The organism is Nocardiopsis sp. NRRL B-16309, assembly GCF_001279585.1.
In the GTDB taxonomy this organism is placed as follows: Bacteria; Actinomycetota; Actinomycetes; order Streptosporangiales; family Streptosporangiaceae; genus Nocardiopsis.
On sequence record NZ_LGEC01000063.1, the window covers coordinates 1 to 57,671 of the forward strand.

A 57,671-nucleotide genomic window follows, 5' to 3' on the forward strand; every position below is an offset into this window, starting at 1 on the left:
TCCAGGGGTCGGGTGGCCATACCCCAGGAGCCATGAGCGGCATTTTCTCGTCAGCCTCGCCCAGACCCCCTGGACCACCCCTCCATTCTCAAGGTTTCCTCGTGCCCGAGGGTGTTATCCCATCGGATCAAAGGTCCCCTGGATGGAATGGATCATACGGCTGATCCACTGATGCAGACGCCCTGTGGTAGCGAGAAGTTCTTGGTCTCGTACAACCGGCCGAGCTCGTACAGCGCGCTGAAGACGCCGTACTATGTCTCTGCTGCGCCCTCGCTGTCATCGAACTCTTGGCGGTAGGCCAGATTGGGGCTCCAGCTGTCCTGGGAGCTGTAGGTTTGCGGCCCGTTCTCAGTGATTGGTGCGGGGCCGATTCTCTGCGTGGCGATGGGTCCTTTGGGGCGAGGTGTACTAGGTACGGGAGAGCATCAGGGCGGCTGAGCGCTAGAGAGCGGGTCAATAACGGTCGCTGGCTTGGGGAGGAAGTCAGATGGTTCACGCCGCCGTGGTGTTCGTTGGGGGTGCGACGTTCGGGGGGAGGCTGCCTTGCAGGCGGCGAGTGAGTTCGGCGCCCACGTGTGTGGTGAGCAGCCCAGTGTGTTCTATCCCCAAGCGGTTGGCCACATCTCCTGCGTGCAGCCGGATGGTGGCCTCGATGAGAATGGCGTAGGTGTGGGTGGCCGTGCGGGTTTTCCACCAGCTGATTGCGCCGAGCACAACGGTGATGAGCGCGCTGGGCCACCACCACACGGCCAAGGGGAGGTACAGCACCGCCCAGGCGGCCAGGCCAATGGTGCGGGTCAGGTCCAGGCGGGCCGCGCTGACCTGGGTAGTCACCTCGGCGGGCAGGATCAACCACAGGTACGGCCATACCACCGCCACGTCGAGGTCATGGTCGCGCTGCAAACGCAGGGTGATGGCGTTGAGCCGGTCCCCGCACCAGGTCGGCCTCGCTGGCGCTTCTGGGGAGATGCGCGCCATCTGGTCATAGGCTCCCCGGTAGGAGACCAAAGCACTACCCCGCTGCCCATCGTGGAAATGAGCGGCCTCGTCCAATGTGCGGCGCCGGGCGGCCCAGTGCTCGTGGCGGGCGGCGACCCACCGCTCTATCAGGCGGGGCAGTGGGGGTGGCCACCCCTGCCAGTCGGAGGCGAGCCAGAGGCGTTCGATGAGCCCGCCCAAGGCTTGGGCGAGCAGCCCCACCGCGGCGCTGCCGACCACGATGGCGGCGAAGACAGCCACCTGGCCGCCGAGGGTGTCCACGCGCGGATCGGCAGCGTGGGCGGTGATGGTGTCGGCAAGGAAGACCGGGTCCAGGGCATGGGCGTGACCCAGGGTGCGCGCACTGGCCGCCACGGCCAGGTAGAAGGCTCCGGGCAGGGCCAGCAGACTCACCCACTGCTCGGTGAGCTTGCTCCCCAGCGCCGCCAATAGCCCGCCCATCGGCTAAGCCAGAGATGTGCGGCGCAGTGGGTCACCGCTGACATGGCAGGCGGGAACCTCGCTGGCGGGGTTGGGTCGCCAGGACCTCGCACACAACCTGGTCGGGCACCTGTAGTCGGCCTCGCCGGGGCGGGCGCTATCGATCCCGGCCAGGTGCAGGCCGCGGGCGCCGGTGCTCGTGGTCACCACCCCCCCGGGTGTAGGAGTTCGGGCCCTTCTTCTCGGCGTAGGCATACACCCCGTGTGCGTCGCCAAGAGTCTGAAGCACCGCGTCTAGGGTGTGCAGCGCCGTGGACACGTCTGTGCCGACATGAGCGGCTTGCAGAACTTCCTCCACCAGCGACGCTCCTTGTGGATCGTGTCCGAGCGTGGCGCGGATCTGGTCGGTGTGGGCACAGATGATGGCCAGCATCACCGTCACATAGTCCCGTTGCCTCTCTGGCGCTTCGCCCATACCGTTCTCGTCCGTTTCTGCGTCGATTGGCACACCCAAGCCGGCCCGGACCGGTTCGGCGAGCGGAACGGACCGAGCCTATCGGAGCGAATCCCCCATACGCCGGGGTTTGGTGGAGCTAGCATCCCAGGACGGATCGGCAATCCAGGCAGGGGAGAACGAGTGCGCGAACAGCGACTGGCCGCGATGCGGGCACGGCTTCGACGGGTCGAGGACACCGGTGACTTCTCTATGGTGCTGGAACCGCAAGCGCTTAGCCAGGCCCGGGACTTGACCGAGCTCCTACAAGAGGACCCAGAGGATCTTGAAGTCCGCCACGTCCTGGGCTGGTGCCAGTGGTACGGGTACCTTGCCCTGCCCAAGGCGGCTGGCCAGGTCGCTGCCCAAACTGCGGCAGAGACCCTCCTGCCCTGCTTCCTAGCTGACTTCACACCCGTCCCCGGGCCGCTACTACAGACACTCGCTGAGGCCGCACACCACCTGGCCCGGCAGGCGCAGGGCTCCTCCGACCCATCGATGCTCACCATCGGGGTACAGGCGTGGCAGCGCCTCACCAACGCCACTCCCGATGACCACCCCGATCGGGCCGGGATGCTGAACAACCTGGGTCTCGCGTTGCTTGCCCGGTTCGAGTGCACGGGTGGGTTGGGGGATTTGGACGAGGCGGTTGCGGTTGGGGAGCAGGCGGTGCGGGTCATTCCTGATGGCCACCCCCACCGGGCCGTGACGCTGACCAACCTGGGTCTCGCGTTGCAGGCTCGATTTGAGAACACGGGTGCGTTGGAGGATCTGGATAGGTTGATCACGGTTGCACGGAGCAGGGCGCGGGCCACTCCTGATGGCCATCCCGACCGGATCCGGGTGCTCGACAACCTCGCCACTGTGCTGCATTCCCGGTTCGAGCGCACGGGTGCGTTGGGGGACCTGGACGAGGCGGTCCAGGCATTGCGGAACGCGGTACGGGCGGTTCCCGATGGCCACCCCAATCAGGCCGCGTTGCTGTCGAACCTCGGCAGTGCGTTGCATTCCCGGTTCGAGCGCACGGGTGCGTTGGGGGACCTGGACGAGGCGGTCCAGACATCGCGGAACGCGGTACAGGCGGTTCCCGATGGCCACCCCGACCGGGCCCGGGTGCTCAACAACCTCGGCAATGTGTTGGGGGGCCGGTTTGAGCGAATGGATGTACTAGGCGATTTGGAGGAGGCGATCGGCGCTTTGCGGGACGCGACGCGGGCCACCCCTGATGGCCATCCCGACCGGATCCGGGTGCTCAACAACCTCGCCACTGTGCTGCATTCCCGGTTCGAGCGCACGGGTGTGTTGGGGGATTCGGAGGAGGCGATCGGTACTTTGCGGGACGCGGTGCGGGTCACCCCCGATGGCCACCCTATGCGGGCCGCATTGCTGTCGAACCTCGGCGGTGCGTTACAGGTCCGGTTCGAGCGCACGGGTGTGTTGGGGGATTCGGAGGAGGCGATCACCGCTTTACGGGACGCGGTGCGCGCTACTCCCGATGGCTATCCCGGCCAGGCCGACATGCTAAGGAGTCTTGGGCGCGCGTTGCAGGTCCGGTTTGGGCGTATGGGTGTGTTGGTGGATTTGGAGGAGGCGATCGGCGCTTTGCGGGACGCGGCGCGGGCTACTCCGGATGGCCACCCTGGGTGGGCCGCGATGCTGAACAACCTCGGTCTCGCGTTGCATTCCCGGTTTGAGCGCACGGGTGTGTTGGTGGATTTGGAGGAGGCGATCGGCGCTTTGCGGGACGCGGCGCTAGCCGCTCCCGATGGCCACCCAGATCAGGCAGGTTACCTCTCCAATGTCGGCGCTGCATTGCGGGCCCGGTTTGAGCGCACGGGTGCATTGAGGGATCTGACTGAGGCGGTTGTGGTTGGGGAGCAGGCGGTGCGGGCCGCTCCTGACGATCACCCTGAACGAGTCGGGATGTTGAGCAATCTCAGCTTCGCGTTGCAGACCCGGTCTGAGCGAATGGGCGCGTTGGAGGACCTGGACAGGGCAGTTACGGTTGGGGAGCAGGCGGTGCAGGCCGTTCCCGATGACCACCCCGACCGGGCCGGGGTGCTGAGCAATCTCGGATTCGCGTTGCGGACCCGGTTTAAGCGAACAGGTTCGCAGCAGGATCGGGACGAGGCGGCGGCAGCCTACACCGACGCCTGGCAGGTGGTGTCGGCGCCTCCCTCCATGCGGATTCGAGCCGCGCGATCGGCAGCGCACCTGATGGCCTCCTCCGATCCGGCGGTGGCGGCCACGCGGCTGCGGGAGGCGGTGGAGCTGTTGCCCCAGGTGGCCCCGCACCAATTGGGCCGTGGCGACCAGCAGCATGCGCTGGGCGGTTTCGCCGGGCTGGCCGGGCAGGCCGCCGCGCTGGCTCTGGTTGATCCCCGAGCGAGTAGGCGCGAGCGCGCAGAGCAGGCCCTGGGAGTCCTGGAGGCCGGGCGAGGCGTTCTGCTCAGCCAGGCCCTGGAAGCCCGCAGCGACCTGAGCGAGCTCTACGAGCAGCATCCCCGATTGGCGGCCCGGTTCGTCGAGTTGCGCGATCGCCTCGACCAGCCCGGACACGAGGACACCGGACTGCGGCTGTCCACGCCAGGTATCACCGAGTCCGATGCGCCCATCGGGTCGAATCAGGTTGTTGACGGCGCGCCGATCGGCGCCCCAACGGAGCGGGCGGTTGATCGGCACCGCCTGGCCAGGGAGTTCATCGAAACCATAGAGTGCATTCGCTCCATGGAAGGGTTCGCTTCCTTTGGGGCGGTACCCCCGGCTCAGGAGCTGTCAGCCCAGGCTCACCAGGGGCCTGTGGTGGTGTTCACTACCGGCCCCGAGCGATGTGACGCGCTACTGGTTACCACCGCCGGAATCAGCCACCTGGAACTGCCCGGTCTGACACGGCACACCGTGGTGGAGAGGGTCAACTCCTTCCACCGAGCCCGCTCCACCGCCCTGCAGGCAGATAACCGCTCCGAACGGATGGCCGCGGAGCAGACACTGGTAGACACTTTGGGGTGGTTGTGGGATGCGGCTACCGGCCCGGTGCTGCAGGCGTTGGGTTACCGCGGCGAACCTGCGGAAGGCAGTGCCTGGCCGCGGGTATGGTGGGTGCCCGGCGGGCTGCTGGGCCTGCTGCCACTGCACGCCGCCGGGTACCACAGTGACTCGGCCGCTGCGGGACGGCGCACGGTGATGGACCGGGTGGTCTCCTCCTACACGCCAACGGTGCGGGCGCTGCGCTATGCCCGCCACCGCACCGCCGGTTCCTCGACCGTGACGGAGCCGATCGATCGAGCGCTGGTCGTGGCAATGCCCACCACTCCGGACTTGCCCGGCCACGCTGCGCTCCCGCATGTTGCGGATGAGGCTGCCGCAGCGAGCGGTCACCTGCCCGGCGCAACCGTGCTGCGCGCCCCCGACCCCGATGCGGCAGGCGGTGATCGGTCAGTGGTGCCGACCAAGGCCAGCGTGCTGCAGCGCCTTCCCGAATGCGCGATCGCGCACTTCGCCTGCCACGGGGTCAGCGACCCGGCCGATCCCTCGCAGAGCCGACTGCTGCTGTGTGATCACACCCGGGATCCGTTGACAGTGGCCAGCCTGGGCCCGGTCCGCCTTGACGAGGCAAGGCTGGCCTACCTCTCGGCTTGCAAGACCGCGGCCATCGAGGCCGACGATCTTCTTGATGAGGCGATCCATGTGGTCTCGGCCTTCCAACTGGCGGGATTCCCGCACGTGGTGGGCACCCTATGGGAAATCAACGATCGGATCGCGGTCACGGTCGCCGATGCCTTCTATACCCATCTACGCGGCCCCAACGGTGAGCTGGAGCCCGACCGGGCCCCCTACGCGTTGCATGCCGCCATCCGGGCCGTACGGGATGGGGTGGATCTCCCCGAAGGATACGACCGGATCAAGGTGCCATCGCTTTGGGCGTCCTATCTGCACACCGGCGCCTGACTCGCGATGGTGTCCCTTCGAAGGGTTGGGGGTCGCTGCCGTGCCGGGGCATGTGGGCGGCTGACACGCCCGGTTGGCCCTCTCTGAGGTAGGACTGCGGGTGTTGGGGGCGTACGCGGCGGTACAGGGCCGTGTTCGCGACTTGATCGGGCATTGGTGGGGCGCCCCTGGGCGGGGCATCATGGTCACGCACAGGCAAAATGCTCCGCGAGGTGGCTCTCCACCTGTACTGGACCTTGCACTGGGGAGCACACATGGAGCATTTCAGGCCCGGATCCGGGCCTCGCGCCTCGTCTGTTCGACTCGCGCACCCCGTCTGACCTGGGGTTTTGTGGCGCACCCGGCAGGATTCGAACCTGCGACCGTCGGATTAGAAGTCCGGTGACTTCGTGCCTCTACGTGCCACGGGGTGCCGTTTCGTCCCTACCCATCCGATCACCACTGTCGTTTCGTGTCAAGGGATGCCGTCCGGTGCCGTGCCAGTACGGAACTGCGGAGCATAAACGGAGCACACACCGGCCCCTGGCGGCGTCCGATGGCACCTCGCGAGGTCCTCGCGAGAACGCCGGCCCACCTCGCGCTTCGGGCGAGGCCACCTTGGAGACGGTTACCCTCACTAACCAGCCCAGGGCCGCAAAGAGGTCGATCCCCGAGGTACGGATCTCTGCGGACTTCATCTATCTGTTTGAGGTCAAGACGCCCGCGGCACGGTCGATGCGCAGCAGTTTCGTGGTCACCTGGCGAACCTGGGAGGAGGGCCGGGCCGGTACCTGTTCGTGCTCACCCCCGACGCCGTTCGGCCCGCTGCTGTGGATGTTGTGCAGGACAGGCGTGTGGTGTGGTTCAGCTTCGCCGCCCTGGACGACGCCATCACAGCCGTGGTGGATGACGCCTTCCTGGCGCCCTTCGAATGCGACCGTTTCCTGCTGTGCGAGCTGCAGGCGCTGTTCGACAATGACGGCCTGGTCACCTCGAATGAGGTGGTGGCTGTCGTGGCCGGCCCCGCCCACGCCGAGCACCAGGACACCTCCGCCAACATCTGTCAGCCTGGCCGGGCCTTCCGAAAAGGGCTGACCCACATGGGCTTCCACGCCCAGCAGGCCAGCCGCCCCGTATCGAGGCTTGTAAGAACCGGGTGCCGTTCATCTACGCAAGGCCAAGCGGCGTCGGGCCAACGGTGGAACGGACGCTCATCAGTGCCCAGATGTCCGCATTCACGAAGCACTGGGCATACCAGATCCGCCGTACTCGCCCGTAACTCGCGGGGGCGCACCTAGTCTCCCTTCACCGCCCACGAGAACGGAGACGTACATGCGCCGTCAGGTCTTCACCATGGCCGCAGCTGCGGCACTGGTCGCCTTGGTCGGCTGCGGCGGCGAGACCGCCCCCGAGGAGCCCTCACTGACAGATGAGGAGATCGGATCTCCCACTGACGCCGCCACGGAGGTGCCCGCTGAGCCGCTGCCCTGGGGTGAGGCGGCCACAGTCCTCGGCGACAACGGCACTGAGGTCGAGCTCGTCCCAGTGGCTATCCGCTACTACGACGGTGAGGGTCTAACTGAGGAGGACATGGCGCCTTCCGGCGTGTACGTCATCGTCCAGTTCGACGCTACCGCGCTGACTTCCTCCGAAAGTCTGAGCTGGGTCGACGGCACCGGGTTCACATGGCGAGCCGATGGCCAGCAGCTCGGTCGCAGCGACAGCGGCGATCCGCCGTGGACTGGCCACGAGCAGGGCTTCTACGGTGAGCCGTTCCTACCTGATGAGGGTGCCCGCTCTGGCCTGGTGTACTTCGATATCCCCGAGCAGGGGGCCGGAAACCTGTCCTACGTGGACGATATGGCGGGCACTGTGATCCGCTGGGAGGTGCCAGGCGAGTCAGAGGGTGATGAAGGGCCGCTGTGGGATGACGTCGATGCGGCGATTGCAGAATGGAGCTAGGTGCTGTTGTGTTTACTGGACAAGCCTAGTACGAAAACGGACGACTGGATATGAGATGACCTGGAGGGAGTACGTGTGTACGGCAGGGCCGAGGGTGAATGGGAAGAGCTGATCGAGGAGACCGTGACGTTCCTCGAAGAGCAGTCACGTTTGGAGCGTCTTACGAGTTACACGGAACTGAATTCCGTCCTGGTGCGGCGGACAGGACAGCGTGCCTTCGACTTCTCAAGCGACGCAGACAGGGCGGCAATGGGGCATCTACTCGGGGCCGCAGTGGAGCGAACCCGCTCAGAGGTGCAAGCCATGATATCTGCGATTGTCGTATACCTGAATGCGAACGACGCCGGAACGGGCTTCTACAAATTAGCATCGGAACTTGGAGAACTGTCTCCAAATCCTTCCAGTGCCCAAAAGGAAGCCTTCTGGGCCGGTCAAGTCAAGAAGGTACACAGCTACTACGCCTCCCACTGAATGGAAGGCTGCCGCTCGGCATGGATGTCTTGCAGCGCGCGGAAGATCCGAAGGCTCATGCGATCGCTATGCGGTAAAACCGGGTGCTCTCTCGCCGTGATCGGCGAACGTGCTCCCATAGCGGGGGATCTTGTCGTGATGCTCCTGCCCGCGAACACCTGAGCAGCTCAGTGCTGATCAGCCCCATGCGGGTGATGGCACGGCCAGAGGAGTCCTGTCCCAGCTCGTCCTACCCTGCTCCCACCAGGAGGGCGGCTCTGCTGAGTCGCGGCCGTGCAGGGCCGTGAACTGGAGTTTTGTGGCGTACCCGACAGGATTCGAACAGTAAGAATAGAACAGGATAAAATGATGACGAAAAATTCTAACCCATCAGCATCGGGCAGTCCCGAGGAGATCGATCGATCCTGGTTGGCAGGAATCATCAACGCTGTCAAGGACACTGATGTTGTGTTGATGTCAAGCCGATTCGAATCAATTGCAAAGGAAACTGAATCCGCAGATCCGAAGCGTGCGATCCTAGAAGTTTTAGCGATGGTAACCTCCCCCATGCTCGTGCCGGAAAACTGGGTTGAGCCATACGAGCCAGCAATCCAGTTCGGTGGCAGTCGCACACCGATTCCAACAGATCTGACACCCGATCAGATTGCACTTCTGGCACGCTTGGCACCTCTAATAGAACACACTGGATTGCGTGCTCGGGTGGCCGATATCGCCTGGACTTACGGTGATCGAGGGAACCATGATCTTCTGGCAACAGCTATCGATTCCTACCAACAGAGTCCGCTTGAACATCCTTCTTGGTTTCATGGCGGCCGGGACTCATGGCGGCGTGCTTTCGAATTGGCATTGCGGCGCGGTAAGGGAGAGCAGGAGCGAGTCGAGGAGATGAGGCAGGCAGTCAGATCCAAGGTCCTGTCCTGCGAGATTGAGGACTCCTTCCTGCCTGTTCAGCTTTCTGAACTGCTATTCCAATGCGCTAAGGTCCCCCCGGAGGAAGCCCGACCTATAGCCGATCACTGTTTGCACTTGGCGATCGAAGCTGCCGACGAAAAGAAGTACAGGCTAGCTCGATCTTTGAATCGCCAAGCGGCGTCCTGGTTTGGTCGTGCTTCTGAGCAGGAGGCTGCTAATAATTGCATCGCGCGAGTGGCCGACGCCTATGTTGCGGAGGCGGATCAGCGGCAGTCCGGAGATTTGTCGAGCGCTATGGCTGCTGGCCACTTTCTTGAAAAGGCAGTGGCAGTGCTGAGTTCTCTTCCGCGAAAATTCAGAAGAGATGCTGGCTTGGAGGGGCGCCTGTCTGATCTTCGAATCCGATTGTCGGATACTCGATTGGATACTCTCGAGGAAATGGTTCTGATTGAGAGTGAGGGTATAGATCTTTCTGAGTATATGCAGAGGGCGCGTTCTGCTGTAGCTGGAAGGGGTCGTCTCGAGGCGTTGGAACGGCTGGGTGGTATTCACCCTCTGACTAACGCTGGACAGGCTATCTCAAATGCTGTGAGTCTCTCTTCTGAGAGTATTGTTGACCAGATCGCTCGTCGCTCCACCTACGCGCGTGATGGTCGGAAGGTTGCCACTAGCTCGCATTCGGGAAGTGAAGGGCGTCAAGAATCTATCGATGTTGAATCTGTTATTCAAGGTGCTGCTGAATCGGATGTCTGGTCCCATGTCGTGCGAGATTTCGGAGGTCGCGTCGAGGTTGTCGGCAAGGCGATGATTTTGCCTGCGCAGGAAGTCATCCTTCTTGAGCATCGCTTTGATCAGTCATTTCTATTCGATATCTGTCGAGAGTCGCCATTTGTGCCTGAGGGGCAGGCGGGATTGTGGGCACGAGGTCTTTTGCATGGACTTGGAGGTGACTACGCTTCAGCGTCTTTCATGCTCGTCCCGCAGCTTGAGCAGCTAGTGCGCTTGGTTCTGAAGTCACGTGGTGTCTATACATTGCTTGTCGACAAATCTGGAGTGGAAACAGAAAAGGGCCTATCAGCTCTCCTGGAGATGCCGGAAGCCATGGAGGCCTTGGGAGCGGGTCTGGTTCTGGAACTTCGAGCATTGCTGTGCGATCAGCAAGGCGCCAACTTGCGAAACAACTTGGCCCACGGAATCGCCACGGATGGAGAGGCTTGGAGCTTTAGTGCCGTCTATGCGTGGTGGCTTTGCCTCCGGATCGTAATTGGTCCAGTTTATCGCATGCGCAAAGCTGAATCCGATTCCGCAAGCGCGGGTGAGAAGGAACGGGAAAAATAGCTGAACTGCATTGAGTTTCTTTGAGACTACTTCCTGTTGACTGACGGGATCGCCTCCCGTCACCCTCGGACAGGGGGCATCGCCTCTATCCCGTTCTGGAGCGGACACTGGTTTGTGGGGGTGTTCGTTGTGTCTGGATCGGGTTCGGTGTACAAGCGGTGCGGGTGCCCTGGTGTGAGGGGTGTGAAGGCTCGGGAGGGTCGGTGCCCTGGGCTGGTGAGCCGAGGACATGGAGTTGGTACTTCTCGCTGGAGCTGGATCATGTCCCGGGAGGCGGCCCGTGAGGGTCTGCGCCGGGTGCGGGAGTCGAGGGCGGCGAAGTCGATCCGGCGGTGCTGACGGTGCCTAACGGCTGGATAGATCCGCGCCAGAAACTGGCTACCTCAAAGCGAAGCGGTTGCAGCGTGCGTGCCTCAGCAGAGGTCGAACTGAGACTGGCGAGCCTCGGCGTGGCCGATCACGACCTGCCGCACTTCCAGCTCTAGGCTGCAGGGAGCGCTGCAGCAGCGGCGGCGACCTTGGCTGCAACGCTATCCAACGACGAATCCTTCGTGCTCAGCCCAGCGTGCGAGGCCAGCATCGGGCTGACGTTGTTCAGGTCGTCGAAGCCCACTTCGTGCAAGACGGGTATGACGCGGCGTGTCGAGAGCAACACGGAAAGCTCCTTCTCGGCCACACCCTCGGACTCAATACTCCTGAGCAACGCAGGTGTGACCAGCACGATCCCGACGCGGGAGTTTCGTAGCCCCTTGTCGATCTCGCGGATCATGAGCGAACCAAGTGGGAGGTCCTCTTCGCTGAACCACACCGAAGCGCGGTTCGTCTTCAGGTGGCCGTACAACTCCTTCGCACTGCCTTCGCGGTCGTCCCAAGCGTGGCACAGAAAGAGGTCGCGGCGTTCCGGGTGCGTCTGCGCCTGCTCGCTCGCCTTCCTGGTGAAGGGTTCGACAGTGAGCCATTCGGTCGGACTATACGACACCGACCGGCCGGTCCTAGTCTGACGCGAACCTCCGCCGCTGCCTCCGGACGAGCTGCTGTACCCCGATCCGCCACTGCCGCCATACGACGCCCCACTGCCATAGGAGTACGACGATCGGTAGCCTCCCCTACCTCCACACGCGGGGCAGTTCTCCGCTCCACTCGCGGTTCGGTGGCCTTGGTACGGTGCTGTGCATTGCGCCATACGATGATCTTACTACTCCAGCTGTAGATCCGGTTTGCCCTGGTAAATGGTTATCTGATGGAGTCGGCTAGGCGGCATCCCGCTGATCCGGTCGTTCCCCGGGCACAGCAACGGCCACAAGCGTAGCGGCCCGGCGCTGGCCACGCCTGCTCAACGAGCTCATCAATACCGCCGTCGGCCCATACCTGCCCCGACCCGAGACCCGGACGACCGCCCGCGACCTGATCCGAGCCCTGCTTGTCTCATACCGGAGCTTTTGGAGGCTGTGCGGTGTGCCGGGATTGCCTCCCGGAACTCGGTCTGTGACTCGAGGCCCGGCGGTATGGGTCCTGTAAGTGCACACTGGAGTCATGACTTCACACATCCCCGATTCTGAGGACAACGGTCGAGGCCCTGCTTTGCACAACGCGATTGGGGATGTAGACCGAGGCACTGCTGTTCAGGCCCACACTATCGAGAACTTGAACATCGCCTCCTCTGGAGCGGACGCTCCTGAACGTGAAGTGTTGTGGGCGTCGGTGCGGGTGGGCGATGCTGATCCGCGTACCTTGGGGGTACATCCCGCCCGCGAGAACCGTAACGGATCCACGCTGCCGCCGTATGTGGAACGTGACATCGATGCCGAACTCCATCGACTGCTTACTGAGGCCGAGCTAGAGGGCGGAGCGGTATTGGTGGAAGGCGACTCAACGGCAGGTAAGACCCGAGCCGCCTTGCACGCCCTCCAGAAGGCTCTGCCCAACCGGTTCTTGTTCACGCCCGCTCCAGGTCAAGACCTGCGTTCCCTGAGCGATCACTTGGCCGCTCTACCCGAGGAGAGCAGGGAAGTGGTGTGGTTGGATGATCTGAACCGCTACCTGAGCTTGGGCGAGTACGGCCTGACCGAAACCACCTTGCAGTCCCTGTGCCACCAAGGCGCGGTCGTGATGGCCACTCTGCGCTCGGAATACGCTGACACCTACCACATGTCCGTCCTCGAAAACGCGTGGGGCCGAAGGAACGCACGGCGGCATGAAATGCATGGTGAGCGTGACGCTTTTGTTTCCTTGCTACGTCGATTCAAGCTGGTGGAGTTGGAACGCGTTTGGTCTCCTGAGGAGGTCGACCGAGCTTCTCAGTTGGACGACGATCTCCTGGCGGAGGCGGTAGCCCACCACGGAGCCCACGGTATTGCTGAATACATGGCTGCTGGCCCTGAACTGCTGCGCATTTGGAGACGAGCCAGACGTTCCACTGCTCGGGGCGGATATCCGCGTGGGTATGCGGTCGTGTCTGCGGCGGTGGATCTAGCCCGCACAGGCCTTCTGCTCGCACCCAAGCGAGATCTATTGGAGCGGGCTCATGTCCATTATACATTTGGGATCGCTCCGTTGCGTCCAGAGTCTTTCGCTCAAGCGCTGGAGTGGGCGGAACACCCCAGTTTGGGTGCCAGCGGCCTCCTTGTCCCAGCCGATGAAGAGCGCGGTTGTTGGCGGGCCTTCGATTACCTTGTTGAGGCCACTACTAACCTGGTACCAACTCCAGTCTGGGAACTGGCTTTGGAACATGCCAGTGATGAGGACGAATGCCTGGCAATCTCCACCAACGCTGCCCGTGCGGGTTTGCATAAGGTTGCCATTGCGGCTGGAGAACCTCTGGCTCGGTCTGGACATCCTCGTGCGATGCACCTCGTGGGCGTGTGGAGGCGAGGCCAAGGGCGGGAAAAGGAAGCCGAGCAGTGGTTTTGTAAGGCTATCGATAAGGGAAATTCTGACGCCATCTTATCTCTTGGTGGGTTGTTGATTTCTCAGGGTCGAATGGAAGAGGCCGGGTGGTGGTACCGCATGGCCACTGATAACGGGTTGGCGCAGGACCTTGTTGCCAGTTTGGGAAATTCGTTGATATTTGAGGGGCGAAAAGAAGAGGCTAAGCGATGGTATCGTAGTGCTGCTGATGCTGGCTTTTTCGATGCTATGGTGGGCCTTGCCTTTGAGTTGTCTGACCAAGGACGGATCAGAGAGGCCAAGTACTGGTGTTGTAAGGCTATCGATGCTGGCAGAACCAATGCCATAGTAAGCCTCGGCTTCATGTTGAACAGGCATGGGTTGGTGGAGGAGGCCGAATCGTGGTACCGCAGAGGCGCCGACTCTGGTGTTGCCGGTGCCATGTTCAACCTGGGCCACCTATTGGTGACTCAAGGGCGGATGGAAGAGGGGGAATATTGGTACTGTAAAGCCGCTGATGCTGGCTTCACCAGTGCCATGGTGAACCTAGGTCGCCTATTGGCCGAGAAGGGGCGTGTGAAGGAGGCCAAACAGTGGCTCCGTAAGGCTGTTGACTCTCGTGCTGACCTTTGATTCTGTGGCTGACAGAATGTCTTTACCGGGTTTATCGGAGGATCCTCGTGTGTGCCAGGACGACTCCTCATTGTCCACCTGGCTGGCGGCTACCGGTAGGTGGACCAGCGGGTGGTGGCGTCGCCACACTGCAAAGTGTCCATGCGGTGCTGCCACTGGGCGCGCAGGCCGGGGCTGGTGTTGAGGACCGGGAGGACGCTGGTGACGAGTCTGAGTTCGCGGAGCTGGCGCAGGACGGGGAAACCGGACCAGGTGAGGACGTCGAAGCCGTACTCGGCGGCGAGCGGGCTGTGGTGGTCGGTGGGATAGTCCATGCGGACCTTCCCGACGGCGGCGGGGACCAGGTCCCATTCGCGTGGGCCGTGGCTGAGGCTGTCGAAGTCGCAGATCACCGGGCCGTGCGGGCCGGGGATGAGGTTGCCCATGAATGGGTCGCCGTGGAGCACCCCGGCGGGGAGCTCGAATTCCAGGTCCTGGACCAGGCGCTCCAGGTGGTCGGTGCGCTCGGTGAGGAAGACCCGGTCGGCCTCGGCCAGTCCTTCGGCGTCCGCGATGCGGCTGCGGATGCGGGCGAACGGCTCCCACGACGGCAGCGCGAAACCTGGTGCGGGCAGGGCGTGGATGTGCTTGAGGATGCGCCCGAGGTCGGTGCCGGTCGGGTCAGGGCCGGGGGAGGGGACCAGGTACCAGAAGGTCGCCGTAGCTCCAGCGGCCTGTACCGGTTGGGGGATCTCTTCGACCAGCCGCACCGTGGGTGCGTCGTGCTGGGCGAGCCACCGGGCTGCCTGGATGACCACAGGGATGCGTTCGGCCACGGTCGCGGACCCGGCGATACGCGCCACCAACCCCGCGTCGGGGAGTTGGTAGACGGCGTTGTTGGTGAACTTGATCAGCTCGGCGTCGTTGGCCGCCTTGGCGCCCAGCCCGGCCTCCTCACACAGGGCCGCGAGAACGTCGTGGACACGGTCGCGAGTGAGGGCGAAGCGGGGGTCGGCGGAGGGGGCGGGAGTGGTGCTCATGATGTGCGAAGGGTAGCAATCTCGGCGGCCAGCTCCGCTGTCTCGCCCCGGGTTCGGTAGGCCAGGGCTGCGTGCTGGAGCGGTGCGAGCCGGTCGATGACACGCACTGAGCGGACCTGGCGGGCGAGGTCGACGGCTTGGCGCCCGACGCACACGCCTTGGTCGGGGTCGCCGTTGCGGATGTGGGCGGTGGCCAGGGTGGTCAGCTCGAAGGCCTGGCTGCGGCCCATGGCCGGGCTGCGGGCGTCCACGGCCCGGTACAGGTGCTCGGTCGTGGCCGTGTACGCACGAGGCGACGGGGTGGGTAGGGCGGCGTTGACGACCCCGGACATGGCGTCCAGGTCGGCTTCGTGGAAGAACCGCACCCACGGAGTGGTGTCCGCCTCGGCGCGAGCGAAGGCATCGTGGGCGCGGGCGAGGGAGTCCATGGACCGCTTCTGGTCATCGAGGACGGCGTAGGCCCAGGCGGCGTTGGCGCACATGAGCGCGACGGTGCGCTCGCACCCGGAGTTTTGGGCGGCGATCTGTCCCAGTTGCAGGAACCGCAGGGCCTGGACAGTGTGGCCGCGGTGCAGGTGCAGGCGGCCCATCCGATAGAGCACGTTGGCCACCAGCGAGGGCTCCTCGATGTACTGGGCCTGCTCCAGCGCCAGGGACAGGTGCTCGGCTGCGATCTTGTATCGGCCTACGTCGAAGCTCGCCCACCCGGCGAGATTGTGCAGATCGGCGACGGCCCGGTAGAGCTGGAGGCCGAGCTGGTTCGCGGGCTTGGCCGCGTGCAGCAGCCGGTGGGCGTAGGCCAGGTGCGCCATGATCGCGTCCAAGCACGCGCCGCCCCCGAGCTGGTAGTCGGCGGCCCGCAACGCCTTGGTGACCGTCTCGACGTGGTCCACGTCGGTTCCCGTTACTCGCCGGACGGGCAATGGCGTCTCGGGGATGTTCGGCCCGCGCCACCTGTGGGGATCGATCTCCGCCGCTCCCATGGTGACCTGAGCGGCGTGTGCCAACAGCCTGGTGCTCTCGATGCTCTCCTGTCGCGTGCGTGAGGTCGTCACTCGGGGCGCCCCGAGCCCGTCGAGGAAGCAGCGCAGCTTCACGACGTCCTTCAACTCGCGCTTGCGCGATTCGAGTTGGGAGATCATCGACTGGGACAGACCGGTCAAACGCGCGAGGGCTTCCTGGGACAGGTCGGTGCGTGAACGCAGGAGGCGTACGAGCGAGCTCGCGTCGAGGCGCCCAGCGGCTTCCTGTGCCTCAGGTGCATCCCAGAATCCCTTGGGTATACACGAACATCTTTTCTTCGCATCGGCGACAGATGACCTCTCCCTGCCGCAATTTGCGCATATCGACACCATGGATCCCTTGAACGGGGAAATGTTCGTTCCCCATGAAACAGGGATCCTGGCCCGCCTCGCCAGTCCTGTTCCCAAAAGCATCACCACCGTAATAGCGATCATCACCCCTGTTCATGGGAACCGAAGGCGCGTCAACACCAAACTGAGAACTCGTCAACGACCTGGAACTGACGCACAAGGCACGGTGACCAGGCACGGGAGGATGGTGATGGGGATGAGGGCCGCACTGGTGGACCGGGCGGAGGAAACGGAGACTGGCACCGGGAAGCGAGACGTCTTTCCGCTGCCCAAGCGCGCCACCGCACCTTCGGACCGTGCCCCGGTCCTGCTGGAGGCGAACCCCGAGGTCACCGGGTCCGCGATCACGGTTCCCGGCGACCCCTTCTACGCCACGGTCATGCGCCGTCGCCTGCGGACACTGGCGTCCCTCCCTGACTGGGAGATTCGCCCGGTCGCGCTGCTCGCCTCGGAGCTGTTCAACAACTGCATCCGCCACACCCGATCGGGCGATCCGGGCGGCGAGGTCACCATCAGCGTGTTCAAACTGGCGGGCCGTATCCAGGTGCGCATCACCGACGCCGGCCCCCGCGAGGGGGAGATCACCGTTCCCCACCTTCGGCCCCTCGACCCCGAGAACGAGAGCGGGCGCGGACTGCACCTGGTCGCGACGAACGCGAGCCGGTGGGGCACCATCCACCACGACGACGGCCGCACCAGCGTCTGGTTCGAGGTGGACCGCATCGAGCGCACCTCCGCCAAGCCCGCCGACCACACCGAGCGGTGATCGCGGTGGCCTTGGACATCAGGGATGACCACGACCAGTACACGGCCGCCCGCCAGCTCCAGTTTCGTTACCGGAGCCGTTGGCTCGTGATGTGGGGACCGGGCTCGGGGGCCTTCCTCGCCTTCTACCGAGGCCACGCCCACGTCGCCCCGTTGTCCGCGCCCACCTGTCAGGAACTGCACCGCCGGATCCTGCACACCGAGACGGTCCTCGTCGAGAACATCGCAGCCAGCACTGATGCCACTGAACTCTCCCAGCTCACGGTCACCCGAGCGGGGAGGTAAGGCGCCTCACGGTCGGGCTCCGTCCAGCCGACCACGAGGCGGCGCCGTCACCGCACTCCACGAAGGACACCAATGAAGGGAAAACCACAGATGCAGAGCACGCAGTTCGACGGCGACCTGGTGGTCGCGGTCGAGGACATCCAGGCCGAGCGCAGCCGAGGCGAGCAGCCCTCCGACGGCGGCGGTACCGGCCGCTCCGACACCAACGACGGCATCCGCTAGGAGAACACCCGTGTCCGCTGACCTGATCAGCGGCCGTCTGGGCGGGGACCAGTTCCCCGCCCAGGTGCTCGGCCGCGCCCACCGCCGCTATGCCGCGAACGCCGACCAGACCACCGACTTCGCACACCTGCTCACCTGGCCCGACCTCAATCAGCTCCTCGCCACCCGACGTCTCGACGTGCCTCGGATGCGGCTCTCGGACGGGCAGACGGTGGACGTGGGCCAGTACACCCGTCCGCGGACCTACCGGCGTATGCCCAACTGGAACGCCCCGGTGCCGCACCTGTTCCACGAACAGCTCCGCCAGGGCGCCACGCTGGTCGTGGACGCGATCGACGAGATGCACCCGCCCATCAACACCATGGCCGCTGAGCTGGAAGCGTGGTTGGGCACCCGTGTCCAGGTCAACGCCTACGCTTCCTGGACCGCGAAGGAAGGCTTCGGCGTCCACTGGGACGACCACGACGTCATCGTCCTCCAGGTCTCCGGGCGCAAGCGCTGGCGGATCTACGGCACCACCCGCCAGGCGCCGCTGTACTCCGACGTGGAGGTGGACGACGACGCCCCCACCGAGCCCGTCGACGAGTTCACGATGGAGCCCGGCGACGTGCTCCACGTCCCCCGGGGGTGCTGGCACGCGGCGTCGGCCTCGGAGGGAGAGCCCAGCCTGCACCTTACCTGTGGTCTGAACACCACGACCGGCGCGGACTTCCTCGACTGGGTCAACGGGCTGATGCGCGAACACGTCGAGGTTCGCAGCGACGTCCCCCGGAACAGGGGCGATCAGGCGGCGTGGACCTATCGCCTGGCCGAGTTGATCACTCAGCGGCTCCAGTCGCCCGGGGTGGTCGAGGAGTACTGGGACCACCTGAACCAGACCGCCCCGGCAAGGATGGCGTTCAGCCTGCCGGTCGCCGTGACCGGGACGCTGTCAGCGTCTTCTCGCCTACGGCTGGCATCGCATCGGGGCACCGTGAGCGAAGAGAACGGACAGGTGGTTCTCTCGGCTCAGGGGCGCCGCTGGCGTCTGGCACCGGTGGCCGCTCCGGTACTCCACCGCCTCGCCGACCACGAACCGGTCACCGTCAAGGAACTGTGTCGACTCGCCCCGGAGATCTCCGAAGACGCCCTGATCTCCCTGCTTCGACGACTGATGGACGACGGCGCCCTGGTCTGGGAGGGCGAAGAGTGACCCTTCTCGGACTGGGCACCTACCGCAGCCGCGACGCCGCCCACTCGGCACGCATCGCGGCTGCGGCCGGTTGCCCACTCATCGACACCGCCCCCGTCTACGGGCACGGCACCCACCAGAGCGCCATCGCCTCCACCCTGGAAGCCCACCCACAGGTGCGGATCGCCTCGAAGGTCGGGCACATGACCCCCGGCCACGCCGAGGTCGCCGTGTCCAGCGGAGCCCTTGCGACGGAGGAAGCACGTGGCCTGCACAGCATCGCCGCCGACTACGTCCGCCATCAGATCGCGATGAACCGGCTGGAACTGCGACGGCCACGCCTGGACCTGGTGTTCCTGCACAACCCCGACCATCACCACGACGGCGACCGCGATGGGCTGCACGATCGAATCCGCGGCGGGTTCATCGCCTTGGAGGAAGCTCGCGCCGAGGGCCTGATCACGGGGTACGGGGTCGCCACCTGGTCGGGGTTCACGGAGGCGTTCAGTGTGCCCGACCTTCTCCGGTTGTCCCGTGAAGCCTCAGGAAGCCCTGAGACCGGCCTGGCCGCCGTCCAACTGCCCGTGTCGCTGGTCAACATCGCCCCGATCAAGGACGCCTTGACCGGAAGCGGTCCCCTGGCCGAAGCACACGAGGCAGGATTGGAAGTGTGGGCCTCCGCCCCACTCCACGGAGGCAAGCTCGTCCACTTGGTGAACGAACGCCTCGCCCACCACATCAGCGACGGGGCCTCACCGGCCGAGGCAGCCCTTATGGTGACCGCCTCAGCGCCCGGCCTCACGGGGATGCTGATCAGCGCCTCGAGTGCAGGGCACTGGTTGAGCGCGGCTTCGGTGGCGGGTCGCCCACCGTTGCCCGAGAATCGACTCAAGGACATCAGTGATCTCCTCCTCTCCCGAGAAAACGCCTGACCTGGGACAGGCGTGGCATCACGCGGTCGCGGCCCTGGACCTGGTCGCACCGCCTGGCGTGACGCTGCACCGCGGTGTGGGCGGCCGGACTCTGAGCGGTCCGGTCGCCACCGCCGAGGGCTCTCCTGGCTGGCTTCGAGTCACGTCCGCCCCCAAACCTGGGGGGAAGGTGTGGGAAGGGGCCGCGCTCGCCGCCGAGCTGATCGGCGACGGTGTTCCCCGGCCACGCCTGCTCGCTGAGCACACGTGGGGGGAGGAACTCGTCTTCCAAGCACTGTTGTGGGAGCGGCTGCCGGGGACGGTTGTGTCGGCGACCCCGGATCTCACCGCTCCGGTGAAGGTCGAACCCGGCTGGTGGGGTGGTCTACGCCAGGCTCTGGATGCTCTTCAAAAAGTCCCCAGGCCCGAGGGACGCCAGGTCTTCACTCAGGCGTTCGTCCACCGCATCCCCAACCACATCCCCGAAATCGCCGAGACCGGGGTCGACACGACCGTGCGCAGGTGGGTGACCGCTCACGGAGACTTGCACTGGGCCAACCTCACCGACAACCCGCTGAGCATCATCGACTGGGAGGGGTGGGGCGCGGCTCCGGCCGGGTACGACGCCGCTGTCCTGCACGCCTACGCCCTGCCCGCCCCGGAGACCGCGGTGAAGGTCCGCAGCGTCTTCGCCGACGTGCTCGACACCGACGACGGGCGCCTGGCACAACTGATCATCTGTGCCGAGATCATCCAAGCGAGCGAACGGGACGAACTCCACGCTCGACTGGCCCCCTACGTGCGGCGGTTCGTTCCCGGACTGCTGGCCTCAACCTCGCAATAGCCGCAGGACACGGGGCTGCACTCGGTGAGCTGGGCCAGCGCGCGAGTCCCACACCCAGAGCATCGAGACCAAGACCCGAGCGGGTTCCACCGCGAGGGCGAGTTCCCTGCGGGCAGCAGCGATCGCGGATCGTAGACCCTGGCCTGCGCTGAGCGCGTCCAGGTGTCAGTGAGGGACTGCTACAGCGCCCGGCTCGCGACCGCCCTCAGACCGGTCTGACTGGCCCCACACCGCCCCGTGGGCGCGGGTGACCCCCTGTGCGGGGCGTCCGTGCCCACGGGGCGCTATGCGCGCGTCGGGCGCGTGAGGGCCATGTGGAGCCGTCGTCTCATGGCTCCTCATTTTCGGGCTCATGACTTTTCTGAGCCATCCGGGTTGAAACTTCTCGCGAGTATGGGGAAACATCAAAACTGCCGTTCGGCCCGGCTGAACACGGCCATTCCCATATGACAGAATTTATTCGCATGCCTGAAATGGGGTTCTTTGTCATGCCTGTGTTTGTCCTGAGAAACACCGGCCCTGACCTGCTCCTGGCGGGTGGTGGCGCCAGCTAACCGGGCTGATTGCTCCGTGTCGGGTGGGGTGAGGAAGCGCAGCTTCGAGGGGCGGCCGACCTTCGAAGCCATTGACACCCGCCTCGTCCAGAACACGGGCTCACGGTTTTATCGAGAAGACCGAAAGAGAAGGCGCCCCGGGCGGTGAGTCACCACCGACCCGAGGCGTGATCCGCCACCTGAGTAAGCAGGAGGAAGATCTATGAGTCATGGTACGGGTCGGCACCGCAGGTGCCGACGAGGATGGGCCAGCCGTGTGCGGTGGGCCGTGGGCGCGGCGCTCGCCACGATCGTCGGAGTAGGGTTCGCGCCACCTTCGCGCCCGGTGGAGCTGGAAGCTCGGAAGACGTCACCGCGACGGGAACCCCCGAACACCGCGACCACGCGCCCGGCTCCCGAGCCGGAGTGGGTGCGGCGCTATGACGAGGCGCGGCGGTCCCATACGGATCGGGCGTGGTCGCTGTTCACAGAGGGCGGCAACGTGACCGCTTCCGATGCCCCGGTAGAGCTGCCGGAGTTCGGCTGGTGTGTGGACGAGGACGGTGTGCGGGCGGTGCGCCCGTACCTGGTCGCGCACGAACAGCGTCAGCGGTCCAGGCGACGACGCCCGGCACCGCCTATCTCCCGCCAAGGCGGCGGGCCCGCGCCGGACGTTCGTGCCGAGGTGGCCGCTACGAATGCCCCTGGTGAGTGGGACGAGCTGGCTGGGCTGATCCGCCAGTGGGACGCGCAACGGGCACTCGTGGTCTGATGTCGAGTCGCGGCTTGGGGGCTGTCTCCACCTGGAGGCAGCCCCTTCGGTGTCGGCCGGTGGTGGTCGGGGCGGGGTTGACGGCGACCTCGGCGGTGCCGGTGAGCGAGATCGACTCGGTGGTCACCGGCTTTCGTTGACCGGTATTTCGTTGGGATGGTGCTTTTATCAAGGTCCTGTGCGACCGCCTGCCGGGCCGTGTCGGTGGTGCTGCGGAAAGGCGAGAGGGAGCCTTCTTGAAATTCGATCCGCAGCGCTGATGATGCCGGTCCCTGTGGTGCCCTGAGTCCGGAGTGAGAACGAAGTGAACCCGGGCCAACGGGTGGTCCAACAAGGGGGCCAACGGGTGGTCCGCCTCGTTGGACCCCCTCTCCAGGTACATAATCGCTGGTCAGGGCCTACTCAAGTGGTCCAACGCGTGTCCAGACTTATACCCAGTGGGTAGTCATCCTCACGTAGGGGGCGGGTGGCGCCCCCGGCGAGCCGGAGACGCCCCGCCCCTGGACGCCTGCGTGGGCTCACCCACACCTTTTTCGTTGCCCTGTTCTCCTCTTCCTGTATTCACTTTTCTCTTCTTTATAAGAACATGAATGAAAGGTTCCTGTGTGCGGGTTTTTGGGGCGGCGATGCAGGTGCTCGGGTCGCCCAGCGCCGAGCGCTGCACGCCCCCTCGCCCTGCACCTGCTCGTGTGGTCTGCGGAAGTGGGGCCTGCGAGGCGCGGCGGGGTCGGGCCGTCCGGTGGGTGGGATCCACTCGGTGGTCACCGGTATCGGCTGAGGGCGTCGGGCCGATGGTTCTTCTGGTCGTGGAGGTGAGGTGGTGGCGCGCCGGGTGCGGGGGTGGTCTCTTCGAGGTTGGCGGCACCAAGAGGGAATACGAACATTATTGCCATCAGGCTCACGTTTGAGTCTGGGCCGGTAAGTGGGCCTGTGACTCGGCCGGTCGGCGGGCCGGTAAGTGGACCGGTAAGCGGGCCTGGGGGAGGGCCGCTTTGAACGGAGCACCCCAGCGTCGTTATCAGTGCAGGTCGGGACCGCTGCGGGTGGGCCGATGGGCGCCCAGACTTATACCCAGTGGGTAGTCATCTTCACGCAGGGCGGGCGGCGCCCCACGGTGTGAGGGCGCCAACCGCCCCCGCTCCCTCGAGACGGGGCCCGTGGTCTTTCTTCGGGTGCGCGGCCCCCACCTTGCCTCTGGCCAGCCTTGTCTCCCTTTCTCTTCCTCTACGACCACCAGGGGACAGGACCTCGAGGTGGTGGTGTGAGCGGAGATCGCGCGGGTTCTCGTGCTGGATGCTCCTGGCGCTGTCGCCTCGGGCGCGGTTCTTCTGGTCTTGCCGGGCCGCGCTCCGCGCTGGACGAGGCGGACGGAACATCGGCACCTCGCAGCGCGACTGCGCGAGATCTCCGCTTCGAAGTCGAATCCGTCCTGGGGGCGTCTTCTTAGGGGGTTATCAGGGCGAGACGACGAGCACGAGGAAGAGGCCCACTGATGACCAGACCCCACCGCCTTCACCTGGCACCACGGCCCTGGCCAGCGGACAATCCCACGGGCTGGAGCCACCCGGGGTCCTGCGCGGGGGTGTCCCAGCCTGGGGCGTATGCGGCGACCAGCGCCCCGACATCGGCCCCACCGCCCGGGGCGGGCTCAGTACCCCAGAGCGCGTCGACTGGGGTGGTCGGGCCGTCTGACGGCCCCATCCGGGCCAGCCCCGGTTCGCGGACCGAACGGCCGCACAGGGGGAATGGTGCGAAACCCCGTGAAACGGGCGGCAGGGCGAGGCTCTCCATGAATCCGGTGGGCTCCTGGTCGAATCCGCTTGACCACCTCTACGAGGTCGAGCGTGGATGCGTACTGCCCCGCAACACGCGGGGCCGCAAACCGTATCCGCGCAGTTCAGAGGTAGTGGAGAGGTGGGTCAGGTGAAGGGGACGACTCCGGTGACAATGGCCGAGGTCGGCTCGCTGCCGGTGGCGATGGACCCGGTGTCGGCCGGGCGGATGCTCGGCTTGGGCCGCACCACCACATACCGGCTCCTGCGCCAAGAGGCCTTCCCAGTGCCGGTGCGCCGGGCGGGGAGGGCGTGGGTGGTGCCGACCGCGGGGGTGTTGGCCTACCTCGGTCTGGACACGTCCGTCTTCCACCGCGGTGGCGGGTGCGGGTGCGGTGCGCGCGGTGACAACACGAAAGTCGAGGGCCGTTGATGGCTTCTCACGACGGGTCGGTATTCAAACGCTGCGGATGCAGGCACGAGGCCACGGGCAAGCTCCTGGGGGCGAAGTGCCCGAAGCTGCGCCGGGATGACGGGGCCTGGAACCCCCGCCACGGGGAGTGGGCGTTCCAGCTCGAACTTCCCCGCACACCCTAGGGCAAGCGCCGCCAGGCGCGCCGGGGCGGGCTCGCCACCCAGGACGAGGCCCAGTGGCAGATCGATCACGTCAAGGCGCTGCTGCGCCTGGCCGAAGGGGAGGCGGAGGTCCAGGTCCAGGTCGCCGATCTCGTCCAGCAGGCGTTGAAGGCCCGCCTCCCATTGCCAGAGGTGGCCGAGGTCAAACGCCGGATCGGCGTGGGGATACGCACCCGTGAGCGGATCCCGACCGTGGCCGAGTGGCTGACCGAATGGCTCGAGGGCAAACCGGACCTGGCAGTGAAGACCCGGGCCTCCTATGAGGGCCACATCCGTAAGTACCTCGTCCCGCACCTGGGCTGGGCCCGCCTGGACAAACTGACCTCGGGACAGGTCGAGGCCATGTTCACCGAGATCGAGGAGGGCAACCAGCGGATCCTGGAATGCCGCGAGTCGGCGGACGCCAAGATGCGGGCGTCGGTGAGGGGTCAGCGGGTGATCTCGCTGTCCACCAAGCACCGCATCCGCGCCACGCTGCGCAGCGCCCTGTCGGACGCGGTGCGAAGGCCGGACCTGCCGGTAGCGGTGAACATCGCCTCGCACGTGCGCCTGCCCTCGTGTGCGCGGAAGAAGTCGCTGGTGTGGACACCGGACCGGGTGCGCCAGTGGCAGGTGGACGGTGTGGTGCCGGGGGAGGTGATGGTGTGGACACCCCAGCAGACCATCACCTTCCTCACCCACGCGCGGAAGTACCGGTGGTTGTTCCCGATGTTCCACCTCATCGCGGTCAAAGGGCTGCGCCGGGGTGAGGCGGCGGGCTTGCCCTGGGCGAACACCCGCCTGAGCGACGGAGAGGCGGACATCCGTACCCAGGTGGTCACCCTGGGATGGAAGACGGTAACGACCACTCCCAAGAGCGCGGCCGGCCAGCGCACGATCACGTTGGACAAGGACACGGTGCGCGTGTTGCGGTCCTGGAAGCGCTTCCAGAACGAGGCCCGCCTCGCGGCGGGCCAGGACTGGACTGATTCAGGCCTGGTGTTCACCCGGTCCGACGGGGCGCCTTGGCATCCGGGGGATGTGACCCGGTGGTTCAACCGGGTCGTCAGGGCGGCGGGGCTGCCGCCGATTCATTTGCACGGGCTGCGCCACGGGGCCGCCTCGCTGGCGCTGGCCGCGGGGGCGGACGTGAAAGTGGTCTCCGGTGAGCTCGGCCATGCCACCACGCACTTCACCCAGGACACGTACCAGACGGTGTTTCCGGAGGTGGCTCGGGCGGCTGCGGAGGCGACGGCGGCGATGCTCAAACCCGTGAGCCGGTAGTGCGGTAGCCGGACCGGCGATCACACCAGGAGCTATACGGCCCTTCAGGCCCCAGGTCAGACCACGGCTTCACCCCGGCTGGCCTGGGGTTTCCCTGTGCTCGGGGTCATCATCCGATCGGATCAAAGGTCCTATGGTCAGTTCTCCGGTTGCTCTTCCATCCAGCGCTGCAGGACTTGCTCGCTGGTACGCGCGCCAGGCTGGTCGGGGCCGAGCACTTGTGTCTGGTCGCGTACAAGGACGGTGAGAAGTTCGACGGCCTGGGTGGGGTCACCGGACTCGTATGTCCACCAGGCGAGGTTGGCTCGGGTGGTGAGGGTGTGGGGGTGGTCGGGGCCCAGGACACGCAGGCGGTCGGTGAGGAGTTGTTCGTAGGCGGTGACGGCTCCTGCTGCGTCTCCGGCCTCCCCCCGCCAGCGGGCGAGGTTGGCTCGGGTGGTGAGGGTGTGGGGGTGGTCGGGGCCCAGGACACGCAGGAAGTCGGTGAGGAGTTGTTCGTAGGCGGTGACGGCTCCTGCTGCGTCTCCGGCCTCCCCCCGCCAGCGGGCGAGGTTGGCCCGGATGGTGAGGGTGTGGAGGTGGTCGGGGCCCAAGACACGTATTTGATCGAGCAGGAGTTCTTCGAGGGTTGTGGCGGCTCCTGCTGCGTCTCCGGCCTCCCCCCGCCAGCGGGCGAGGTTGGCTCGGGTGGTGAGGGTGTGGGGGTGGTCGGGGCCCAGGACACGTATTTGATCGAGCAGGAGTTCTTCGAGGGTTGTGGCGGCGCCTGAGGTGTCCCCTAATTCGCCTTGCCAGCGGGCGAGGTTGTGGCGGGTGGCGAGGGTGTCGGGGTGGTCGGGGCCGAGCACACGCAAATGGTCGGAGGCGAGTTCGGCGTAACCTCGGATGGCTCCTGCGGTGTCCCCTGCCTCCCCCCGCCAAAAGGCGAGGTTGTGGCGGGTGGCGAGGGTGTCGGGGTGGTCGGGGCCGAGCACACGCAAACGGTCGGAGGCGAGCTCGGTATAGCCTCGGATGGCTCCTGCGGCGTCTCCTGCCTCCCCTTGGCAGCGAGCGAGGTTGTGGCGCGCGCCGAGCGTTTCGGGGTGGTCTGGGCCCAGGTATCGGGGTGCGAGGTTGGCCGTGTTCTCCCAGTAGGTCACGGCCTCCCCCACACGTCCCGACTCCCCCAGACTGATGCCCGCGCGGAACAGCAACACGTGCTTCCCTGATTCCCACAGCCAGTCCTCACTGCAACGGCCCGCTACTCCATGGTGAGCGCGCAGGGCAGCGGTATTGCTGCGTAGCTGTTGTGCAAGGGCTGTGTCACGTTCATCCTCAGGCCATATCCCTGCGAGCGAGTCCGCCAGGGTGTGCACGCTATCCCGGTCGGGGCCAGTGGCGGCGTGTTCCCGGGCGGCGCGTTGCACAAGTTGGTGGGCGCCCACAAGAACGACACCTGATTCCGGTTCTGAGCAATCGGCAGGTGGGGTGGTGCGGTTGATCAGGTTCAGTCGGTGCAAGGCGGCCAGGGCGGCGCGGGTCTGATGCGGAGTCAGCGCGTGTGCATCAGGTAGGGACGTGGCTGGTTCGTGCGTGCGGCGGGCAGCCAGGTAACTCATGACCGGTGGCGTGGTGAGAATGTCTTCAGGGATGGCGTTGCCGTCCAGCAGCGCGATCAGTCCCATCAAGGGGCGGGCGACTCCTCGGGGGTGAAAGGTGTCGGCCTGGGTCAGGGACAGGTCCCATGTGGCAGCGAGTGGGGAGGGGTGCGTCCAGTCGGGGAAGACCTCCTCTAGTGTGCTCATGCGATCGTGGAACACTTGGAGGTAGTCCTCGCAGCCCAGGCCGAGTTCGGCCATGTAAGGGACGGCCTGTCCTAGGGCTAGGGGAAGGCGTCCCAGATCATGGGCGAGCGTGTCCAATTCTTCGCGGGTGTGGGCGATCCCGGCCGCGTCAAGGGCGTGGGCCAGGAAGGTGCGGGCTTCGTCGAGGGTATAGACGTCCACATCAAGTAGGTGGCGGCCCTGGACGGCGAGGGTGTGGTCGCGTCGACGGGTTGTGACCAACATCCGGCCGTGGGGCTGGTCGTGCGGGGGCCACAGATCCCGAACCTGGGCGGGATCGGTCAGGTCGTCCCACACGATGACCCAGCGCCGCTCTTGGTGTTTGGCGGGATCCTGGAGCCAGGTCAGGAACAGCTGCGCGGCGTCCTCGGGGTCCTCGGGCACGGCCGTGAAAAGGTGGCGGGCGGCCTGGGTGTAGGCGTAGGTGATCTGGTCGCGGCTGGAGGCGCTGGCCCAGATCAGGAGGTCGATGCGGTGTTCGGGGTCGGTGGCCTTGCGCAGGGTGCGGGCGTGGTGGGCGGCGAGCTGGGTCTTGCCGACCCCGCCTGTTCCTGACAGGACCTGGCGTGGGACCACGGTGCCGAAGTTATTCAATGCCTCATCGAGGTGGCCGGCGATGGCCCGGTGTTGGTAGTGGGCGGCTTCCTCGGGGATGGCTCCGACGCGGATCGGCCAGTCGACTTCGTGGTGGGGCAGGTGGAGGTGCTGCTCGTTGACGAACGGCCCGTGGAAGTCGCTGCCTCGATAATCGTTGTGGTTGCCCTGGTAGGAAGCGCTCATCGGTCCGAGTCCGGGTTCTCGTCGGATGTAGAGCGGTGGTTGTGTTGTTCGTTGACGAACGGACCGTTGAACGTGCCGCCGCGGAAGTCGTTGTGGTTGCCGCCGTAGGTGGGCTTGTCCACGCGCACGTCGCGTCCCTGGATGATGGTGCTGTCTCCGGAGACGTCTCCGTTCACGGTGTTGGCCACACTGCTTTCATCCTGGCCTGATGATGTGGGCGGCGGGGCGGATGGCTTGGGGGACGCGGCCCAGGTGATCGCGGTGGCCGCCAGCCACAGGGTTGCGGTGATGCTTGCGGTCCAGGCAGCGGCTTCCCATCCGTCGCGTGTGGTGGGGCCGCCTCCGAACCACAGTCCTGATACCAGGGCTGTGGGGATCGCGATGGCTGCGATCCCGGCCCAGATCCACCGTGCCTTGTTCATACCATCTGATTCTGGCGTGCGAAGCCCGAGAGCGTAAGGGCTTTGGGTGGATCGGCCGGTGCCGGCCGGTGTGTTGCGTACATGCTGGTGGTCTGTATGAGGGCTAGAACACCAGCGGGCTACCGCCTTCAGTGGGCCGAGATCAGTTGACGGGTTCGCCCTGACTGTCTGGGGCCGCGCTTTGAGCCCATCGACCAATCGGATCAAAGATCCGATGCAGTCAGACGCACTCTAGATTTGCATTTCTTTCCGTGAGTTTTGCTTTCTAATTGTTGGCGATTCCAATATTTCGGCCACCATGGAACACTAGGAGAATGTGTGGTGGACGCTATATTTTTCTTCCCGGAGGTTGGTTGTCTGGAGAAAATGAACTTTGTGTTTATCTTGCGCTCGATTTACTTCGGGTTGAGGTGGAGGATGCTGCGGTGATGAATGTTTCGGAATCTTTTTTTCGAGAGCGAAGTATTAATAACAAATGCGAAATTGAATCAGCGGAGGATCTGTGGAAGTGGTTAACTGAGTCAAGATACTGTGGGCTCGCTGGCTGGCGTCTGGATAGCGGGCAGAATTTGTTCTTTCGAGGGCAGGCGAGCATTGGCTTCGGTCTAACGTCTTCCTTGTATCGTCAGTGTCGATCATTTCGAAGAGAAAAAAGGGTAAAAGAGGAAGATCTTGGTCGTGCAGAAAGTGCCATTATTTCTGAAATGAGGAGGCAGGGGATTGGTCGAAGAATGACTGACGGACAACTCCTGATGGTGCTGCAGCACCACGGGATCCCTACGCGTTTGTTGGATGTGTGCGGGAGTCCGTTTGAAAGTCTATTCTTTGCGACCAATGAACTGCATCGACGGGATGGTTGCCTCTTCTTGATCTATCCGCATGGTGATAGGGAAGGTAATACTCTCAAGCTCTGGGGTAACGAAGCTCTACCGTGGGTTGATAGTTTCGGTGGCGGCGGCCCGGTTCCTCAGTGGACGTCTGCCGTCTACCTCGCCCCCCATAAGTCACTTGATCCTCGGATGCATGCCCAGAATGGACAGTTTTTAGTGGGTGGTCTTTCTCGCGTCTACTCGGGGCAGAAGATGAGACTGCTGGGGGTATCGCCTGATCAGAGTGGTGGCGAGTCGAGAGTCCCTGTGGAACTCGTTCCGGATGTATCTAGCTTGAATCTTAATTTCTTGAAGATTCAGACGCGTGAACCTAACTTCAGGTGGGGTGGCACTGCTTGGGTCCTAGTTGTGAAAGCCGAATGGAAAGAAGATCTTATGGAGAAGCTGCAATGCCACGATCCGGAAATTTCTCCTGATACGATGTACCCTCCACTCGGTGAGGTTTCGCGACTTGCTCGTTTTGTCGTTGATCGAGAACTTGTGTCAAACGAGAAGAATTAATGCGCCATGCCGGTGGCTGGTATCAACATTAAATCGAACTGATATATTGATTCATGCCAGATCCAGAAAAGCCGGTTCAGATTGATAGAATTAGAATCTGGCATGGCTATTTATCAATAATTTTTCCTTGCCAGAATTGCAAGGTCTGCTTCCTGCTTCGTGTCTCGGGATGGTTGGGGCCGATCACACGCTCTCGATCGCAGATCAGGGAGCTGAGAATCTCGATGCCCTTCAGGATATCACCAGAAAAATAGGCCCATCGGGCACGAATTATCTGTATGTCGGGGTGGTCAGATCCTAGGACGCGAACCGCGTCGGGAAGGAGTTCTTCGTAGGCCCGTACCGCAGCGGCGACGTGTCCAGCTTCGCCCTGGCAGTAGGCGAAATTACCTCGCGTGGAGAGGGTATGTGGGTGGTCGGGGCCCAGGACACGGATGCGATCCGCGAGCAGTTCTTCGTAGGCCTGAGCGGCTGCGGTGAAGTATCCGGTCTCGCCCTGGCAGTAGGCGAGAACGTGGCGTGTGGTGAGGGTGTGGGGGTGGTCGGGGCCCAGGACGCGTAGTTGGTCGGGGAGGAGTTCTTCGAGGGCTTGTGCGGCTGCGGCGGTGTCGCCAGCTACGCTCCGCCAGCGAGCGAGGTCTGCCCGTATGGAGAGAGTGTCAGGGTGGTCGGGGCCCAGGACGCGTAGTTGGTCGGGGAGGAGTTCTTCGTAGGCTTGTGCGGCTGCGGCGGTGTCGCCAGCTACGCCTCGCCAGCGAGCGAGGTCTGCCCGTATGGAGAGAGTGTCAGGGTGGTCAGAACCCAGGATACGGGTGCGGTCGGCGATCAGTTCATGAAGGTCCTGACCGGCTGCGGCGGTGTCGCCAGCTACGCTCCGCCAGCGAGCGAGGTCTGCCCGTATGGAGAGAGTGTCAGGGTGGTCAGAACCCAGATGGTGTTGTGCGGTGTGAGCCAGTTCCTCCCAGTACGCCACCGCCTCCCTTACTCGTCCCACTTCACCCAGACTGCGGCCTGTTCGGAACAGCACGGGATGGGCATCCATGTCCCAAAGCCATTCTTGTGAGCTGCGGCCGTTGACCGTGTAGTGGCTCTTGAGAGAAAGTGTGTTATCGCGCAGTTGCTGAGCCAAAGCAGTGTCGCGGTCCAGCTCAGGCCAGACGGCTATAAGCGAATCGGCCAGTGTGCGCACACTATGGCGTGTGGGGCGGGTTTGGTGGTGTTCGCGGGTGGCACGTTGTATCAGCTGGTGTACACGTACTACCGGTTCCATTGTCCCAGGGCCATATTGCGATGTTTCGATTGAGCGGGGGATGGTACGCGAAATCAGGTTGAACCTGTGAAGACACGTGAGCGCGGTTCGAACGTGCTGAGCATTCAGTCTGTCCTGTGACCGAGTGGGATGGCAGTCAGACAAGTACTTCAAAGTAGGGGGAGCTGTCAGCACATTTTCGACGATGGCGGAGCCGTCTAGAAGTGCAAGCAGGCCCATCAGGGGACGAGCTACACGTTGGGGGGTGTGGGTATCGGCTTGTTGGAGGGACAGTTCCCAAGTGGCGGCGAGCGAGGCAGGGGTGTCCCAGTCGGGGAACACTTCGTCCAGCGTGTTCATCCGGTCGTGGAACAGCTCTAGGTAGTCAGCACAACTCATACCGAGTTCGGCCATGTAGGTGACAGCTTGTCCTAGTGCCAGAGGCAGGTAGCCGAGGTCGCGGCTCAGGCAGTCCATTTCGATATGGGAGCGGGGGATTCTGATTTCGTGTAGGGCGCAAGTGAGGAAGGTGTGGGCTTCGGCGGGAGTGTAGACGTCCATGTCGATCAGGTGGCGACCTTGGGTGGACAGGGAGTGGTCGCGGCGTCGTGTGGTGACTAGGACTCGGCCGTAGGCTTGGTCGTACGGGGGCCAGAGGTCCTGCACAGCGGCAGGGTTGGCCAGGTCGTCCCAGATGACCAGCCACCGCCGGTTTTGGTGTTTATTAGGGTCGCTCAGCCAGGTCAGGAAGTGTCGTGCGGCGTCCTCAGGGTCTTCAGGGACGCGTGAGTACAGCTGCTGGGCGGCGTGGGCGTAGGCGGACGTAATGCTCGTACGGGTGGCCGCGTTGGCCCAAACCAGGACGTCCACTCTCCGCTCGGGGTCGGTGATGGCGCGCAGGGCGCGAGCGTGGTGGACAGCGAGCTGGGTCTTGCCGACACCGCCGGTGCCGGAGAGTACCTGGCGCAGCACCACGGTCCCGAAGCTGTGTAGGGCTTCGTCGAGTTGGTCGGCGACGGCGCGGCGCTGGTAGTGGGCTGCTTCTTCGGGGATAGCGCCGACGCGGATCGGCCAGTCAACCTCATGAGCAGGATGGTGAATGAGGTGCACGTCCCGTCCCTGGATGACGGTGCTACCGGAGATGTCTCCGTTCACGGTGTTGGCGACGTGACTTCGATCTTCGCTCGCCCTGTTCATACCATCTGATTGTGGTGCGTGAACCCCAGCGTGGTAAGGGGTCCGGGGTGAATCGGCCGTATCCGGCCCGGTGGGGCGACGGGGTGTGTACGGCGTCAGCAGTCCCTCCACGCGCCGTGGTTGGGTGGCTGGGGGGCGCTGGTGGGCGCACGCGGGGCGCGTCGACGGCCAGGGCCGCAGGGTCACGGGTTGGCAAAATGCTCCGCGAGGTCCCCGCCCACCTGTACTAGACCTTGCACTGGGGAGCACACACGGAGCAAAATCCGCCCCCAGGCGGGCCTCGTGCCTCGTCTGTTCGACTCGCGGACCCCGTTTGACCTGGGGTTTTGTGGCGCACCCGGCAGGATTCGAACCTGCGGCCATCGGATTAGAAGTCCGGTGCTCTATCCACTGAGCTACGGGTGCCTGATTCAATTGTCGCCCTCTGCGGCCGGCCGCGACCACGTCGTTACCCGTGGTGCGGTGGTGTTTCCGCATGTCGGAAGCGCCGGGGGCTGGGGGTGCGGCCTACGGTCGGGGATCCCCGTGTCGTGGCGCCTGTGGCGTACTGGTCAGACATTCTAGGGTATTCGTCAGATCTCGCCCACAGGTGGGCAAAGCCTCACCAACTACGGTGATTCGTAGTTGTCTCTCGTTACCACTCGCGTTCCACCAAACCGGTCGCTATGGACCCCGCGCACCACGTTACCGGTGATTAACTCCTGGTGCTGCGCTGCGCCGCTGGCGTTTCGTGATGTGTTGGGTCCGACCGGTGGCGGGTGGGTCGAGGGGGTCAGAAGAACCACCACTGACCTGCGGCGACCGTGGTGAGGATCCAGATGTGGAGCACCTGGGGGCCTCCCGTGGTGGATTGACTACTCTGAGTAACTATTGACTACGAAGAGTAACAATCGTTGGTCGGTCAGGTGTGGGACCCGGTCGGGGCGGCTGTCGGCGCGGCTACCGTGGTGGCGTGCGAAGTCTGGGTTTGGTGGCGGGGTTCCTGCTCGACGCGACGGTGCCGGATCCCCGACGGGGGCATCCCGTGGCGCTGTTCGGCCGTGCCGCGGGGTGGTGGGAGCGGAGGATCTACCGGGACGACGAGCTCCGCGGTGCCGCCTACGCGGTGTCGGCGGTCGCTCCCGTGGCGGTGCTCGGGGCGGCGGCCGAGCGCGGCGGTGTGGCGGCTACCGCGGCCGCCACGTGGGCGTCGCTCGGGGGCAGCATGCTCGCCAGGGAGGCGGAGGGGGTCGCCCGGGCCCTGGAGTCGGGGGACCTGGAGGGCGCCCGTTCCCTGGTGCCGCGTCTGTGCGGACGCGATCCCGCCGGCCTGGACGAGGCGGGGATCGCGCGCGCCGTGGTCGAGTCGGTCGCCGAGAACACCTCGGACGCGGTGACGGGCCCGTTGGTGTGGGGTGCCCTGGCCGGAGTGGGCGGGCTGGCCGGGTTCCGCGCGGTGAACACGCTGGACGCCATGGTCGGCCACAAGAGCGAGCGCTACCGGCGATTCGGGGCGGCGTCGGCGCGGTTGGACGACATCGCCGGCTGGGGCCCCGCCCGGCTGACCGCCGTGCTGGCGGTCCTGGCAGCGCCCGTCGTCGGCGGCGACGTCGGTCGGGCCTGGCGGATCTGGCGCAGGGACGGCCACCGCCACCCCAGTCCCAACTCCGGGCAGTGCGAGGCCGCCTTCGCCGGGGCGCTCGGGCGGACCCTGGGCGGGGTGAACGTCTACCAGGGACGCGAGGAGCGGCGCCCGGTGATGGGGGAGGGGCCCGCGGTGGACACCGCCGACATCCGGCGGGCCGTCCGGCTGGCCCGGGCGGTGAACGCCGGGGCGCTGGCGGTGGCGGCCGGTGTGGCGCACGGGCGCGGGTAGTCCCGCCCGCCGCTCTCACGGCTCCGGCTCCCGGGGCCGCCGCCCGTCCTAGGACACCTTCGTGCGCGGGCGCCGCGCCCCCGGGTCGACGGGCCCGGGGACGGTGCGGTCAGGCGGCGAGGCTGCGCGCGTAGTTGACCTGCTGGTTGATGTGGAAGGCCGCGCCCGGGTTGCTGACCGGGATGGAGGTGGCGTGGTAGTGGCCGTGCCCCTGGACGGTCACCTGGACGTGGCCGGACGTCTTCTGGTCCTTGACCAGCAGGAACAGCAGGCCCAGGAGGCAGGTCCACCAGAAGACCAGGATGGCGGTGATGATCGCCCACGTCGGCGTGCTGTGCTCGGTGCGGCTCATGTCGGTGACCGTCCACACGGTTCCCCTGATCGGGAAGCGCCCGGCCGGGGTGATCACCATGTTCTGGGAGATGGCGATGTCGCCGATGGTGGCGACCGGTGCCTCGTTGGGGACCGGGGGTCCGGCGCCGGCGGGCTGGTAGCCGCCGGTGCCGTAGGGCTCGAGCGCGCCGCCGTGGTACTGCTCGGGGGGAAGGCCCCATCCGGGGGTCTCGCCGCCGGGCTGCTGCCAGGGCTCGCCCGGGCCCGGGTGGGGTTCGGGGTGCTGGTTCATGGGCCGATTGTGTCAAAGAGCCCTGAGCTGTAGGGCGGTACCGGTCGAATCATTCGTGCGCCCGCGCAGATGGGCCGGGTGCGGCGCCGTTGTTGTGGCCGGATGTGGCCAATCACGACTCCTCGTGTCGGGGCTGGTGCGTCCTGTGCCGGTGCGATCGCGGCTGGATGTGGCGCTCGTCACTTCAAACCGGCGAGTGGTTCGCTCTCCCGCCCCGGGGTGTGGGAGAAACGTGAAAGTCTTTCGCGATTTCCTACCCGCACGTAACATTCCGCTGATCCATCGCCCGCACCCCCAGGTGGTGAAGCACGTGAGACCCCCGTACCCCCGACGGCTCCGCACGGGTGCCGCAGGCGCCGCTCTGATCGTCGCGGCCGCCGCCGCGGCCACACTCCCGAGCACGCCCGCGGTCGCCGAACCCCCGCCCGACTACTGCGCCCCCCACGGCTGCCACGACATCGTGCCCCCGGGGCAGAACGGCAGCGCGACCCTCGTCGAGATCCTCGGCCACCAGGCCTTCGGCACCCGCCCCCGGCACTCCTCCAGCCAACTCGACATGTACGACGACCTCGTGCACCACTACGACGGCCTCACGGAGGAGGGCCTGGACGACTTCTTCCTCGACGCCGGCTTCGGCGTCGACCCCGACGACGTCGGCCGCGAGTACCAGCCGCGTGAGGACGTCACCATCACCCGCGACCGGGGCCACGGCATCCCGCACGTCGAGGGCACCACGCGTGAGGGCACCATGTACGGCGCCGGGTACGCCGCCGCCGAGGACCGCCTCTTCCTCATGGACGTGCTCCGCCGCGTCGGTCGCGGTGAACTCACCTCCTTCGCCGGGGGCGCGGCGGGCAACCGGGCCCTGGAACAGGACCTCTGGCGCTCCGCGCCCTACACCGAGGAGGACAAGCAGGCGCAGATCGACCGCGTCGCCGCCTCCGGTGACCGCGGGGCCCAGGCCCTGGCCGACGTCGACGCCTACCTGGAGGGCGTCAACGCCTACATCGAGGAGGCCGACGGGGACCGCACCTTCCCCGGCGAGTACGTCCTGACCGGCCACAAGGACGCCATCACCAACGCCGGTGAGATCGAGCCGTTCACCCCCACCGACGTGGTCGGCATCGCCGCCATGGTCGGCGGCATCTTCGGCGGGGGCGGAGGCGGCGAGGTCCGCGCCGCCGTCGTGCGCGCCAACTTCCTGGACCGCTACGGCGCGGAGGAGGGCGCCGAGCTCTACGCCGCCTGGCGCACGGAGAACGACCCCGAGGCCGTGGTCAGCGTCGACGGCGAGTTCCCCTACGCCCAGACCCCCGACGAACCCGTCGGCGAGGCCGTCCCCGACCCCGGCTCGGTCGAGCCCTACGGCATCGTCCACGACGAGCACGGTTCGGCGGCCGACGAGGCCGCGGCCGAACCTCTGGCCCAGTCCGTCGAGGAGCCGGCCGCGCCGGAGGACCCGGCCCAGCCGCCCACCCTGGACGACCTCAGCGCCGCCGACCAGGAGGAACTCGACCAGATGGTGGAGGACGGCGACCTGTCGGAGGCCGAGGGCCTGTTCAACGACGGCGTCCTGCCCGACGACTTCCTCGACCCCCGCGGCATGTCCAACGCCCTCCTGGTCTCGGGCGAGCACACCGAGAGCGGCAACCCGGTCGCCGTGATGGGTCCGCAGACCGGGTACTTCTCACCGCAGCTGCTCATGCTCCAGGAGCTCCAGGGGCCGGGCATCAGCGCCCGCGGCGCCTCGTTCGCCGGCGTGAGCTTCTACGTCCAGATGGGCCGCGGCGTCGACTACGCCTGGAGCGCCACCTCGGCCGGCCAGGACCTCACCGACACCTTCGCCGTCGACCTGTGCGAGAACGACGGCTCGACGCCCTCCACCGACTCGCGCGCCTACGTGGACTCCTCCGGTGACTGCGTCGCCTTCGAGGAGCTCAGCGTCACCAACGAGTGGTCGCCCACCGTCGCCGACCAGACCCCCGCCGGCGGCTACACGCTGACCTCCCTGCGCTCGGAGTTCGGCCTCGTCGAGTCGTTCGCCACCGTCGACGGCACGCCCGTGGCGTTCACCTCGCTGCGTTCCACCTACCGCCACGAGGTCGACTCCATCATCGGCTTCCAGCGGTTCAACGACCCCGGCGAGATCACCTCGGCCGCGTCGTTCCAGGACGCGGCCCACGACATCGGCTACGCCTTCAACTGGCACTACGTCGACGACGAGGACATCGCCTTCGTGAACTCCGGCGCGAACCCGGTCCGCGTCGAGGGCACCAACCCCACGATGCCCATCGACGCCTACGCGGGCGTGGGCTGGTCGGGCTGGGACCCCGTGACCAACGACGCCGACCTGCACCCGAAGGAGGACCACCCGCGGGCCGTCAACCCCGACTACATCGTCAACTGGAACAACAAGCCCGCGCAGGGCTACACCTCGGGCTGGTCCACCGGCTCGGTCCACCGCGGCGACCTGCTCGACTCCCGGGTGTCCGCGCTGGTCGAGGACGGGCACGCGTTCACCACGGCCTCCCTGACCCAGGTGATGATGGCGGCCGGGACGGCCGACCTGCGTGCCCAGGAGGTCCTGCCGCGCCTGCTGGAGGTGATCGGCGCCCAGGAGGTGGACGACCCCGACCTCGCCGCGACCGTGGCCGAACTGCGGGCCTGGCACGAGGCCGGATCGCTGCGCCGCGAACCCCGGCGCGACGCCGGGTACTACGAGCACGCCGACGCGATCCGGGTGATGGACGCGTGGTGGCCGCTCCTGGTACGCGCCCAGTTCGAACCGGGACTCGGCGAGGACCTGTACACCGAGCTGACCCGCGCGGTCCAGGTGGACGAGTCGCCCTCGGGCGCGATCGGCGGCGGTGAGGCCGGCAGCGTCAACCAGGCGCAGCCGCACCGCGGATCGGCCTTCCAGTACGGCTGGTGGTCCTACGTCGACAAGGACCTGCGCACGGTGCTCGGCGAGGACGTCCAGGGACCGCTGGGCGGTGAGGCCTACTGCGGGGACGGCGATCCGGACGCCTGCCGTACCGTCCTGCTGGACAGCCTGTCCGAGGCCGCCGCGGTCCCCGCGGGCCAGGTCTACCCGGGCGACGCCCACTGCTCGGCCGGTGACCAGGTCTGCGCGGACGCGGTGATCCACCAGGCGGTGGGCGGGATCGGCATGTGGCCGATCGCCTGGCAGAACCGGCCCACCTACCAGATGGTCTACCAGTTCTCCGGTGGGCGTTAGGGGGCGGTGAGGCGAGGCCGTGGCCGGCTCCTGCTCCAGGGCCCGGCCACGGCCCGCCCGTGGCTCGGGGCCAGGGCTCCTCCGGACACGCCTCCGGTGGTCCCGGTCGGCGGCCCCGGGTTCCGGGCGGCTCGCGCGAAGGGCGTTCCCGGTGTCGCTTCGGCGGCGGATGTCGACGGCGCACGGGATTCACGTGCTTCGTAGGGCTTGTGTGGGTAGCGTAAGGATGACACGAAACGTAGCGGGAGGGCCCAAGGACGATGCCCGCTTGGCTGATCTGGATCATTCTGGCCGTCGCACTCGGAGTCGCCGAGGCGCTGACGCTGACGTTCGTGTTGGGCCTCGTCGCGGTGGCCGCCCTGGTCGCCGGACTGCTCGGTGCCATCGGCCTGCCCGTGGTCGTCCAGATCATCGGCTTCGCGGCCACGTCCGCCGCCGGCATCATCCTGGTCCGGCCCATCATGCAGCGGCAGATGCGCAGGGAGCCCGACGCGCGTTCGGGGGCCGCCGCGCTCATCGGCCGATCCGGGGTCGTGCTCCAGGAGGTCGACGGGGACAAGGGCCTGATCAAGCTCTCCGGGGAGGAGTGGTCGGCACGGTGTATCGACGAGGACCTCGTGATTCCGATCGGCGCGCACGTCGACGTCATGGAGATCGACGGGGCCACGGCGGTGGTCTACCCGCGTGAGGCCCTGCCCGAGTCCCACACTCCCGAGCCATAGCCACGACCTCTAGGCCAGGTGCCCGACATGATCGATCCGGCTATCCCTCTCATCATCCTCGCCGTCCTGTTCGTCGCGATCGCGCTGTCCGCGATCCGGATCGTCCCCCAGGCGAGGGCGTACAACATCGAGCGGTTCGGCCGCTACACCAGGACGCTCAACCCCGGCCTGAACTTCATCGTCCCGGGGGTCGACCGGGTCAACACCAAGTTCGACCTCCGTGAGCACGTCTTCACCTCGCGGCCGCAGCCGGTGATCACCGAGGACAACCTGGTCGTCAACATCGACACCGTCCTCTACTACCAGATCACCCAGCCCAAGGCCGCGGCCTACGAGGTCGCCAACTTCCTCCAGGCCATCGACCAGCTCACCGTCACCACGCTGCGCAACGTCATCGGCTCGATGGACCTGGAGAAGACCCTGACCTCCCGCGAGGAGATCAACACCCGGCTCCGCGGGGTGCTCGACGACACCACCGGCAAGTGGGGGATCCGCGTCAACCGGGTGGAGATCAAGGCCATCGACCCGCCGCCCACCATCAAGGAGGCGATGGAGAAGCAGATGCGGGCCGACCGTGACAAGCGGGCGGCGATCCTGCACGCCGAGGGTGAGCGGCAGTCCCGGATCCTCAAAGCCGAGGGCGCACGGCAGCAGGCGATCCTGGAGGCCCAGGGCGACCAGCAGGCGGCGATCCTGCGGGCCGACGGTGAGGCCAAGGCCGTGGAGCGCGTCTTCCAGGCCGTGCACGCCAACAACGCGGACGCCAAGCTCCTCGCGTACAAGTACCTGGAGACGCTGCCCAGCCTGGCCCAGGGCGAGGGCAACACGTTCTGGGTGATTCCCGGTGAGCTCACCGAGGCGGTCAAGAACGTCTCGCACGCCTTCGCCGGGGACTCCGCCGAGACCAAGCCGTCCACCGAGAAGGACGGCCGGGAGTCGGAGCGCGGCCCGGCCGAGATCACGGGACCGGACCCCGCCCAGTCCGCGTCGGCCCAGGCCGCGGTGGACGCGGCCGAGCAGGCGGAGAAGGCCGTGGCCGACGCCCGCGACGACGTGCGCAGGGCCGGGGCCAGGACCGGGAGCGTACCCGAATCGCGTGAGGAGCCCTAGCCACGACCTCTGGACGCGGGCCTGTGGAGGGGCCGCCGGACCGACCGGGCCGCGGCGCCCGGCCGGTCCGTGGCGGGGTCAGGTGAGCAGCAGCTTGCCGGTCGTGCGCCGCGCGGCCAGGTCGGCGTGGGCCCGGCCGGCCTCGGCCAGCGGATAGCGCCCGCCGACGCGCACGTCCAGGCGTCCCGCGCCCACCAGGGCGAACAGGTCGCGGCACCGGCCCAGGAGCTCGTCACGATCGGCCACGAAGTAGGAGAGCGAGGGCCGGGCGAGGTACACCGACCCCGCCGAGTTGAGCCGCTGCGGGTCCACGGGCTCCACCGCGCCACTGGCCTGGCCGAACAGCGCGAGCACACCGCGCGGGCGCAGCGAGGCCAGACTCGCGTCGAACGTGTCCCGGCCGACGCCGTCGTACACCGCGGCCACGCCCTCGCCGCCGGTCAGGTCGCGGACCGACTCGGCCACCGGGCTCTCGGTGTAGCGGATCACCTCGTCAGCGCCCGCGGCGCGGGCCACGCGCTCCTTCTCCTCCGTGGACACGGTGCCGATGACGCGGGCGCCGCGTTCCTTGGCGAGCTGGGTGATCAGAAGGCCCGTCCCACCGGCGGCCGCGTGCACCAGGACCGTGTCGCCCTTGGCGACCGGGTGCACCGAGTGCGTGAGGTAGTGCGCCGTCAGGCCCTGCAGGAACAGGGCCGCCGCCTGGTCGGCGGAGACGTCGTCCGGGAGCGGCACGAGCAGGCCGGCGCCGACCACGGCCCGGTCGGCGTACCCGCCGGGGGCCATCGCCCAGCCGACCCGCTGGCCCACCGACAGGTCGGTGACACCCTCGCCCACCGCGGCGACCACTCCGGCGGCCTCCATGCCCGGCACGAAGGGGAGGGGGACGCTGTACGCCCCGCTGCGCTGGTAGATGTCGATGAAGTTGACCCCGCGCGACTCCACGTCCACGAGGGCCTCGCCGGGGCCGGGGGCCGGATCCGCTTTCTCCGTCAGCCGCAGGACCTCGGGTCCGCCGTGTTCCTCGATGACGATGGCGCGCATGGTCCACCTCTCCTCGTCTGGTCCGTTCCCCGCATCATGACAGGACGGACCGGCCGCCCGACAGCACGGCCCGGTCCCGCGTTCGCGAGCACGGCGGTGCCCCGGCCCTGTCCCCGGTGCGGGGCTCCCGGCCCTGCCACTCCTCGCTACTCCTCCAGGATCTCGTGCACCGAGAACGCCGTGTAGAGCACTCCCAGCAGGTCGTTGCCCGGACCCGGCCGTGTGACGAGACCGACGCGGCGGCGGTCGTCGGGTTCCTCCGCGTCGTCGGGCAGGGGCTCGGGGTCCACGGTCGTCAGCGCGTGCTCGCCGTTGACCCACATGGACAGTTCCATGACCGAGTCGCCCTCCTCGCGCTCCCGCAGGGTGCACGCGAGGGAGACGGTGTTGGTGGGGACGGACTCGACGTCGAAGTCGTAGGCGTCACCGCCCGCCCCGTCCCCGGACGCGCCGCGCGCCGACTCGTCGAAGAGGGGGTAGGGCTCGTACGCGGGCACTTCGGTGGTCTGGCTGAGGGTGCGGTCCCCCTCGCCCTCGTGCATGCGGCGGATCTCGGCGCGCTCGCCGTCGTAGCGCAGCAGCGCCTCGTACTGGCTGCGGTACTCCTCGCCTTCGTTGTCCCAGCAGCGCACGCCCAGCGTCGCCTGCTCGGGTCCCTCGGCCACGTACGCGGTGGTGCTCACCAGCACCCGGTCGGGCAGGGGCTGGTCGCGCTCCAGAGGCACCACCTCGCCACGGCTGGGGCCGGACTCGGGGTCGAACGCCAGCACGACACCGCTCTGCTCGGCCCAGTAGCCGTCCGACTCCCCGACCTCGAACGTGCCGATGGACCACCCGGGGTCGGTGGTGAAGTCGGTGTTGTAGATGGAGACGGTGTTCTCCGGAACCGGGGTGTCCCGGCCCAGCCACAGCGCCGTTCCCGCCGCGGCCACCAGGACGAGGGCGCCCACGGCGCCGCCGACCGCCATGAGTCTCCTGCGCGCGCCACCGCCGTCGGGCCGGGGCCCGTCGGAGCCCGCGCCGGTCGGCAGGCCAGGACCCCCGGGGCCGCCGCCCGGACCGCCGGGCCCGCCCGGACCCGCGTAGGCGGCGAAGCCCGCCTGGCCGTGCGCGGGGGACTGCGCACCGGGCATCCGCTGGGTCACGGGCGGAGCCGGGTGGCCGCCCGAGGGACCGTAGTGCCCCGGCTGTCCAGGCAACGGTGGGTATCCCGGTTGAGCCTGCTGAGCCTGCTGAGCCTGCTGAGCCGGTTGAGCGTGCTGAGCCTGCTGGACCGGGCCGCCGTGGTGGCCCGCGTGCGCAGACGCCTGCGGCGGGTACCCGACCTGGCCCCGGCCCTCCTGGGGGCCCGAGGGCGGTCGGCCCTGGGTGTGCTGCTGGACGTGGGGAACGTGGGGAGCCGGGCCGGGTGCCGCGGCCGGGGGCTCCGCACCTCGCGACTCCGTACCTGGGGGCTCGGCCGACTCGGACGGCTCCGGCTCCCGGTCGGGCGCCGCCGGCGGGGCACCGGGAACGGCGGCGGAGGACGGCGGCGCCCACGAGGTCGTGATGGTGCGGCGCACCTCCGCCTCCACCGGATCCTCCTGGCCGACCAACCGGGCGAGGATCTGCTGGGAGCTCGGGCGCTTCTCCGGATCCTTGTCCAGCGCGGCGGAGACCAGGTCGAACAGGCTCGGGTCCAGCCCGTCGAGCCGGGGCGGTGCCGAGGAGATGTTGTGCAGCACGGCGGGCACGGTGTCGGCGTCGAAGGGCGCGCTGCCGGTCCCCGCGAAGGCGACCAGGCAGCCCCAGGCGAAGATGTCGCCCGCGGGGGTGGGCTGACGGCCCATGATGAGCTCGGGCGCCATGTAGGAGGGCGTGCCCATGAGCTGACTGGAGCGGGTGACCGCGCCCCCGGTGCCGTCCAGGGCACGGGCGATGCCGAAGTCGATGACCTTCGGTCCGACCGGCGAGAGCAGGACGTTGGCGGGCTTGAGGTCCCGGTGGATCACCCCGGAGCCGTGGATGGCGGTGAGGGCGGCGGCGACGCCCATCGCGAGGCTCTCCAGCGTGCCCCCGGTCATGGCCCCGTCCGCGCGGACGGCCTCGTCGAGGTTGGGGCCGGGGACGTACTCCGAAACGATGAAGAGGGGGTCGCCGTCCAGGCGCGCGTCGATCACACCGGCGGTGGAGAAGCGGGCCACGCGGCGGGCGGACTCCACCTCTCGGGCGAAGCGGCGGCGGAAGGCCTCGTCGTCGGCCAGGTCCGGGTGGATGAGCTTGACGGCGACGGTCCGTTCGGCGGTGTCCTTGGCGAGGTAGACGGTGCCCATGCCGCCGCGACCGAGGCGGCTGACGATGCGGTAACCGTCGAGTTCGCGCGGATCCCCCGCGCGCAGGGGCTTGCCGCTCTGGTGGCCGTTCGACGTCACAGGTGGGGTCCCTCGTATGGATCGGGTGATGCGCGGCTAACAGCGTATCCAGGCCGACACGCCGTCTCGCTTCTGGGCTGGTGGGGGCGTTCGGGGGTCAGCCGGTCACGGTCTCGTGCGGGACGGAGACCTCGGAGGGGCCTCCGGCGTTGTGGCGGACGGGCCCGGTGTCCGTCACGTGGCCGGGCGGGCGGACGCCGTCCGCGTCGGCGGCCCCGGTCCGCGGCTCCTCGCCGCCCGCACGGTCGAACAGGCCGAGGGCCAGTGCCGCGATCAGCAGGAGGGCCGCGACCAGGAGGAGCGCCGCGGCCCCGGCGACGCCGACCACGAGCAGACGGCGGCGCCGGCGGGCCGGGGAGTCCGGGTCCGAGCCGCCTCGGGGTGAAGAACCCGAGTCCGAGCCGCCTCGGGGCGGGGAGATCTCCGGGGGCGCCGGGCCGTGCGGGGGCGTCGCGTGAGCGGAGGATCCCGCGCCGTTCCGGGCGCGCGAGGCTTCCGGCGTACTCGGGGCGGCCGGGGTCGTGAGAGGAACCGGGGTCGCGGGAGTCCCCGCCGACACACGCCCTAGCTGTGCGAAGTCGCCCGCCGGGGCGTCCTCCGGCGCGGTTTCCTTCGGGTCGGCTTCCGGTTCAGGGCCGTCCGACACGGCATCCTCCGGCTCCGGAACCTCCGGCCCGGATCTCTCCGGACCAGGTTCCTCTGGCCAGGGGCTCTGCGATCCGGCTTCCTCCGGCCCGGTTTCCGCTGGCCCCGGGACTTCCGCCTGCGCTTCTTCCGGCCTCGCTTCCTTTGCTCTGGGGCCTCCCGAACCGGCTTCCTCCGGCCCGGCTTCCACTGACCCGCGGCCCCGCGCCTCCGGGCCCGTATCGCTCCCGGGACCGGCCCCGGGCCAGGAGAGGCCGATCGCACGGGCGACGTCCGACTCCGCTGCGTCCACCAGGCCGACGAGCCCGTCCACGAGCTCCTGGGAGGTGGGACGGGACCGCGGGTCCTTACCGAGCGCGGCGACGACCGCCTCGCGCAGTGTCGGATCCAGGCCGTCGAGCCGGGGCGCGGTGCTGGAGATGTTGTGCAGGACCCCGGGCACGGTGGCGGCGTCGAAGGGCGCGCCGCCGGTCCCGGCGAAGGCGACGAGGCAGCCCCAGGAGAAGACGTCGCCCGCCGGGGCCGGCGGCTGGCCCGCGATGAGCTCCGGCGCCATGTAGGAAGGTGTGCCGACCAACCGGCGGGACCGGGCGGCCCCGTCCCCGGCGCCGTCCATGGCACGGGCGATGCCGAAGTCGACCACCTTCGGTCCCGCGGGCGAGAGCAGCATGTTCGAGGGCGTGAGGTCGCCGTGGACGGTGCCCGAGCGGTGCACGGCCGCGAGCGCCGCGGCCACGCCCAGGGCCACCGAACCCAGGACACCGTCGCTCATGGGGCCGTCCGCGCGCACGGCCGCGGACAGGGTCGGCCCGGGCACGTACTCGGAGGCGACGTAGAGCACCTCGCCCTCCCACCGGGCGTCGACCACGGCCGCGACGGAGGCGCAGGCCACACGGCGCGCGGACGCCACCTCACGGGCGAAGCGCGCGCGGAAGGACCCGTCCTCGGCGAGGGCGGGGTGGATCAGCCTCAGCGCCACACGGGTGCCCGTGGGGGACTCGGCGAGGTGGACGGTGCCCATGCCGCCTCGGCCGAGGCGGCCCAGGACGCGGTACCCGTCCACGTCGCGGGAGTCACCCGGTCGCGGGGGTCCGGAGCTGTTCGACATCTGGGTGGGGGCCTCGCAGGTCGTGGGGTGCGGCCCAGCGTACTGACCGAGGAGGGCGCAGGGGCGGGGGGAAGGCCGCGGGCGGATCACCAGAGGTGATGCCGCGTGTGCGGAAACGGTTCCAAGCGCACCCTGATTTCGCTAGTGTTAGAACACATGTTCGAACGCTGCGGCGAACTTCCCCACGAGCAGTGTCCCGGCGGCGTGCGCCGGATGCGGGAGTCGGTCGGTGTCGAGGGGAAGCGGGGAAGCGTCGTGGGACGGTACTACGGGGCGACGGTCTCGGTCGTGGAGGACCAGGGGCGTCCGCTCCGCTTCACGTGGAACGGCAGGGTGTACGGCGTGCGCCGGATCATCGACCACTGGGTCACCCTGCGGATGGACTGGACCCCGACGGTCGAGCCCCAGGTGCCCGAGCGCCGGCACTGGCGGGTGGAGGCGGGCGCTCTGGAGGCGCAGGGCGTGTACGAACTCCTGCACGACACCGTGTCCGACCAGTGGCTGCTCTCCCGGGTGTGGGACTGAGCCGCCTCAGAGGAGGTCGGCGGGCAGCAGGCTGTAGACCGCCAGGTGGGTGCGGCCCTCGTGCAGCGGCATGGCGTTGCGTTCGACGCCCTCGGGGGAGAAACCGGCCCGGACGGCCACGCGGCGCGACGCCGTGTTGCCGACCGCGGCCTTCAACTCCACGCGCTGGAAGCCCTGGTCGACGGCCCAGCGGGAGACGGCCACGGCCGCCTCGGTCGCGTATCCCAGGCCCCGCGCCCAGGGCGAGACGGCGTAGCCGATCTCGGTGATCATCGCGGGCCACTGCGTGCGCAGCAGACCGAAGGCGCCCACCAGACGGCCGGAACCCTTCTCGACGGCCGCCCACTGCTGCCCGTCACCGCTCGTGCGCAGCGCGGGCGCGGCCTCACGGCACCAGTGCTCGGCGATCTCGCGGGTGTAGGGGACGCCCGGAGCGGGGATCGGGACCCATCTCTGCACCGCCGGGTCGGAGTAGGTACGGAAGACGTCGTCGATGTCGGCCTCGACGAAGGCGCGCAGCCGCAGTCGCTCCGTTTCCAGGATCACGGACGGCATCATCGGTCTGGTCTGGGTGTCGGTCACGCTGGCGGTCTCCCGGAACGGCGGTGGGCTGCGCTCACGATACGCGGGCCGGCCCCGTGACCTGGCACGGGGCGGTCCGCCCCGGGCGGAGCCGCGGACCGGCCCTCCACCCGCGCATCCCCCGAGGCGCCCTGACCGGACGTCTTCGGAATGCCACCGGGCGCCCCCTCGGACGCCTCCAGCATGCTCCCGGGCGGGTCCGGGCGGGTCCGGTGTCTCCTGGCCTCTCCGGCTTCCCCGGGCGGATCCGGACTCCCCGGCGTCCCCGGCTTCCCCGGGCGGGTCCGGGTCAGCCGCGGCGGCGACCGGAGACGCGGTCGCGCACCAGGGTGTCGAACTCGGCGGCGAAGGCGTTGCCCGGGCACTCCGTGGCCAGCCAGTCGCGGTGCCGGGACAGGGTCTCGCCCGGAGTCCGGGCGCCGGTGTCGGGGTTGACGTAGGTGATCTCCGCCGCCGGGTCGAGGCTGGTCACCGCGCACAGCACGCGCAGCACCGCGACGAGCGAGTTCAGCGCCGCCCGCGTCGGGAGTTCGTCGGTGAAGTCGCCCAGCAGGCACACGCCCACGTTGGCGTGGTTGTACCCGTACACGTGCCCGGCCGTCACCGAACGCGCGTCGCCGGGCCGCGGTCGGCCCGCGAAGACGGGCACGTCGTCCTCGCCGGAGTGGCGGCCCTCGTAGACCACCCCGTCCGGGTCGATGAGGACGTGGTAGCCGATGTCGCCCCAGCCGAGTTCGGCGGCGTGGTAGCGGTACACGCCGCGTACGTCGGCCGCGTGGTCGCCCGTGGTCGCCATGGCCGTGTGGTGCACGGTCAACAGCTGTGTCCGGTGGAAGACGGGCGCCCACAGGTCGTTGCCGTCCTCGTCGAAACGCAGGGACTCGTCCGCGCCCCAGCCCGCCCGGGTTCGGAACCGTACCGGGCCGGGGGAACGGCGTGCGCGCCCGTCGTCGGCGTCGGCGGCCAGGGTCGCCCGCTCGGGCCCGCCGAAGCGCAGCTCCTCACCGTCGCGCAGGTTCAGGGCCGCGGTTCGGGCGTCGCCGCCGACCTCGTACCCGGTCGCGCCCCGCGGCGCGCGCACGAGGGCGGAGGCGGTCGGCTCGCGGTCGTCGCGGCCCCCGGTGTGCAGGTCGAGCGGTTGCCAGGGGCCGAGGCCGTCGGCGGTCTCGAACCGGATCGCGCCCGCGGGCGCGCCCGCCGCACGGGCCACCGCCACCAGGTCGAAGCGCCGGTCGGGGCGGACGACACCGCCGGTGGACGCCGGTTCTGACAGGACGCGGGGCACCGCGCGGTCGTCGGCCGCGGCCGACGGGGGAGAGGTGACCGGGACGGCCACGGCGGTCAGTCCGGCGGCCGTGGTGGCTCCGGTGAGGAAGGCGCGTCGTCGCATAGTGACTCCTGTGGTCGTGGCCGGGAGCGGGCCGCCGCGGCGGGAGGCGTCGCCAGACTGCCACAGGCCGATGACGTTCGGTAGCCCCCTGTCGGCGGGTGTGGCGCGTCGTCCACGGGAGGGCGGTGCCGTTGCGCCGAGGCGCCGCGAGCCGTCGCTCCTGCCTGATCTGCGTACACGTGTGGGGGCGCGGCGCATGGTCCACGGGAGGGGCGGTTCAGTTACGCAGAGGCGCCGTCCCGCCCGACCTGACGTGTGTACTCGTGTGGGTGGCTGCGGCGCGTCGTCCACGGGAGGGCGGTGCCGTTGCGTCGAGGTGTCGAGACGCCGTCCTGCCCGACCTGACCTGTGTACTCGTGTGGGCGGCGTGCGGCCTCCGGTACGTCATCGGCTAGTGTGCCCTCGTTTCGAGGGGGAGTGTGGACATGGCCTACGACCTGCGGCATCACGGTGACGCCGAGACCGGCGACGGACTGCTGGACTTCGCCGTGAACGTGCGCGGCGCCGCGCCTCCGGCGTGGCTGGGGCGCCGCCTCGCCGACTCCCTGGCGCACCTGGGCGCCTATCCGGACCAGGGCGCGGCCCGGGCCGCGGTCGCCCGCCGCCACGGTCGGGACGCCGACGACGTGCTGCTCACCGCGGGCGCCGCCGAGGCCTTCGTGCTGCTGGCGCGTGCCCTCACTCCGGTCCGGGCGGTGGTCGTGCACCCCCAGTTCACCGAACCCGAGGCCGCCCTGCGCGCCGCCGGGCACACCGTGGACCGGGTCGTGCTCGGCCCCGACTTCACCCTCGACCCGGCCCTGGTCCCCGAAGACGCCGACCTGGTCGTCCTGGGCAACCCCACCAACCCCACGTCCGTGCTGCACCCGGCCCGCACGCTGGCCGCCCTGGCCCGGCCCGGGCGGGTGCTCGTGGTCGACGAGGCCTTCGCCGACTGCGTTCCGGGCGAGCCCGAATCCCTGGCCGGGCGCCATGACCTGCCTGGGCTGGTGGTGGTCCGCAGCCTCACCAAGACCTGGTCGCTGGCGGGCCTGCGCGCCGGATACCTGCTCGCCGAACCCGGGCTGGTCGAGCGCCTGGCCGCTGCCCAGCCCCTGTGGCCGGTCTCCTCCCCGGCGCTGGCCGCGATCGAGGCGTGCTGCTCCCCCCGGGCGGTCGCCGAGGCCGACGTCTGGGCGGTGCGGCTGGAGGAGCGGCGCGCGGACCTGGCCGACGTGCTCAGGGCTTCGGGACTGTTCGTGCTCCCCGGAGCACGGGCGTCGTTCCTCCTGGTCAGGGCGCCCGGAGCGGATCTGTTGCGCGAGCGGTTGCGCGAGCGCGGCGTGGCCGTCCGGCGGGGCGACACCTTCCCCGGACTGGGGCGGGAATGGCTCAGGGTGGCCGTCCGGGAACCGAGTACCCACCGCGTGCTGGGGCGAACTCTGGCACAGTTGGTGGTGACTTGAGGCGCTCGGGGACCGTGTCGTCCGGGGTCCGGGGGGACCCGTGCGGACGGGACGAATACCGCACACTACGCTTAACGGTCTCTATGCGGAGCAAGTGGACCAGAGTGTAAGGGCGGTGACGGATGACGGGCGGAAGCATCCGGTGCGGCTGTCGCGGGGCCGAGGACGTTCCTCCGCCGCGCGGGCGTCGTCCGCGTCACGCGGCGGGGGCCCTCATGGTTCGGCTGGTGGCCGATGAGGCGGCGGGAGCCGTGCCGGGGCGCCGCGCAGCAGGGTGAGTATCCGCCGAAGACGCCCTCAGGGCAGCCGACACACCTCCACGGGGAGCGATCATGACCAACGACGACCGCGAGGACGCCAGGCGTGGCGAGCCGGCGCCGACGGCCGATCCCGGCCTCGGCGGGCTGCTCGACGGCCTACCGGAGAGCGGCCGCGGCACACGCGCCCAGCGTCCGCGCACGTCCGCCGGGCCCGCCAACCCGTTCCGCCGACCGCCCGCGGCGCCGGTCGAACCCGCACGGCGGACGACGACATCAGTGGAGCCCAGGACCGCGCCGACCCTTCCGTCCAGGCTCGAGGAGTCCGTTCCTTCTCGTGGGCCCGAGCCGTCGAGCGCGCCCGAGTCCGGGAGCGTTCCTCCTCCTGAGCTGGAGACCGCTGTCGCACCCGAGCACGCAGCCGCCCCCGAACGCGGACACGCTGCCGGTCCCGAGTCCGCGACCGCCCCCGACAACGCAGCCGCACCCGCGGCCGCTGCGGAGCCCGCGACTGTTCCCGACGCCGCGACCGTTCCCGCACGCGGCCCCGAGACCGCTGACGATCCCGCGACCACCGCCGGGCGCGAGCCCTCGCCCGAAGCCGCTCCCACTCCTCGACCCGCCCCCGCGACCGCGGCCGCCGGTGATCCCGCCCCGGACGCGCCGTCGCCCCACGCGCGAACCCCGTCCTCCGGGACGGGGCCCGTCGCGCCGCCGGTGACCGACCACCGGCCCAACGTCATCCCCTTCCGCGGCGGCGAACGCGAGCCGGCGCCCGAGACCCGGGCCTCCCGGCCCGCCCACGGCCACCACCCCGCCTCGGCGCACACCACCGCCGAACGGACACCGTCCCCGCCCGACACAGCACCCGAGCCCGCGCGGACCCGCGCCGCGGCACCCGAGCCGGAACAGAGCATGTACGCACACGAAGCAGCCGCGCCCGTCGAGGATCCGGACCGCACCGGACCGCCGAGCCGCACCCGCCCCCGGGCGGTCCCCACCGAACAGCCGACCGCCGCGTCCCCCGAGGACGGGGCCGTCCCCGCCACCGACGGGGCCGCCCCCTTCGACGACTGGGCCGGACACGCCTTCGACGACGCCGAGCGCGACGCCGTCTACCGCGCCATCCGTGAACGGCGCGACGTCCGCGTCGGCTTCCGCCCCGACCCCGTGCCGGACGACGTCCTCACCCGCGTCCTGGAGGCGGCCCACCAGGCGCCCAGCGTCGGCCACGTCCAGCCCTGGGACTTCCTGGTCATCGACGCCCCCGAGCTGCGCGCCCGCGTCCGCGACCTCGCCCAGGCCGAGCGCGACGACCACTCCCGGGCCCTGCCCAGCATCCGCGCGCGGGCCTTCTCCGGACTCAAGGTCGAGGCCATCCTCGACTCCCCGCTCAACATCGCCGTCACCGTCGACCCCACCCGCGGCGGCCGCCACGGACAGGGCCGCCACGCCCAGCCCGCCAGCGCCGCCTACGCCGCCGCCCTGGCCGTCGAGAACCTGTGGCTGGCCGCCCGCGCCGAGGGCCTGGGCGTGGGCTGGGTCGGCTTCGTCGACGAGCGGGACGTCGCCGACGCCCTCGAACTGCCCTCCCACCTCGACGTCGTCGCCTACCTCTGTGTCGGCTACGTCGAGGAGTTCCCCACCGAACCCGAACTCAGCCTCGCGGGCTGGGCCAAGGGGCGCCCCCTGTCCTGGGCCGTCCACCGCGACCGCTACGGTCACCGCGGTCTACCCGGCCAGGAGCCCACGAGCCTGCTGGAGGAGACCATCACCGCCATCGGAGGGCTGAACCCCCGCGCCGTGGAGGAGGCGAGGGACCGCCAGAACCGGATGACCAAGCCGCCGGGCTCCCTCGGGGTCCTGGAGGAGGTCTCGGTCCAGTTGGCCGGGCTCGCCGGGGAGTGCCCGCCGCCCATCCCCGAACCCGCCGCCGTCGCCGTCTTCGCCGGTGACCACGGCGTCCACGCGCAGGGGGTGACCGCCTGGCCCCAGGAGGTGACCGCCCAGATGGTGCAGAACTTCCTGGAGGGCGGCGCGGTCGTCAACGCCTTCGCCGAGCAGGTCGGCGCGGAGGTCACCGTGGTCGACGTCGGCGTCGTGGGCGACCTCCCCCGCGCCGCCGGGCTGCTGCCCCGCAAGGTCGCGCGCGGCACCGCCGACTTCACCCAGGGCCCGGCGATGACCCGCGCCCAGGCCCTCCAGGCGCTGGAAGGCGGTATCGAGGTCGCCCGCGACCTCGTCTCGGCCGGGAACCGGTGCCTGGTCACCGGGGACATGGGCATCGCCAACACCACGCCGGCGGCCACGCTCGTGTGCGCTCTCACCGGTGCGGATCCGGCCCAGGCCACCGGCCGCGGGACCGGCGTGGACGACGCCATGTACGAGCACAAGGTGGAGGTCGTGCGCCAGGCCCTGGCCGCCAACCCCGTGGACCGCTCCGACCCCATCGGTGTGCTGGCCGCCCTGGGCGGCCTGGAGCACGCCGCCCTGGCCGGGTTCGTCCTCGGCGGCGCCGCCCTGCGGGTGCCCGTGCTGCTGGACGGGGTCATCGCCGGAGCGGCCGCGCTGGTCGCGTCGGCGATCTCGCCCGAGTCCATGTCCGCGTGCTTCGCGGGTCACCGCTCCAGCGAGCCCGGGCACACGCTCGCGCTGGAGCACCTGGGGCTGCGCCCCCTGGTCGACCTGGAGATGCGGCTGGGCGAGGGTTCCGGAGCCCTGCTGGCGCTGCCGCTCCTGCAGGGGTCGGCGCGCGCGCTGCGCAACGTCGCCACCTTCGACGACGCGGGCGTGTCCACCGTCCACTGACGGTCGGAGGATCGGGCGACGGATCACCCGCGCCCGCCGTCCCCGGTCCGGGGCCGCGCGGGGCGCGGGCCGGTGCGGGCGGGGTCACACTCGCCGTGCCGATCCGTTTACGCGTCCGTAATGGCGCTTTGACAAGGTAATTTGTAGCAATCGCGAAACACTGCCGGCGGCGCGGCGGACCCCTCCGCCGCGCGCCCCGCCGTCGCCGCCGGGGAGCCGGCACGGACGACCGAAGGGGCGCGAACCATGACCTATCTCCTTGGTCTGCGCATGCAGGGCCGCGACGTCCTCGTCGTCGGCGGGGGCAGAGTCGCCCAGCGCCGGGTTCCGGTGCTGGTCGAGGCGGGGGCGCGCGTCACCCTCGTGGCCCCGGCCGTCTCCGCCGCACTGGAGGACCTCGCCGCCGCCGGCCACATCACCTGGTCGCGCCGCGCCTTCGCGCCCGGCGACGTCGCGGGGGAGGGCGCGCCCGCCTACTGGCTCGTCCACGCGGCCACCGACGACCCCGATGTCAACGCGGCCGTGGCCGCCGAGGCCGAGGACGCGCGCGTGTGGTGCGTGCGCGCCGACGACCGGCACGCCTCCTCGGCCTGGACCCCCGCCAGCGGAAACATCGGCGACATCACCGTCGGCGTCGTCGCCTCCGGTGACCCCCGACGGTCGGCCGGCCTGCGCGACGCCATCGCCGACGGACTGGCCGACGGCACCCTCGACGCCCGGCGCGGACGCGAACGGCTCACCGGCGTGGCCCTCGTCGGCGGCGGCCCGGGGGATCCCGGTCTGATCACGGTTCGGGGACAACAACTGCTGTCCCAGGCCGACGTCGTGGTCGTGGACCGGCTCGCGCCGACGTCCCTGCTCGACCGGCTGGCCGCCGACGTCGAGGTCGTCGACGCCGCCAAGATCCCCTACGGCCGGTCCATGACGCAGGAGGACATCAACGCGGTCCTCGTCGACCGGGCCCGCCAGGGCAAGTTCGTGGTGCGCCTCAAGGGAGGCGACTCCTTCCTGTTCGGCCGCGGGGGAGAGGAGGCGGCCGCCTGCGCCGCCGCCGGGATCCCGGTCATGGCCGTGCCCGGTGTGACCAGCGCGCTCGCCGCTCCCGCGAGCGCCGGGATCCCCGCCACCCACCGCGGCGTGGCCCAGGACGTGCACATCGTCTCCGCCCACGTGGCGCCCGACGACGAGCGCTCCACCGTCGACTGGAAGGGCCTGGCGGCGGCGGGCGGCACCGTGGTGGCGCTCATGGGCGTGGAGCGCATCGAGGCGATCTCCGCGGCCCTCATCGCCCACGGCCGTTCGGCGGACACGCCCGTCGCCGTGGTCCAGGAGGCCACACTGCCAGGGCAGCGAACCGTGACGGGTACGCTTGCGGGCATCGCTTCCGCGGTGCGATCGGCCAACGTTCGGCCCCCGGCGGTGGTGATCATCGGAGAAGTGGTCAAAACAGCGCGGGATCTTGACATACTGCACACGGGAACCCAGTTCGAGACCCATCGACAGGTGACCGGGCGCGATCTCCAGTGAGACCTCAGCCGGCGGTGTTCGTCGCCCGGACCGGCGGGGACCGTCAGCAGCGTTGAGGAGGGCAGACCGACATGACCCGGCCGTCGGCCGCACCGGACACCTCCGGTCCCGGTGCCTCGGACCGGTTCGCAACCGGACCGGACGCCACCTCTGACCAGCCCGACCAGGGCCACGTACCCATGCCCTCCGCGGGCGGCGGGGACGCTGCCCGCGGTGGGGAGCCCCACCAGCACGGCCGGCCCGTCGAGGCGGACCCGGCCGGTCGGCGGGCGCCCGCCCCCGACGAACGCCGGTTCGAGCAGATCCTGGAGACCCTGCGCGGCCAGGTCCGCGACCTGGAGTTCTCGGACGGCCTGCCCGGCGCCGAGGAGGGACGCGCCCTGCAGGCGGACGTCCTCGCCCAGCTGTCCGACTACGTCCTGCCGCGCGTGCGCCGCCCCGACATCCCGCTGCTCATCGCGGTCGCCGGGTCCACCGGCGCGGGCAAGTCCACCCTCGTGAACAGCCTCGTGGGCGAGCAGGTCACCACCACCGGCGTGCGCCGCCCCACCACGAACAGCCCGGTGCTGGCCTGCAACCCGGCCGACGTCGACTGGTTCAGCGAGGCGTCCTTCATCCCCACACTGCCCCGCGTGCGCCAGCAGGGCCTGGCCATGCCCGGCAAGGACGGCATGCTCGTCCTGGCCGCCAGCGAGGCCATGCCCCCGGGCGTGGCACTGCTGGACACCCCCGACGTCGACTCCGCCGTCGCGGCCCACCACGAGTTCGCGGCCAAGTTCCTCGACGCCGCTGACCTGTGGGTGTTCGTCACCACCAGCACCCGCTACGCCGACGCCCGCGTCTGGGAGTTCCTCCAGGTCGCACGGGACCGGGACACCTCGCTGGCCGTGGTCCTGTCCCGGGTGCCGCGCAAGGGCCGCCGCCAGCTGCTCGACCACTTCGGGGCCATGCTGGAGGCCAACGGGCTCGGCAACGCGGCCCGCTTCGCCATCCCCGAGACCGACCAGATCCGCGGGGAGCGCTTCACCTCCAACGTCGCCGACCACATCCGCGAGTTCCTCGCCGACGTGGCGGGGGAGGCCGACCAGCGCGACCGCGTCTCGCGCCGCACGTTCGTCGGCGTCATCGACAGCTTCCGCTCCCGCGTGCCCGAACTCGCCCGCCAGGTGGAGACCCAGATCGAGACCGGGCGGGCGCTCGGCGCCGCCGTCGACGACGCCTTCGCCACCGCGAGCCGCCGCATCGACACCGGCCTGGTCGACGGATCGCTCCTGCGGGGATCGCTCGGCGCACGCTGGCAGGAGGTCGCCGCCAGCGGCGACCTCGCCAAGAGCCTGCGCATGCGCGGCAAGCGCGGCCGCAAGGCCCGCAACGAGCAGGTCGAACGCGGTCAGCGGGTGTCCTCCCTGGAGCGGGCCGTGCGCGACGCCCTGGAGGCCCTGGTGGTCTCCTCCTGCGAGCGCGCCGCCGACCAGGTGGAACAGTCCTGGCGCGGCGTGCCCGGCGGCGCCGAGCTCGTCGTCCGCGCGCAGGAGCACCCGACCGCCGACCTCGCCAAGCGGATCCGCAAGGAGATCGCGCAGTGGCAGGACGAGATCGCCGGGATGACCACCGCCAGCGGTGCCACCAAGCGCTCCGTCGCCCGTTTCGTCACCTTCGACCACGACATCGTCGCCCTGGTCCTGATCATCGACCTGCTCGGCTTCGAGCGATCCCACTCCGGAGGCGGCGCCCACGCGGCCGACACCTCCGGTCCATCCCCACAACGCCTGCTCAAGGGCTTGTTCGGTGCTCAGTCCCTGCGCAGCATGGGCGGGACGGCACGTGACAACCTGCGTCGGCGGATCCTCGGGCTGCTCGACCACGAGCGCGTGCCCTTCGACGGCGCCCTGGCGTCGGCCGGGATCCCGACCGAGGACAGCGCCGTCCAGCTCTATCAGGCCACGTACAACCTTGAGATTTCACGATGACGACTCAGTGGAACCCCGCGCAGGCCTACCGGGCACCGGACGCGTCCGATCACCGCGCCGACGGTGAGGAACGCGAGAGCGCTCCGTCCGGCTCCGGCCCCTGGAACGACGCGCGCCCCGACCGGGGCGAGGCGGCGCCGACCGACAGCGGTCCCTGGCGCGGCTACACCATGCCCGTGCCCGAGCACCCCGACCACGCGGACACCTCCGGTGAGCCCGCCTACGACGGGATCTCGGGCTACCCGGACCCGTCCGAGGGCGCGGCCCCGCGGCCGGACCGCGGCGGGGAGGCGGACCCGCCGGAGCCGGCGGCCGGCCGCGAGCAGCCGGAGCCCTCACGGCGGCCCGGGCGGCACGCCCGGCCCTCCTCGCGCTCGGCGCGGGCGCACGCCGCCGCGGCGGCCAGGGAGACCGGCGCGGACCGGGACCAGGGCGAGCCGGAGGCCGCGGTGGAGCCCCACGGCGGCACGGGTGACCGGGGCGCGGCGACGCCCCCTGGTGCCGACGCCGCCGCCGACCGTGCCGCCGCGACCGGCAGGGGCGGCGAAGCACCCGACGCGGACCGCGCCGAGGGCGCCGACCACGACGACGACCCCGAAGGGCTCGCCGGGTGGGTGGGCAGCCTGGCCGAGGCGGCCGAGGACGCCCAGATCGCCGGGCGCACCACCGGCTCCTTCCCGATCGTGGCCCCGCCGACGCCCGGCGGAGCCCCGCGGTCGGTCCGGGACACGCGCGAGAGCGCGGACGAGGGCTCGTCCGACGACACCGGCCGGACTCCGCGCCGGCGCACCATGGCCGAGGCGGCCGAGCGGGACCCGGGAACCGTCGCGGAGCGCGACGCCGAGCCGTCGGCCCCCCAACCGCTGCCGCGCCGCGTCCCCGGCCCCTCCGCCGTCTCCGGATCCTTCCGGGCGGTGGGCCCCGAGGCGGCCGTCCCGGCCCCGGGAGCCGGTGAGGGGGGCGAGGCCGAGGACGCCGGACCGGCCCGCGCGCCGGAGGAGAGGGCCGGAGCCGAGCCCGCCGCCGTGGAGGACGAGGAGTACCGTCCCACCACCCACGACCACTGGCGCCCCACCTCCTCGATCAGCCGCACCGAGCTGGTCGAGCGCCTGGACGCGCTCTCCACACTCACCGAGCTGGGCCAGGACGACCTGCCCGAGGACCTGATCGCGCGCGCCGGCCAGCTGCTCGACCACGCGGGGGCCCGGCTGCGCCTGTCCGCCGAGCACACCGTCGTCGCGCTCGCCGGCGGCACCGGCAGCGGCAAGTCGTCGCTGTTCAACGCCCTGTGCGGGCTGGAGCTGTCCCAGACCGGCGTCACCCGGCCCACCACCTCCAAGGCCCACGCGTGCGTGTGGGGCCACGAGGGGGCCGACGCGCTGCTGAGCTGGCTGGGCGTGCCCAACCGGTACCGGCACTCGCGCACGAGCGTCCTGGACGCGGGCAACTCCGAGCTGACCGGCCTGGTCCTGCTCGACCTGCCCGACCACGACTCGGTCCGCAGCATGCACACGGCCGAGGCCGACCGCCTCATCGGCTCGGTCGACCTGCTCGTGTGGGTGCTCGACCCGCAGAAGTACGCCGACGCCGCCGTCCACCACCGCTACCTGGCCCAGATGTCGGGGCACGGCGCGGTCACCATCGCCGTCCTCAACCAGGTCGACAAGGTCGCGCCGGACGAGCTGGAGGAACTCCTGACCGACCTGCGGCGCCTGCTGGAGTCGGAGTCGGGTGTGCACCCGCGGGTGATCACCACGTCGACCATCACCGACCAGGGGATTCGCGACCTGCGCGAGTTCCTGGCCGAGACCGTGGGCGAGCGGCGGGCGCTCGTCGACCGGCTGGCCGCCGACCTGGACCAGGTGATCGAGCCCTTCGGGGAGTTCCGCGGCGACGCGCCGATCCCGGACGGCGTCCCCGCCGACACGCGCAGGCGCATC

General features: G+C 68.7%; 38 protein-coding genes and 2 tRNA genes (1 of these 40 running past the window's edge). 23 read left to right on the plus strand and 17 right to left on the minus strand.

What is annotated here, in order from left to right; genetic code table 11:
• Positions 1 to 492 precede the first annotated feature (492 nt).
• Positions 493 to 1,392, minus strand: a complete 900-nt coding sequence (locus ADL05_RS09050) for a hypothetical protein (protein WP_197285733.1) — start codon at positions 1,390 to 1,392, stop codon at positions 493 to 495.
• 664 nt (positions 1,393 to 2,056) lie between these two features.
• Here ADL05_RS09050 and ADL05_RS09060 point away from each other — a divergent pair.
• Complete coding sequence (locus ADL05_RS09060; protein WP_197285734.1) at positions 2,057 to 5,860, plus strand: CHAT domain-containing protein; 3,804 nt, start codon at positions 2,057 to 2,059, stop codon at positions 5,858 to 5,860.
• A 332-nt stretch (positions 5,861 to 6,192) separates the two neighbouring features.
• Here ADL05_RS09060 and ADL05_RS09065 read toward each other — a convergent pair.
• Positions 6,193 to 6,273: transfer RNA gene (locus ADL05_RS09065), tRNA-Arg, on the minus strand.
• A 264-nt stretch (positions 6,274 to 6,537) separates the two neighbouring features.
• A complete protein-coding gene (locus ADL05_RS09070; protein WP_156365775.1) occupies positions 6,538 to 6,951 on the minus strand; it encodes a hypothetical protein in 414 nt (137 codons plus the stop codon).
• 220 nt (positions 6,952 to 7,171) lie between these two features.
• Between ADL05_RS09070 and ADL05_RS09075 the strand changes: the two genes are divergently transcribed.
• From ADL05_RS09075 to ADL05_RS29505, 3 genes are all read left to right on the plus strand, one after another.
• Positions 7,172 to 7,801: a hypothetical protein gene (locus ADL05_RS09075; protein ID WP_053616442.1), complete on the plus strand. Its 630-nt coding sequence runs from the start codon at positions 7,172 to 7,174 to the stop codon at positions 7,799 to 7,801.
• Between the two features lie 75 nt (positions 7,802 to 7,876).
• Positions 7,877 to 8,272: a hypothetical protein gene (locus tag ADL05_RS29500; protein WP_231640671.1), complete on the plus strand. Its 396-nt coding sequence runs from the start codon at positions 7,877 to 7,879 to the stop codon at positions 8,270 to 8,272.
• A gap of 273 nt (positions 8,273 to 8,545) precedes the next feature.
• Positions 8,546 to 10,522: a DUF4209 domain-containing protein gene (locus ADL05_RS29505; RefSeq protein ID WP_156365776.1), complete on the plus strand. Its 1,977-nt coding sequence runs from the start codon at positions 8,546 to 8,548 to the stop codon at positions 10,520 to 10,522.
• 481 nt (positions 10,523 to 11,003) lie between these two features.
• Here the strand turns inward: ADL05_RS29505 and ADL05_RS09080 are convergent, their stop codons facing one another.
• Positions 11,004 to 11,501 (minus strand): toll/interleukin-1 receptor domain-containing protein, encoded by a 498-nt coding sequence (locus ADL05_RS09080; RefSeq protein ID WP_053616443.1) that lies wholly within the window; start codon positions 11,499 to 11,501, stop codon positions 11,004 to 11,006.
• A 665-nt stretch (positions 11,502 to 12,166) separates the two neighbouring features.
• On the opposite strand from ADL05_RS09080, the gene ADL05_RS29510 reads away from it, so the two are divergent.
• Entirely contained in the window at positions 12,167 to 14,041 is a 1,875-nt protein-coding gene (locus ADL05_RS29510; protein WP_231640672.1) for a tetratricopeptide repeat protein, read from the plus strand.
• A gap of 89 nt (positions 14,042 to 14,130) precedes the next feature.
• Here ADL05_RS29510 and ADL05_RS09085 read toward each other — a convergent pair whose 3' ends face one another.
• Together ADL05_RS09085 and ADL05_RS09090 are read right to left on the minus strand one after the other, a co-directional pair.
• Complete coding sequence (locus tag ADL05_RS09085; protein ID WP_053616444.1) at positions 14,131 to 15,060, minus strand: phosphotransferase enzyme family protein; 930 nt, start codon at positions 15,058 to 15,060, stop codon at positions 14,131 to 14,133.
• Complete coding sequence (locus ADL05_RS09090; RefSeq protein WP_156365777.1) at positions 15,057 to 16,517, minus strand: helix-turn-helix transcriptional regulator; 1,461 nt, start codon at positions 16,515 to 16,517, stop codon at positions 15,057 to 15,059. Before ADL05_RS09090 ends, ADL05_RS09085 begins: the two co-directional genes overlap by 4 nt.
• A 112-nt stretch (positions 16,518 to 16,629) precedes the next feature.
• On the opposite strand from ADL05_RS09090, the gene ADL05_RS09095 reads away from it, so the two are divergent.
• The 6 genes from ADL05_RS09095 (at position 16,630) to ADL05_RS09115 (ending at position 20,631) form a co-directional block, all read left to right on the plus strand.
• Positions 16,630 to 17,199, plus strand: a complete 570-nt coding sequence (locus ADL05_RS09095; protein WP_053616446.1) for an ATP-binding protein — start codon at positions 16,630 to 16,632, stop codon at positions 17,197 to 17,199.
• 11 nt (positions 17,200 to 17,210) lie between these two features.
• Entirely contained in the window at positions 17,211 to 17,483 is a 273-nt protein-coding gene (locus ADL05_RS09100) for a hypothetical protein (protein ID WP_156365779.1), read from the plus strand.
• A 90-nt stretch (positions 17,484 to 17,573) separates the two neighbouring features.
• On the plus strand, positions 17,574 to 17,705 hold the full coding sequence (locus tag ADL05_RS32120) for a hypothetical protein (RefSeq protein WP_255351839.1): 132 nt from the start codon (positions 17,574 to 17,576) through the stop codon (positions 17,703 to 17,705).
• A gap of 10 nt (positions 17,706 to 17,715) precedes the next feature.
• Positions 17,716 to 18,897 (plus strand): cupin domain-containing protein, encoded by a 1,182-nt coding sequence (locus ADL05_RS09105; RefSeq protein WP_053616447.1) that lies wholly within the window; start codon positions 17,716 to 17,718, stop codon positions 18,895 to 18,897.
• A complete protein-coding gene (locus ADL05_RS09110; protein WP_053616448.1) occupies positions 18,894 to 19,808 on the plus strand; it encodes an aldo/keto reductase in 915 nt (304 codons plus the stop codon). The genes ADL05_RS09105 and ADL05_RS09110 overlap by 4 nt, the downstream gene beginning before the upstream one ends.
• Before the next feature lie 169 nt (positions 19,809 to 19,977).
• The gene (locus ADL05_RS09115) at positions 19,978 to 20,631 is read left to right on the plus strand and encodes a phosphotransferase (protein ID WP_231640673.1); all 654 of its coding nucleotides are present in this window, start codon (positions 19,978 to 19,980) and stop codon (positions 20,629 to 20,631) included.
• A 404-nt stretch (positions 20,632 to 21,035) separates the two neighbouring features.
• On the opposite strand, the gene ADL05_RS30415 is transcribed toward ADL05_RS09115, so the two are convergent.
• A complete protein-coding gene (locus ADL05_RS30415; protein WP_156365780.1) occupies positions 21,036 to 21,257 on the minus strand; it encodes a hypothetical protein in 222 nt (73 codons plus the stop codon).
• A gap of 3,108 nt (positions 21,258 to 24,365) precedes the next feature.
• On the opposite strand from ADL05_RS30415, the gene ADL05_RS09125 reads away from it, so the two are divergent.
• Positions 24,366 to 25,607, plus strand: a complete 1,242-nt coding sequence (locus ADL05_RS09125) for a site-specific integrase (protein WP_053616449.1) — start codon at positions 24,366 to 24,368, stop codon at positions 25,605 to 25,607.
• A 137-nt stretch (positions 25,608 to 25,744) separates the two neighbouring features.
• On the opposite strand, the gene ADL05_RS29515 is transcribed toward ADL05_RS09125, so the two are convergent.
• Positions 25,745 to 28,210 carry a tetratricopeptide repeat protein gene (locus ADL05_RS29515; RefSeq protein ID WP_082376219.1) on the minus strand — a complete coding sequence of 822 codons (2,466 nt, stop codon included), beginning with the start codon at positions 28,208 to 28,210 and terminating at the stop codon, positions 25,745 to 25,747.
• Entirely contained in the window at positions 28,207 to 28,632 is a 426-nt protein-coding gene (locus ADL05_RS30425) for a hypothetical protein (RefSeq protein ID WP_156365781.1), read from the minus strand. The genes ADL05_RS29515 and ADL05_RS30425 overlap by 4 nt, the downstream gene beginning before the upstream one ends.
• A gap of 314 nt (positions 28,633 to 28,946) precedes the next feature.
• On the opposite strand from ADL05_RS30425, the gene ADL05_RS29520 reads away from it, so the two are divergent.
• On the plus strand, positions 28,947 to 30,023 hold the full coding sequence (locus ADL05_RS29520) for an FRG domain-containing protein (RefSeq protein WP_082376220.1): 1,077 nt from the start codon (positions 28,947 to 28,949) through the stop codon (positions 30,021 to 30,023).
• 106 nt (positions 30,024 to 30,129) lie between these two features.
• Here ADL05_RS29520 and ADL05_RS29525 read toward each other — a convergent pair whose 3' ends face one another.
• Together ADL05_RS29525 and ADL05_RS09145 are read right to left on the minus strand one after the other, a co-directional pair.
• On the minus strand, positions 30,130 to 32,469 hold the full coding sequence (locus ADL05_RS29525) for a tetratricopeptide repeat-containing protein (RefSeq protein ID WP_197285737.1): 2,340 nt from the start codon (positions 32,467 to 32,469) through the stop codon (positions 30,130 to 30,132).
• 329 nt (positions 32,470 to 32,798) lie between these two features.
• Positions 32,799 to 32,874 (minus strand) — tRNA-Arg (locus ADL05_RS09145).
• A 547-nt stretch (positions 32,875 to 33,421) separates the two neighbouring features.
• On the opposite strand from ADL05_RS09145, the gene ADL05_RS09150 reads away from it, so the two are divergent.
• Positions 33,422 to 34,324: a cobalamin biosynthesis protein gene (locus ADL05_RS09150; RefSeq protein WP_082376222.1), complete on the plus strand. Its 903-nt coding sequence runs from the start codon at positions 33,422 to 33,424 to the stop codon at positions 34,322 to 34,324.
• A 109-nt stretch (positions 34,325 to 34,433) separates the two neighbouring features.
• On the opposite strand, the gene ADL05_RS09155 is transcribed toward ADL05_RS09150, so the two are convergent.
• Positions 34,434 to 34,949 carry a hypothetical protein gene (locus tag ADL05_RS09155; protein WP_053616452.1) on the minus strand — a complete coding sequence of 172 codons (516 nt, stop codon included), beginning with the start codon at positions 34,947 to 34,949 and terminating at the stop codon, positions 34,434 to 34,436.
• A gap of 310 nt (positions 34,950 to 35,259) precedes the next feature.
• Between ADL05_RS09155 and ADL05_RS09160 the strand changes: the two genes are divergently transcribed.
• The 3 genes from ADL05_RS09160 to ADL05_RS09170 all read left to right on the plus strand — a co-directional run bounded on the left by ADL05_RS09160 (position 35,260) and on the right by ADL05_RS09170 (position 40,019).
• Entirely contained in the window at positions 35,260 to 38,187 is a 2,928-nt protein-coding gene (locus ADL05_RS09160) for a penicillin acylase family protein (RefSeq protein ID WP_053616453.1), read from the plus strand.
• A gap of 260 nt (positions 38,188 to 38,447) precedes the next feature.
• Positions 38,448 to 38,909 carry an NfeD family protein gene (locus ADL05_RS09165; RefSeq protein ID WP_053616454.1) on the plus strand — a complete coding sequence of 154 codons (462 nt, stop codon included), beginning with the start codon at positions 38,448 to 38,450 and terminating at the stop codon, positions 38,907 to 38,909.
• Between the two features lie 30 nt (positions 38,910 to 38,939).
• Positions 38,940 to 40,019: an SPFH domain-containing protein gene (locus ADL05_RS09170; protein WP_053616492.1), complete on the plus strand. Its 1,080-nt coding sequence runs from the start codon at positions 38,940 to 38,942 to the stop codon at positions 40,017 to 40,019.
• A gap of 78 nt (positions 40,020 to 40,097) precedes the next feature.
• On the opposite strand, the gene ADL05_RS09175 is transcribed toward ADL05_RS09170, so the two are convergent.
• The 3 genes from ADL05_RS09175 to ADL05_RS30430 all read right to left on the minus strand — a co-directional run bounded on the left by ADL05_RS09175 (position 40,098) and on the right by ADL05_RS30430 (position 45,227).
• Positions 40,098 to 41,063, minus strand: a complete 966-nt coding sequence (locus ADL05_RS09175; RefSeq protein WP_053616455.1) for a quinone oxidoreductase — start codon at positions 41,061 to 41,063, stop codon at positions 40,098 to 40,100.
• A gap of 146 nt (positions 41,064 to 41,209) precedes the next feature.
• The gene (locus ADL05_RS09180; RefSeq protein ID WP_053616456.1) at positions 41,210 to 43,474 is read right to left on the minus strand and encodes a serine/threonine-protein kinase; all 2,265 of its coding nucleotides are present in this window, start codon (positions 43,472 to 43,474) and stop codon (positions 41,210 to 41,212) included.
• A gap of 97 nt (positions 43,475 to 43,571) precedes the next feature.
• On the minus strand, positions 43,572 to 45,227 hold the full coding sequence (locus ADL05_RS30430; protein WP_053616457.1) for a serine/threonine-protein kinase: 1,656 nt from the start codon (positions 45,225 to 45,227) through the stop codon (positions 43,572 to 43,574).
• 213 nt (positions 45,228 to 45,440) lie between these two features.
• Here ADL05_RS30430 and ADL05_RS09190 point away from each other — a divergent pair, with 213 nt between their 5' ends.
• Complete coding sequence (locus ADL05_RS09190) at positions 45,441 to 45,752, plus strand: DUF6504 family protein (protein ID WP_053616493.1); 312 nt, start codon at positions 45,441 to 45,443, stop codon at positions 45,750 to 45,752.
• Between the two features lie 6 nt (positions 45,753 to 45,758).
• On the opposite strand, the gene ADL05_RS09195 is transcribed toward ADL05_RS09190, so the two are convergent.
• Entirely contained in the window at positions 45,759 to 46,310 is a 552-nt protein-coding gene (locus tag ADL05_RS09195) for a GNAT family N-acetyltransferase (protein ID WP_369800915.1), read from the minus strand.
• A 313-nt stretch (positions 46,311 to 46,623) separates the two neighbouring features.
• On the minus strand, positions 46,624 to 47,724 hold the full coding sequence (locus ADL05_RS09200) for a peptidoglycan recognition family protein (protein ID WP_053616459.1): 1,101 nt from the start codon (positions 47,722 to 47,724) through the stop codon (positions 46,624 to 46,626).
• 425 nt (positions 47,725 to 48,149) lie between these two features.
• Between ADL05_RS09200 and cobC the strand changes: the two genes are divergently transcribed.
• The 5 genes from cobC to ADL05_RS09225 all read left to right on the plus strand — a co-directional run.
• Positions 48,150 to 49,169, plus strand: a complete 1,020-nt coding sequence (cobC, locus tag ADL05_RS09205) for an Rv2231c family pyridoxal phosphate-dependent protein CobC (protein WP_053616460.1) — start codon at positions 48,150 to 48,152, stop codon at positions 49,167 to 49,169.
• Positions 49,170 to 49,501: 332 nt separating this feature from the next.
• Positions 49,502 to 52,234, plus strand: a complete 2,733-nt coding sequence (gene cobT / locus ADL05_RS09210; protein WP_053616461.1) for a nicotinate-nucleotide--dimethylbenzimidazole phosphoribosyltransferase — start codon at positions 49,502 to 49,504, stop codon at positions 52,232 to 52,234.
• Positions 52,235 to 52,480: 246 nt separating this feature from the next.
• The gene (cobA, locus tag ADL05_RS09215) at positions 52,481 to 53,761 is read left to right on the plus strand and encodes a uroporphyrinogen-III C-methyltransferase (RefSeq protein ID WP_053616462.1); all 1,281 of its coding nucleotides are present in this window, start codon (positions 52,481 to 52,483) and stop codon (positions 53,759 to 53,761) included.
• Between the two features lie 71 nt (positions 53,762 to 53,832).
• Positions 53,833 to 55,731, plus strand: a complete 1,899-nt coding sequence (locus ADL05_RS09220) for a dynamin family protein (RefSeq protein WP_053616463.1) — start codon at positions 53,833 to 53,835, stop codon at positions 55,729 to 55,731.
• Positions 55,728 to 57,671: the 5' portion of a GTPase gene (locus ADL05_RS09225; protein ID WP_053616464.1), read on the plus strand. 753 nt of this gene lie beyond the right edge of the window; only the first 1,944 of its 2,697 coding nucleotides appear in the window; it begins with the start codon at positions 55,728 to 55,730; the stop codon falls past the right edge of the window. Before ADL05_RS09220 ends, ADL05_RS09225 begins: the two co-directional genes overlap by 4 nt.

Bases quoted from the DNA above. Each gene is read 5' to 3' on its own strand.
- ADL05_RS09200 (WP_053616459.1), bottom strand. From the start codon at position 47,724: ATGCGACGACGCGCCTTCCTCACCGGAGCCACCACGGCCGCCGGACTG.
- ADL05_RS09155 (WP_053616452.1), bottom strand. From the start codon at position 34,949: ATGAACCAGCACCCCGAACCCCACCCGGGCCCGGGCGAGCCCTGGCAG.
- ADL05_RS09190 (WP_053616493.1), top strand. From the start codon at position 45,441: ATGCGGGAGTCGGTCGGTGTCGAGGGGAAGCGGGGAAGCGTCGTGGGA.
- ADL05_RS29525 (WP_197285737.1), bottom strand. From the start codon at position 32,469: ATGAACAGGGCGAGCGAAGATCGAAGTCACGTCGCCAACACCGTGAAC.
- cobC (WP_053616460.1), top strand. From the start codon at position 48,150: ATGGCCTACGACCTGCGGCATCACGGTGACGCCGAGACCGGCGACGGA.
- ADL05_RS29515 (WP_082376219.1), bottom strand. From the start codon at position 28,210: ATGAGCGCTTCCTACCAGGGCAACCACAACGATTATCGAGGCAGCGAC.
- ADL05_RS09165 (WP_053616454.1), top strand. From the start codon at position 38,448: ATGCCCGCTTGGCTGATCTGGATCATTCTGGCCGTCGCACTCGGAGTC.
- ADL05_RS09195 (WP_369800915.1), bottom strand. From the start codon at position 46,310: ATGATGCCGTCCGTGATCCTGGAAACGGAGCGACTGCGGCTGCGCGCC.
- ADL05_RS09075 (WP_053616442.1), top strand. From the start codon at position 7,172: ATGCGCCGTCAGGTCTTCACCATGGCCGCAGCTGCGGCACTGGTCGCC.
- ADL05_RS30415 (WP_156365780.1), bottom strand. From the start codon at position 21,257: ATGGCTTCGAAGGTCGGCCGCCCCTCGAAGCTGCGCTTCCTCACCCCA.
- ADL05_RS09220 (WP_053616463.1), top strand. From the start codon at position 53,833: ATGACCCGGCCGTCGGCCGCACCGGACACCTCCGGTCCCGGTGCCTCG.
- ADL05_RS30425 (WP_156365781.1), bottom strand. From the start codon at position 28,632: ATGAACAAGGCACGGTGGATCTGGGCCGGGATCGCAGCCATCGCGATC.
- ADL05_RS29520 (WP_082376220.1), top strand. From the start codon at position 28,947: ATGTGTGGTGGACGCTATATTTTTCTTCCCGGAGGTTGGTTGTCTGGA.
- ADL05_RS09085 (WP_053616444.1), bottom strand. From the start codon at position 15,060: ATGAGCACCACTCCCGCCCCCTCCGCCGACCCCCGCTTCGCCCTCACT.
- ADL05_RS30430 (WP_053616457.1), bottom strand. From the start codon at position 45,227: ATGTCGAACAGCTCCGGACCCCCGCGACCGGGTGACTCCCGCGACGTG.
- ADL05_RS09175 (WP_053616455.1), bottom strand. From the start codon at position 41,063: ATGCGCGCCATCGTCATCGAGGAACACGGCGGACCCGAGGTCCTGCGG.
- ADL05_RS32120 (WP_255351839.1), top strand. From the start codon at position 17,574: ATGCAGAGCACGCAGTTCGACGGCGACCTGGTGGTCGCGGTCGAGGAC.
- cobA (WP_053616462.1), top strand. From the start codon at position 52,481: ATGACCTATCTCCTTGGTCTGCGCATGCAGGGCCGCGACGTCCTCGTC.
- ADL05_RS09095 (WP_053616446.1), top strand. From the start codon at position 16,630: ATGAGGGCCGCACTGGTGGACCGGGCGGAGGAAACGGAGACTGGCACC.
- ADL05_RS09090 (WP_156365777.1), bottom strand. From the start codon at position 16,517: ATGATCGCTATTACGGTGGTGATGCTTTTGGGAACAGGACTGGCGAGG.
- cobT (WP_053616461.1), top strand. From the start codon at position 49,502: ATGACCAACGACGACCGCGAGGACGCCAGGCGTGGCGAGCCGGCGCCG.